The organism is Pedobacter yulinensis (assembly GCF_003029735.1).
Taxonomy (GTDB): Bacteria; Bacteroidota; Bacteroidia; order Sphingobacteriales; family Sphingobacteriaceae; genus Pedobacter; species Pedobacter yulinensis.
This window is the reverse complement of the sequence record NZ_KZ686268.1, coordinates 288,358-344,331: the sequence shown is the minus strand read 5'-3', so window position 1 is coordinate 344,331 and position 55,974 is coordinate 288,358. Positions and strand designations below refer to the sequence as shown.

Annotated in this window: 60 protein-coding genes (1 of these 60 only partly in view); 42 read left to right on the top strand and 18 right to left on the bottom strand. The window is 49.7% G+C overall.

What is annotated here, in order from left to right:
- A protein-coding gene (locus C7T94_RS01525; protein WP_107212984.1) for a succinate dehydrogenase cytochrome b subunit crosses the window boundary here: on the bottom strand, positions 1-308 show its 5' portion. Its footprint begins 373 nt before the window's first position; the window shows 308 of its 681 coding nt (coding positions 1-308); the start codon lies at positions 306-308; the stop codon falls past the left edge of the window.
- 124 nt (positions 309-432) lie between these two features.
- On the opposite strand from C7T94_RS01525, the gene C7T94_RS01520 reads away from it, so the two are divergent.
- The 3 genes from C7T94_RS01520 (at position 433) to C7T94_RS01510 (ending at position 3,973) form a co-directional block, all read left to right on the top strand.
- On the top strand, positions 433-1,572 hold the full coding sequence (locus C7T94_RS01520; RefSeq protein WP_107212982.1) for a TlpA family protein disulfide reductase: 1,140 nt from the start codon (positions 433-435) through the stop codon (positions 1,570-1,572).
- A gap of 181 nt (positions 1,573-1,753) precedes the next feature.
- A complete protein-coding gene (locus C7T94_RS01515) occupies positions 1,754-2,791 on the top strand; it encodes a LacI family DNA-binding transcriptional regulator (RefSeq protein WP_107212980.1) in 1,038 nt (345 codons plus the stop codon).
- A 108-nt stretch (positions 2,792-2,899) separates the two neighbouring features.
- Positions 2,900-3,973: a phosphotransferase enzyme family protein gene (locus tag C7T94_RS01510; protein WP_107214616.1), complete on the top strand. Its 1,074-nt coding sequence runs from the start codon at positions 2,900-2,902 to the stop codon at positions 3,971-3,973.
- Positions 3,974-4,108: 135 nt separating this feature from the next.
- On the opposite strand, the gene C7T94_RS01505 is transcribed toward C7T94_RS01510, so the two are convergent.
- Both C7T94_RS01505 and C7T94_RS01500 read right to left on the bottom strand, forming a co-directional pair.
- Positions 4,109-5,458 carry a Gfo/Idh/MocA family protein gene (locus C7T94_RS01505; RefSeq protein WP_107212978.1) on the bottom strand — a complete coding sequence of 450 codons (1,350 nt, stop codon included), beginning with the start codon at positions 5,456-5,458 and terminating at the stop codon, positions 4,109-4,111.
- Positions 5,459-5,803: 345 nt separating this feature from the next.
- Positions 5,804-6,148, bottom strand: a complete 345-nt coding sequence (locus C7T94_RS01500; protein ID WP_107212976.1) for a hypothetical protein — start codon at positions 6,146-6,148, stop codon at positions 5,804-5,806.
- 147 nt (positions 6,149-6,295) lie between these two features.
- On the opposite strand from C7T94_RS01500, the gene C7T94_RS01495 reads away from it, so the two are divergent.
- Together C7T94_RS01495 and C7T94_RS01490 are read left to right on the top strand one after the other, a co-directional pair.
- Positions 6,296-6,823 carry a superoxide dismutase family protein gene (locus tag C7T94_RS01495; RefSeq protein WP_107212974.1) on the top strand — a complete coding sequence of 176 codons (528 nt, stop codon included), beginning with the start codon at positions 6,296-6,298 and terminating at the stop codon, positions 6,821-6,823.
- A 63-nt stretch (positions 6,824-6,886) separates the two neighbouring features.
- A complete protein-coding gene (locus C7T94_RS01490; protein WP_107212972.1) occupies positions 6,887-7,402 on the top strand; it encodes an ExbD/TolR family protein in 516 nt (171 codons plus the stop codon).
- Positions 7,403-7,453: 51 nt separating this feature from the next.
- On the opposite strand, the gene metK is transcribed toward C7T94_RS01490, so the two are convergent.
- Positions 7,454-8,704, bottom strand: coding sequence for a methionine adenosyltransferase (gene metK / locus C7T94_RS01485; RefSeq protein WP_107212971.1), 1,251 nt, complete (start codon positions 8,702-8,704; stop codon positions 7,454-7,456).
- Between the two features lie 296 nt (positions 8,705-9,000).
- Here metK and C7T94_RS01480 point away from each other — a divergent pair, with 296 nt between their 5' ends.
- The 33 genes from C7T94_RS01480 to C7T94_RS01320 all read left to right on the top strand — a co-directional run bounded on the left by C7T94_RS01480 (position 9,001) and on the right by C7T94_RS01320 (position 37,965).
- Positions 9,001-9,894: a diacylglycerol/lipid kinase family protein gene (locus C7T94_RS01480; protein WP_107212969.1), complete on the top strand. Its 894-nt coding sequence runs from the start codon at positions 9,001-9,003 to the stop codon at positions 9,892-9,894.
- Between the two features lie 15 nt (positions 9,895-9,909).
- Positions 9,910-10,257: a translation initiation factor gene (locus C7T94_RS01475; protein ID WP_107212967.1), complete on the top strand. Its 348-nt coding sequence runs from the start codon at positions 9,910-9,912 to the stop codon at positions 10,255-10,257.
- 144 nt (positions 10,258-10,401) lie between these two features.
- Positions 10,402-11,997 carry a phosphoenolpyruvate carboxykinase (ATP) gene (gene pckA, locus C7T94_RS01470; protein WP_107212965.1) on the top strand — a complete coding sequence of 532 codons (1,596 nt, stop codon included), beginning with the start codon at positions 10,402-10,404 and terminating at the stop codon, positions 11,995-11,997.
- Between the two features lie 402 nt (positions 11,998-12,399).
- Positions 12,400-13,227 carry a MotA/TolQ/ExbB proton channel family protein gene (locus C7T94_RS01465; protein ID WP_107212963.1) on the top strand — a complete coding sequence of 276 codons (828 nt, stop codon included), beginning with the start codon at positions 12,400-12,402 and terminating at the stop codon, positions 13,225-13,227.
- Between the two features lie 85 nt (positions 13,228-13,312).
- Positions 13,313-13,930 carry an ExbD/TolR family protein gene (locus tag C7T94_RS01460; protein WP_107212961.1) on the top strand — a complete coding sequence of 206 codons (618 nt, stop codon included), beginning with the start codon at positions 13,313-13,315 and terminating at the stop codon, positions 13,928-13,930.
- Positions 13,931-13,934: 4 nt separating this feature from the next.
- Entirely contained in the window at positions 13,935-14,486 is a 552-nt protein-coding gene (locus C7T94_RS01455) for an ExbD/TolR family protein (protein ID WP_107212959.1), read from the top strand.
- A 21-nt stretch (positions 14,487-14,507) separates the two neighbouring features.
- Complete coding sequence (locus C7T94_RS01450) at positions 14,508-15,332, top strand: energy transducer TonB (RefSeq protein WP_107212957.1); 825 nt, start codon at positions 14,508-14,510, stop codon at positions 15,330-15,332.
- A 2-nt stretch (positions 15,333-15,334) separates the two neighbouring features.
- Complete coding sequence (locus C7T94_RS01445; RefSeq protein ID WP_107212955.1) at positions 15,335-15,559, top strand: hypothetical protein; 225 nt, start codon at positions 15,335-15,337, stop codon at positions 15,557-15,559.
- Positions 15,549-16,460: a PstS family phosphate ABC transporter substrate-binding protein gene (locus C7T94_RS01440; RefSeq protein WP_107212953.1), complete on the top strand. Its 912-nt coding sequence runs from the start codon at positions 15,549-15,551 to the stop codon at positions 16,458-16,460. The genes C7T94_RS01445 and C7T94_RS01440 overlap by 11 nt, the downstream gene beginning before the upstream one ends.
- Before the next feature lie 66 nt (positions 16,461-16,526).
- The gene (locus C7T94_RS01435; protein ID WP_107212951.1) at positions 16,527-18,245 is read left to right on the top strand and encodes a tetratricopeptide repeat protein; all 1,719 of its coding nucleotides are present in this window, start codon (positions 16,527-16,529) and stop codon (positions 18,243-18,245) included.
- Between the two features lie 118 nt (positions 18,246-18,363).
- A complete protein-coding gene (locus C7T94_RS01430; protein WP_107212949.1) occupies positions 18,364-18,735 on the top strand; it encodes an NADH-quinone oxidoreductase subunit A in 372 nt (123 codons plus the stop codon).
- Positions 18,736-18,930: 195 nt separating this feature from the next.
- Positions 18,931-19,437: an NADH-quinone oxidoreductase subunit B gene (locus C7T94_RS01425; RefSeq protein WP_239494952.1), complete on the top strand. Its 507-nt coding sequence runs from the start codon at positions 18,931-18,933 to the stop codon at positions 19,435-19,437.
- Positions 19,437-19,934 carry an NADH-quinone oxidoreductase subunit C gene (locus C7T94_RS01420; protein WP_107212945.1) on the top strand — a complete coding sequence of 166 codons (498 nt, stop codon included), beginning with the start codon at positions 19,437-19,439 and terminating at the stop codon, positions 19,932-19,934. The genes C7T94_RS01425 and C7T94_RS01420 overlap by 1 nt, the downstream gene beginning before the upstream one ends.
- 62 nt (positions 19,935-19,996) lie before the next feature.
- Positions 19,997-21,211, top strand: a complete 1,215-nt coding sequence (locus tag C7T94_RS01415; RefSeq protein ID WP_107214615.1) for an NADH-quinone oxidoreductase subunit D — start codon at positions 19,997-19,999, stop codon at positions 21,209-21,211.
- Positions 21,204-21,719: an NADH-quinone oxidoreductase subunit NuoE family protein gene (locus tag C7T94_RS01410; RefSeq protein WP_107212943.1), complete on the top strand. Its 516-nt coding sequence runs from the start codon at positions 21,204-21,206 to the stop codon at positions 21,717-21,719. The genes C7T94_RS01415 and C7T94_RS01410 overlap by 8 nt, the downstream gene beginning before the upstream one ends.
- 61 nt (positions 21,720-21,780) lie before the next feature.
- Entirely contained in the window at positions 21,781-23,151 is a 1,371-nt protein-coding gene (nuoF, locus tag C7T94_RS01405; RefSeq protein ID WP_107212942.1) for an NADH-quinone oxidoreductase subunit NuoF, read from the top strand.
- Positions 23,152-23,196: 45 nt separating this feature from the next.
- Positions 23,197-24,204: an NADH-quinone oxidoreductase subunit G gene (locus C7T94_RS01400; RefSeq protein ID WP_107212940.1), complete on the top strand. Its 1,008-nt coding sequence runs from the start codon at positions 23,197-23,199 to the stop codon at positions 24,202-24,204.
- On the top strand, positions 24,204-25,241 hold the full coding sequence (gene nuoH, locus C7T94_RS01395; protein ID WP_107212938.1) for an NADH-quinone oxidoreductase subunit NuoH: 1,038 nt from the start codon (positions 24,204-24,206) through the stop codon (positions 25,239-25,241). Before C7T94_RS01400 ends, nuoH begins: the two co-directional genes overlap by 1 nt.
- A 50-nt stretch (positions 25,242-25,291) precedes the next feature.
- Positions 25,292-25,789, top strand: a complete 498-nt coding sequence (locus tag C7T94_RS01390; protein ID WP_107212936.1) for a NuoI/complex I 23 kDa subunit family protein — start codon at positions 25,292-25,294, stop codon at positions 25,787-25,789.
- An 83-nt stretch (positions 25,790-25,872) separates the two neighbouring features.
- On the top strand, positions 25,873-26,379 hold the full coding sequence (locus C7T94_RS01385) for an NADH-quinone oxidoreductase subunit J family protein (protein ID WP_107212934.1): 507 nt from the start codon (positions 25,873-25,875) through the stop codon (positions 26,377-26,379).
- The gene (gene nuoK, locus C7T94_RS01380; protein WP_107212932.1) at positions 26,379-26,708 is read left to right on the top strand and encodes an NADH-quinone oxidoreductase subunit NuoK; all 330 of its coding nucleotides are present in this window, start codon (positions 26,379-26,381) and stop codon (positions 26,706-26,708) included. Before C7T94_RS01385 ends, nuoK begins: the two co-directional genes overlap by 1 nt.
- Before the next feature lie 40 nt (positions 26,709-26,748).
- The gene (gene nuoL, locus C7T94_RS01375) at positions 26,749-28,641 is read left to right on the top strand and encodes an NADH-quinone oxidoreductase subunit L (RefSeq protein WP_107212930.1); all 1,893 of its coding nucleotides are present in this window, start codon (positions 26,749-26,751) and stop codon (positions 28,639-28,641) included.
- Between the two features lie 21 nt (positions 28,642-28,662).
- Positions 28,663-30,126 carry a complex I subunit 4 family protein gene (locus C7T94_RS01370; protein ID WP_107212928.1) on the top strand — a complete coding sequence of 488 codons (1,464 nt, stop codon included), beginning with the start codon at positions 28,663-28,665 and terminating at the stop codon, positions 30,124-30,126.
- Between the two features lie 3 nt (positions 30,127-30,129).
- Positions 30,130-31,500, top strand: a complete 1,371-nt coding sequence (locus C7T94_RS01365; RefSeq protein ID WP_107212925.1) for an NADH-quinone oxidoreductase subunit N — start codon at positions 30,130-30,132, stop codon at positions 31,498-31,500.
- A 44-nt stretch (positions 31,501-31,544) separates the two neighbouring features.
- Positions 31,545-32,204, top strand: coding sequence for a DedA family protein (locus C7T94_RS01360; protein ID WP_107212923.1), 660 nt, complete (start codon positions 31,545-31,547; stop codon positions 32,202-32,204).
- Between the two features lies 1 nt (position 32,205).
- Complete coding sequence (locus tag C7T94_RS01355) at positions 32,206-32,754, top strand: inorganic diphosphatase (protein ID WP_107212921.1); 549 nt, start codon at positions 32,206-32,208, stop codon at positions 32,752-32,754.
- Entirely contained in the window at positions 32,754-34,082 is a 1,329-nt protein-coding gene (locus C7T94_RS01350; protein ID WP_107212919.1) for a hemolysin family protein, read from the top strand. Before C7T94_RS01355 ends, C7T94_RS01350 begins: the two co-directional genes overlap by 1 nt.
- A 10-nt stretch (positions 34,083-34,092) precedes the next feature.
- The gene (locus tag C7T94_RS01345) at positions 34,093-34,803 is read left to right on the top strand and encodes a 16S rRNA (uracil(1498)-N(3))-methyltransferase (RefSeq protein ID WP_107212917.1); all 711 of its coding nucleotides are present in this window, start codon (positions 34,093-34,095) and stop codon (positions 34,801-34,803) included.
- A 6-nt stretch (positions 34,804-34,809) separates the two neighbouring features.
- Positions 34,810-35,469 carry a DUF4159 domain-containing protein gene (locus tag C7T94_RS01340; protein ID WP_107212915.1) on the top strand — a complete coding sequence of 220 codons (660 nt, stop codon included), beginning with the start codon at positions 34,810-34,812 and terminating at the stop codon, positions 35,467-35,469.
- Position 35,470: 1 nt separating this feature from the next.
- The gene (locus C7T94_RS01335; protein WP_107212913.1) at positions 35,471-35,971 is read left to right on the top strand and encodes an acyl-CoA carboxylase biotin carboxyl carrier protein subunit; all 501 of its coding nucleotides are present in this window, start codon (positions 35,471-35,473) and stop codon (positions 35,969-35,971) included.
- Positions 35,972-35,984: 13 nt separating this feature from the next.
- The gene (gene porV / locus C7T94_RS01330; protein WP_107214614.1) at positions 35,985-37,175 is read left to right on the top strand and encodes a type IX secretion system outer membrane channel protein PorV; all 1,191 of its coding nucleotides are present in this window, start codon (positions 35,985-35,987) and stop codon (positions 37,173-37,175) included.
- Positions 37,176-37,181: 6 nt separating this feature from the next.
- A complete protein-coding gene (gene ispF, locus C7T94_RS01325; RefSeq protein ID WP_107212911.1) occupies positions 37,182-37,670 on the top strand; it encodes a 2-C-methyl-D-erythritol 2,4-cyclodiphosphate synthase in 489 nt (162 codons plus the stop codon).
- A 64-nt stretch (positions 37,671-37,734) separates the two neighbouring features.
- On the top strand, positions 37,735-37,965 hold the full coding sequence (locus C7T94_RS01320; RefSeq protein ID WP_107212910.1) for a hypothetical protein: 231 nt from the start codon (positions 37,735-37,737) through the stop codon (positions 37,963-37,965).
- Between the two features lie 104 nt (positions 37,966-38,069).
- On the opposite strand, the gene C7T94_RS01315 is transcribed toward C7T94_RS01320, so the two are convergent.
- From C7T94_RS01315 to C7T94_RS01270, 10 genes are all read right to left on the bottom strand, one after another.
- The gene (locus tag C7T94_RS01315) at positions 38,070-38,600 is read right to left on the bottom strand and encodes a YceI family protein (RefSeq protein ID WP_107212908.1); all 531 of its coding nucleotides are present in this window, start codon (positions 38,598-38,600) and stop codon (positions 38,070-38,072) included.
- 86 nt (positions 38,601-38,686) lie between these two features.
- Positions 38,687-39,277 (bottom strand): Crp/Fnr family transcriptional regulator, encoded by a 591-nt coding sequence (locus C7T94_RS01310; RefSeq protein ID WP_107212906.1) that lies wholly within the window; start codon positions 39,275-39,277, stop codon positions 38,687-38,689.
- A gap of 2 nt (positions 39,278-39,279) precedes the next feature.
- Positions 39,280-39,441 (bottom strand): FeoB-associated Cys-rich membrane protein, encoded by a 162-nt coding sequence (locus C7T94_RS01305; protein ID WP_107212904.1) that lies wholly within the window; start codon positions 39,439-39,441, stop codon positions 39,280-39,282.
- A 61-nt stretch (positions 39,442-39,502) separates the two neighbouring features.
- Positions 39,503-40,114, bottom strand: a complete 612-nt coding sequence (locus C7T94_RS01300) for an alpha-ketoglutarate-dependent dioxygenase AlkB family protein (protein WP_107212902.1) — start codon at positions 40,112-40,114, stop codon at positions 39,503-39,505.
- Positions 40,101-40,346, bottom strand: coding sequence for an Ada metal-binding domain-containing protein (locus C7T94_RS01295; RefSeq protein ID WP_107212900.1), 246 nt, complete (start codon positions 40,344-40,346; stop codon positions 40,101-40,103). Before C7T94_RS01295 ends, C7T94_RS01300 begins: the two co-directional genes overlap by 14 nt.
- Positions 40,346-41,059, bottom strand: a complete 714-nt coding sequence (locus C7T94_RS01290; protein WP_107212898.1) for a 2OG-Fe(II) oxygenase — start codon at positions 41,057-41,059, stop codon at positions 40,346-40,348. Before C7T94_RS01290 ends, C7T94_RS01295 begins: the two co-directional genes overlap by 1 nt.
- Positions 41,056-41,907: a bifunctional transcriptional activator/DNA repair enzyme AdaA gene (locus C7T94_RS01285; protein WP_107212896.1), complete on the bottom strand. Its 852-nt coding sequence runs from the start codon at positions 41,905-41,907 to the stop codon at positions 41,056-41,058. Before C7T94_RS01285 ends, C7T94_RS01290 begins: the two co-directional genes overlap by 4 nt.
- Before the next feature lie 71 nt (positions 41,908-41,978).
- On the bottom strand, positions 41,979-43,163 hold the full coding sequence (locus C7T94_RS01280) for a hypothetical protein (protein WP_107212894.1): 1,185 nt from the start codon (positions 43,161-43,163) through the stop codon (positions 41,979-41,981).
- A complete protein-coding gene (locus tag C7T94_RS01275) occupies positions 43,160-43,999 on the bottom strand; it encodes a type 1 glutamine amidotransferase (RefSeq protein ID WP_107212892.1) in 840 nt (279 codons plus the stop codon). Before C7T94_RS01275 ends, C7T94_RS01280 begins: the two co-directional genes overlap by 4 nt.
- 2 nt (positions 44,000-44,001) lie before the next feature.
- Positions 44,002-45,102 carry a carboxylate-amine ligase gene (locus tag C7T94_RS01270; RefSeq protein ID WP_107212890.1) on the bottom strand — a complete coding sequence of 367 codons (1,101 nt, stop codon included), beginning with the start codon at positions 45,100-45,102 and terminating at the stop codon, positions 44,002-44,004.
- Between the two features lie 416 nt (positions 45,103-45,518).
- Between C7T94_RS01270 and typA the strand changes: the two genes are divergently transcribed.
- The gene (typA, locus tag C7T94_RS01265) at positions 45,519-47,324 is read left to right on the top strand and encodes a translational GTPase TypA (RefSeq protein ID WP_107212888.1); all 1,806 of its coding nucleotides are present in this window, start codon (positions 45,519-45,521) and stop codon (positions 47,322-47,324) included.
- Positions 47,325-47,616: 292 nt separating this feature from the next.
- The gene (locus C7T94_RS01260) at positions 47,617-48,753 is read left to right on the top strand and encodes a TlpA disulfide reductase family protein (RefSeq protein WP_107214613.1); all 1,137 of its coding nucleotides are present in this window, start codon (positions 47,617-47,619) and stop codon (positions 48,751-48,753) included.
- A 60-nt stretch (positions 48,754-48,813) separates the two neighbouring features.
- Here C7T94_RS01260 and C7T94_RS01255 read toward each other — a convergent pair whose 3' ends face one another.
- Positions 48,814-50,271, bottom strand: a complete 1,458-nt coding sequence (locus C7T94_RS01255) for an AAA family ATPase (protein WP_107212886.1) — start codon at positions 50,269-50,271, stop codon at positions 48,814-48,816.
- Positions 50,272-50,548: 277 nt separating this feature from the next.
- On the opposite strand from C7T94_RS01255, the gene C7T94_RS01250 reads away from it, so the two are divergent.
- Positions 50,549-51,694 carry a TlpA disulfide reductase family protein gene (locus C7T94_RS01250; RefSeq protein WP_107212884.1) on the top strand — a complete coding sequence of 382 codons (1,146 nt, stop codon included), beginning with the start codon at positions 50,549-50,551 and terminating at the stop codon, positions 51,692-51,694.
- A gap of 183 nt (positions 51,695-51,877) precedes the next feature.
- Here the strand turns inward: C7T94_RS01250 and purD are convergent, their stop codons facing one another.
- The 3 genes from purD to C7T94_RS01235 all read right to left on the bottom strand — a co-directional run bounded on the left by purD (position 51,878) and on the right by C7T94_RS01235 (position 55,292).
- Entirely contained in the window at positions 51,878-53,149 is a 1,272-nt protein-coding gene (gene purD, locus C7T94_RS01245) for a phosphoribosylamine--glycine ligase (protein WP_107212882.1), read from the bottom strand.
- Between the two features lie 78 nt (positions 53,150-53,227).
- Positions 53,228-54,178, bottom strand: a complete 951-nt coding sequence (locus C7T94_RS01240; RefSeq protein WP_107212880.1) for a Smr/MutS family protein — start codon at positions 54,176-54,178, stop codon at positions 53,228-53,230.
- Positions 54,179-54,245: 67 nt separating this feature from the next.
- On the bottom strand, positions 54,246-55,292 hold the full coding sequence (locus tag C7T94_RS01235; protein WP_107212878.1) for a 3-oxoacyl-ACP synthase III family protein: 1,047 nt from the start codon (positions 55,290-55,292) through the stop codon (positions 54,246-54,248).
- 87 nt (positions 55,293-55,379) lie between these two features.
- Between C7T94_RS01235 and C7T94_RS01230 the strand changes: the two genes are divergently transcribed.
- Positions 55,380-55,661, top strand: coding sequence for an ATP-dependent Clp protease adaptor ClpS (locus C7T94_RS01230; RefSeq protein WP_107212877.1), 282 nt, complete (start codon positions 55,380-55,382; stop codon positions 55,659-55,661).
- Positions 55,662-55,974: the final 313 nt, after the last annotated feature.

The window sequence follows — 55,974 nt, the reverse complement described above, 5'->3', positions numbered from 1 at the left end:
CTGTTCGCACTGCCATTGTAAGCGGCATACTTTACCGGTCTTGCCTTCTGGTTATCGTAAGTTAGCCTGGCACTTTGTACAATGTGCAGGATCAGCCCGATAAACAGCACAATCTCGCCAGCGCGGATGGCCCAGTTACCTGCCATGAACTCAGCGCCGAGGTTAAATGTCTCTCCGCCGTCGTTCAGGAAAATAAGCGAATTGAGAAAACAATGAACGATCAAAAACAAGATCAGGAACAGGCCTGTGATGCCCATGACGACTTTTTTTCCTATAGACGAGGAAAAAGCTTTTCCGAAACTACTCATTAGATGTACTTTAATTTCTTTTATTTGCAAAAGTATTTAATAATATGGCTTAATGGTGCTACCTGCAAATCAAAAACACCACAAAGTCTTTATTTAGAAACATTCTAAAAATTCACGCTTTCGTATGAAATATTTAAGCCCAGCCCTGCGCCCTTTGTTGGTCGCGGCCCTTGCGCTTTCTTCATGTTCGCCTTCAGATGCACGCTTTGAAATCGAGTCTGATCATTTCGGGCCAAACGGAACACTGGGCATTTACCGCCAAGCCGAAACCAGGCCACTTGCGGCAATAAACCTGAATAATGCCAAACAGGAGTTCAAGCTGCCGTTCGCCGAAGAAGGTTATTACCTGATCAGGACCAGCAACGGACAGGTCAGAGAACGGCCCGGCCAGGACAGCCGTTACTTCATTTACCTGAAGGGAGGAAACTACAAGCTGCATGCAGATACGGCGTTCAACGCGCCATACCCGGTAACGGAATCAGACGTAACCGAAGCGCAGGAGCTGATCCATTTCTACAAGATCAGCAGGGCGAAACGGGCTGTCGTCGAGGCCGAGGTTGCACGCAAACGGCAGCAGATGGACAGCCGGGTATTCGACGACGTTCGCGAAGCGGCTGAAGAAGAAGACCGGTTGTTCCGGCGACTCGATGAAGGCAATATAGAGGCGGTGGGCGAATTCGCGGCGAAGTATCCCGATAGCAAACATACGCCTTTCCTTCTCCATGATCTGGACGAGGCTGGTAATTTCCCAAGACTTTACAAAAAGATCCTGACCGGGACAGCCCCGGCTGTTCAGCAGGAAAAAATGGCCCAAAAGCTCCTTGCGCAAGCGGAAGACGCCCTTGGCATGGAAGTGGGCGCAAGAATGGCTGCCATTGAGGGCCGCACACCTGCAGGCGGGAATTTTGATCCCGGCAAAGAACTGCGTAAACTGAACCTGATTATCGTCTGGACTTCATACGACAATGGTTTGCGGAAAAAACATCCTGAATTGATACGCCTGTATGAGGCGTATAAGGGTAAGGGCCTTCAGGTAATTGGCGTTTCGCTTGATAAAAATGAAAAATGGTGGAAAAGTGCCATCGATCACGACCGGCTTCCCTGGCCGCAGTACGCCGATTTGAAGGGCGCCCGTTCTCCAAACGCACAAAAGCTGAGCGGCATGATGCATCCATATTTGTTCCTGGTTAATAAAGACGGGAAAATCGTTTGCAGCAAACTCCTGCCTGATGAGGCCATTGCAGAGATTCAGCGGCGGCTTTAAGCAGCCGTTTGCAATATGCAAACGTTTGTGCTGAGCCGGCTGCAGTTTTATACTGACAAATATGAACTCTAAACGTTAAAAGCTATGGCAGGCTGCATACCGGCATTCATAACGGAGGGCACTGTTTGATTGGATACATAATACATAATACGTATATTGGAAACGTTAACCAAACACGTTGATGCAACAGAAACCGACTACGATTAAGGAGATAGCGAAAAAGCTGAATATTTCGATTTCAACGGTGTCGCGGGCGCTGCATGACCACCCCAGCATCGGGCTTATTACCAGGCAAAAGGTAAAGCGCATGGCCGAAGAGATGAACTACGAGCCAAACCAGACCGCTATTCTCTTTCAGAAAGGAAAAACGTACACTATTGGGGTCATTCTTCCCGAGCTGTCAGAGGACTTTTTTTCTTCTGCCATCAGTGCGATAGAAGATGTGGCGAACAAACGCAATTACAATGTGCTCCTGGCGCAGTCGCACGACGATCAGGACAAAGAGAAACAGCTTGTAGAAAAAATGAAAAACCACCGGGTCGATGGCTTGCTGGTATCTGTGGCCAAGACCACTTCAACCTTCGAGCATTTCGATATGCTGAAACGTTATAACATTCCCGTGGTTTTTTTTGACCGCGTACCGCCGCTGAAAGACATTCACTATGTGGCCTGTAATATGGAAACCGGCAGCATCGAAGCGGTTAATTACCTGCTTAAGAAAGGCCACCGCAGTATTGGCATGATCAACGGGCCTGCTACCCTGGCTGCCAGCGGACAGCGCAAGGAGGGCTACGTGAAAGCCATGCTGAAGAACCGGCTTAAGTTTGATCCCTCGCTGATCGTTGGCTGCGACCTGACGGAAAGTGGTACCATCAGGGCGCTGGACGAGCTGCTGGACAACCGGCGCAGGCCCACGGCCATTGTTACCTTTAACGATTATGTGTCGCTGTACGCCATCAGGCATGCCCGTAAACTGGGCATCGACCTGGCCAGCGATCTAGACTTTGTCAGTTACGCAAACCTGCCCATCATCAATTTTATGGACCATACGCCAATTGCGTCTGTTGAGCAATTTCCCTATGTGCAGGGACAGCGTGCCGCAGATATTCTCTTCGATTTACTGAACAGCAAATCTGAAGAAGGGCAGGCTGCCTTTTATAAGATCGTGATCGAGTCGCAGCTGGTGGAATCGCCGGCTAAAAAGCGCCAGGATGGCTAACCGCAGGCGATCTGCTTCCCCGGATGGTAAAATCAAGCAAACGTTTGTGCGAGGAATTGAGACCTGATTTCCATATGTTTGAAATTCAGCAACCAAGAAACTATCACGATGCAAGATATCATCCGTCAATTTGGTTTTTCACCCGAACGGTTCCGGATCCGGAAATTTGGCTCAGGGCTGATCAATCATACCTGGAAGGTGTATAACGATGAAGAGGCCTATATTCTTCAGCGTATCAATGACAAAGTATTTAAATATCCGCATCGCATTTCTGCAAACATCAGGAAGATCGACCATTACCTGAAAGCAAATTACCCCTCCTATCTTTTTGTTTCGCCCCTGCAACTGGCCGACGGCAGCTCACTGGTGCAAACAGCAGACAAAGGCTATTTTAGGGTATTTCCCTTTGTAGCGCAATCTGTAACCATCAATACCGTTGAGAACGAGACAGAGGCCTTCGAAGCAGCCTGCCAGTTCGGGCGCTTTACCCGGCTGCTTGCCGATTTCCCGATAACGGAACTAGCCCTGACGCTGTCAGATTTTCACAACCTGGAGCTCCGCGCGCAGCAGTTCAGGCAAGCCCGGGAGCATGCAGACAGCGAACGTCTGTTAAAAGCTGCTTCCTGGATTGACCAGGCGCTGCGGTATGAGGATATTTCTGATGCGTATACCGAGATTGTACGCAATAAACTTTTGCCCCAGCGGGTCATACATCACGATACCAAAATCAGCAATGTGCTTTTCGATCCGCATCAAAAAGGTTTATGCGTGATTGACCTCGATACCGTTATGCCCGGATATTTTATCAGCGATGTGGGGGACATGATGCGCACATACCTTTCGCCCGCAAATGAAGAAGAAAAAGATTTTTCGCGCATTTCGGTTCGCGGCGATTATTTCAGGGCCATTGTGAGCGGCTACCTGTCAGAAATGGGCGAGGTGCTCACACTGGCAGAAAAAGAGCGGTTTGTATACGGAGGCAAGTTTATGATTTACATGCAGGCCATCCGTTTTCTGACCGATTACCTGAATGGCGACAGTTATTATGGCGCGGCTTATCCTGATCACAACCTGGTCAGGGCCGGTAACCAGTTTACACTGCTTGAGCGGTACCTTGAACAGGAAGAAACTTTCGAACAGCTGGTTGATACCCTTTACGCCGCAAATATCCAGCACGAATAAACCACCTTATCCTATTTGTCAAACCCGGCCCTTCGCCGGGTTTTTGTTTTTCCCGCAAAAAAAAAGATGGTTCGGGTCATCGCGACCAGAACCACCACAATTATAACCAAACATGCCTGTTTTCAGGCAGTTTCTTTAAAAGCCGCTGTCGTCCAGGGCGAATGTATTTTTACGGGTTTTCCATTTTCCTTTGGTGAAATCCGGGAATTCCTGCGGTTTGTTGCCTTCTTTAAGCGACTGGGTAGAAAGCGGCATGATCACGCTCATGGTCACTGAATCGTACACATCGATGGGCGTCTGTTTTTTCTGTTTTACGGCCTGGATAAAGGCATTGAAAACATACCAGTCCATACCACCGTGACCGGCTCCTTCGGCCTGTTTTGAGTATTTCTTCCAGAGTGGGTGGTCGTATTTGTCGAACCATTCTTTTACAGGTTCCCAGGTATCATATTTTGGCGACTTGCCGTCTATATAAAGTGATTTGTTCACGTCCATCCAGATTCCCTTGGTTCCCTGAACCCTGAATCCGATCGAGTAGGGCCGGGGCAGGTGCGTGTCGTGCGAAAGCAGCACCGTCTCGCCGTTTGCACAGTTGAGCAGTGTGGTCGTCACGTCGCCATTTTTGTATTTGATCTTTGCATTGGGGTGGCCGGGCGACATCTCTTCAACGTAAGCAGCCAGGCCGCGGGCTTTAGAGCTGAACGAAACGAGGTTGGTAAAGCGGTTGCCGCGGTTAATATCGGCATACTGCATCAGTGGCCCAACGCCATGGGTGGGGTACAGGTCGCCGTCCTGATCAATGTTATATTGGGTCCGCCACTGCGCTTCGCTGAGCGCTTTTGGACCGAATTCAACACCGCCTCCGTAATAACTTTTGCCATCATTGAACAGGACGTTGCGCAGGTTGTGCTGGTAGCCCCCCTCCAGATGCACAAGTTCACCGAAAACCCCCTGGCGTACCATGTTCAGCACAGCCATAACATCGCGGCGGTAACAAACGTTCTCGAGCGTCATGTAAGGCATGCCTGTTTTCTCAGAAGTTTTGACAATATCCCAATGTTGATCTACCGTTAAACCGGCAATCACCTCACAGCCTACATATTTGCCGGCTTTCATTGAATCAACCGACTGCTGGTGATGGAACTCCCAGGGTGTGGCGATGATTACAGCATCAAGATCCTTGCGCTCGATCATCTTTTTGTAGGCATCGGTTCCGCCTGTATATTCTTTTGCTGCCGGACGCCCTTTTTTGGCAATAAAGTTCCTGCATACTTTGAGTGAACTCTCCTGGGTGTCGCAGATTGCAACGATTTCCACGTCATCGCGCAGACAGGCCTCGCTGATATGGCTCATACCACGCGCTCCTACGCCGATATAGCCAAGGCGCACCTTGCCGTCTGCGGCCGCAAAAAGTTTGCCTGTTGGCAAGATGGTAAAGCCTGCCGTCGCAACTGCGCCACTCTTAAGAAAATCTCTTCTTTCCATGGTTATTTAGTTTTTGTATGTTGATCCGTTTGGTTTCGGAAAGTGAAAGTAAAGATTGCCGGGCAAAAATGGAGTGCTTTGTGTAACGTATTTCAACGCAAACGTTTGATATCCAAAAAGCATAAATAGCCCGTTGAACAGCACGGAATGTACTGTTATTAAGCCCGCGATAGGTTGGCGGGCTGGCTGACCGGCCATTTGAATAAAAAGCAGGAAGAAGGTCTTAGTGTACGCGGCGGGAAAGTCACCTGCAGCAGATTGCTATGCGCAAACGTTTGTTCGGCAGCTGTACAATAAAAAAAGCAAGGGGTTGCCTTGCTTCGTGTAGGATTGTGATGGCTGCTGTCAGAACAGTTCCTGAAGATCACGGTCAACCATTGGTATTTTTTTAAGGAAATCATCAAAGCCCGGCCCATCGTGGTCGCTGTAGGTGCCATAGGCATCCAGAATGTAACCGATCGAACCCTCGTTGTCTTCGATCAGGTAGATGACAGAGTTATCGGCAGGGTCTGAATCGCCTTCGAACCTGAATGTTTTGATGATTTTCAGATCTTCAGGTTTATATATCTTGTTAATGCCTACACCCTGCATGCGCCCGTGGTCAGACATCTTGATTTCGTTATCATAGCCCTTTTGTCTTAACCGTTCCAAGACCTGGCTTAGTGTGGTCATTTCTAATGAATGTTCCATAGTTCCTCGTTAGTGGTGTGATGTAAAATAATAACAAGTACCTGGTAAAATAGTTTGCGTGTTTTAACGGCTCAGTTACGTAGTCTGCCCCTGAAAACCAAAGGAGCGGGTATTTGTTGTTAAGGCAAAGACTTTAAAAATTAAATTATGAAAAAGTACCTGTTTTTTGCCCTGGTTGCGGCCATCGGTCTGACATCATGCGATAAGGAAGATAAGGAACTGGCACGGGCCACCCTGAACAGAACCAATGATGGCTCGAGCGTAATCGGCGTAGCGAAATTTTTTGACGCCGGCGACGGTAAAATCAGGATGGCGCTGCGTATAGACTTCGCAGATCGGGCAGACAGTACAGTAGCCGTTCATTTCCATGAACATGGCGACTGCGGCAACATGGGTGAAAACGCACACGGTCACTGGAACCCGACAAAAGAGGCGCATGGTAAGTGGGGTTCGGGAAGCTACCACTCTGGCGATATCGGCAACATTGAGCTGGATGCTAAAGGACAGGGCGAAATCATTGTAACGACCGACCGCTGGTCAATTGCCAACGGGGATGCGAAAAGCATTATCGGCCGCGGCATCATTGTTCATGGTGGTACAGACGATTACAAAACCCAGCCAACCGGCAACTCAGGCCCGCGCATTGGCTGCGGTGTCATCGAAGCCATTAAATAATTTTTGCTGCCAGCTGTGGAATATGAAGCAGGCCTGTCATCGTGTTAAAAAAACCTAACCGTTATGGCAACTCTTCAGATTCCGCAGGGCAGCAAGGCTCGCCCGGGATTACCCAAAACAGCTCCATCGACCGACCTGACCGCCATGGTTGATCTGGCGTTCCTGCTGATCACATTTTTTATGCTGACCACCAGTTTATCGCGCTTCCAGGCCATGGATGTAGCACGGCCGGTGCCCAGCGACAGGCCTGCACACTATCCGGCCTCGCGTACACTCACACTTGTACTTGGTAAAAACGACCGTGTTTTGTGGTACATGGGCGAGCCGGGTACAACAAACATGAAGCTTGCTCCGCTGCCGGCCGTCAGGAAGGTGCTGCTTGCGAGAAAAACCGAGCTGCTTAAACAGCAAAAAGACCTCATCGTTATCATCAAGCCGGCTGCCGCCTCGCGTTATTCGAACCTGGTCGATATTCTTGATGAACTGAATATTACCCGGGTAAAAACCTATACGCTGGCAGATGCCGATCAATCATTGCTTGCTGAAGAGAAAGCCGCGCTCAGGCGAAACGGAATATGACTAAACAAATAAGGCGCTGGTCACAGCGCCTTATTTGTTTATTGAACCTGGTTAAAGAGCAAATGCCTTTTTAACCTCGTCAACATAATCCAGTTTCTCCCAGGTAAAAAGCTCAACCTCGACGGTTACCTCTTCACCGCCCGGGCTTCTGAATGTTTTGGTCACGATTTCCGGCTGACGGCCCATGTGGCCGTATGCCGCTGTCTCGCTATAAATCGGATTCCGGAGTTTCAGGCGCTGCTCGATAAAGTAAGGACGCATGTCGAAAATCTCTGATACAATCCGGGCAATTTCCCCATCAGTCTGGCTAACCTTCGCAGTACCGTAGGTGTTGATATAAATACCCATTGGCTTGGCTACGCCGATGGCATAACTGACCTGCACAAGCACCTCATCTGCCACGCCTGCAGCAACGAGATTTTTGGCAATGTGCCTTGTTGCATATGCTGCGGAACGGTCTACTTTTGACGGGTCTTTTCCCGAGAAAGCACCACCGCCGTGCGCGCCCTTACCACCGTAGGTGTCAACGATAATCTTGCGGCCAGTCAGACCGGTATCGCCATGCGGGCCGCCGATAACGAATTTGCCGGTCGGGTTAATGTGGTACTCGATCTCGTCATTAAAAAGATGTGCGTACTGCGGATATTTTTTAATGATTCTTGGAATCAGGATGCCTGTAAGATCTTTTTTGATCTGGGCAAGCATGGTGGTTTCTTCAGCGAAGTCATCATGTTGTGTTGAGATCACGATGGCGTCAATGCGGTGCGGCCTGTTGTTATCGTCATACTCGAGCGTTACCTGCGATTTTGCATCCGGACGGAGATAGGTGATCTCTTTATTCTCCCGGCGCAGTGCCGCCAGTTCCTGCAGCAGCTTGTGTGAAAGATCGAGCGCAAGCGGCATGTAATCGTCTGTCTCGTTCGTGGCGTAGCCAAACATCATGCCCTGGTCGCCAGCTCCCTGTTCTTCTTTGCTTTTGCGGTCCACACCCTGGTTAATGTCTTGCGACTGTTCATGAATGGCAGATAAGATCCCGCAAGAGTTGGCTTCGAACATATATTCGCTTTTCGTATACCCGATCCTGCGGATTACGTCACGGGCAATCTGTTGAACGTCCAGGTATGTTTTTGATTTCACCTCGCCGGCTAAAATGACCTGCCCGGTGGTTACAAGCGTTTCACAGGCAACCTTTGAATCGGCATCAAAAGCCAGGAAATTATCGATCAGTGCGTCTGAAATCTGGTCGGCGATTTTATCAGGATGTCCTTCAGAAACGGACTCTGACGTGAAAAAATACGACATTTTAAATAATTAAATTTTTGAAATCTAAACAATTAAATAAAATGGCTGTTGATCCAGGAAAACAGGCTGTAAATCGAAGTGAAGGTACAATTAGCACTTTTTTTTACGTGGTTGCAATCCGGCCATTTACATGGTTTGAGCAAATCAGTCCACTTTAACGCGACAAAGTTAAGGTATTTTTTATTTTAAATCCCGTTTTTGAAAAGTAAAAAAGCGCTTGAAAGCGATGTTGCAGGCACTGTTTGTAATGCAATTGGAAAATTATAGATTATTTTGCAAGACAAGTTCAAAACAGCGTGCAGAAGCGTACAAATATCCTCTTCATCATCAATCCCATTTCAGGGGGAACCCGTAAATCACGCGTACCGGCCCTGATAGACCGCTACCTGGACAAAGCCAGATACAATCCGAATTTTCGTTTTACCGAACACCGTGGCCATGCAGCCGAACTGGCCGACGAGGCCCTGCGCAAACAGTTTGACATCCTGGTGGCCGTGGGCGGCGACGGTACGATCAACGAAGTAGCCGGTAAGGTCATGGAGCATGGCAAGACACTGGGCATTATCGCGCTTGGCTCAGGCAATGGCCTGGCGCGTTTTCTGCAGATTCCGCTCGACCCGAAGAAAGCGATCCAAAGCCTGAATACGGGGCGGGAACTTGCTGTGGATACCGCGGTTTTCAATGACCGTGTATTTTTTAACATGGCAGGCATGGGCTTCGATGCGCATCTGAGCTCGGTGTTTGCCGAAGAAAAAGGCCGCGGCCTGCTGGGCTACCTGCGGCAGGGGCTGGCCGAGATCGGCACCTATGGGTCCAAACATTACCAGATTTCAGTCGACGGGAAAGCCTATGTGCGGGAGGCATTTGCCATCAGCATCGCAAACTCATCGCAATATGGCAACAACGTTTTTATTGCGCCTCAGGCATCCGTTACCGATGGCCTGCTTGAAGTGTGCATCATCAAGCCCTTCCCGCTTCGCAGGTTACCGGAAATAGCCTGGGTCATGCTTCGCCGGAAAGCGCACACATCAGACCTGATCGAGATCATCAGCGGGAAAGAAATCCTGATCTCGCGCGATACCGAAGCGGCTGTCCATATTGACGGCGAGCCGCTGTATATGGGAAAAGACCTGCATATCAGCGTCAGGCCCGCTTCCTTAAACATCATCGTTCCCAACCATACCTTATAATATATATAGCATACAATGAAACCAAAGAAGAACGGCCTTAGCGAACTGGGTGGCATCATGTACTCGACCGATCCGGGATTTACGTTCGAGGCGCCCGAACCGGAAGAAACGCCGGCCAACAAGCAGCAGGACCTGCGGGTGCAGCTGGACCGTAAAAACCGCGGCGGCAAAGCTGTGACGCTCGTTACCGGCTTTCGCGGGAACGACAGCGACCTCCAGGCACTGGGCAAGTTGCTGAAAAGCAAATGCGGTGTCGGCGGTTCTGCAAAAGATGGGGAAATCATCGTGCAGGGCGATTTCAGGGACAAAGTGCTGCAGCTGTTGATCGAGCAGGGCTATAAAGCCAAAAAGGCTGGCGGGTAATTAAGATTAATCGTTTTACTAATTTGTAAATCAGGAGATTAGGCGTTAGTGTACTTGCCACAATAAGTTAAAAAATGCACAAAAAATGCTGCGGCTTTGGCAACGAAGCTGTTACCTTTGCGCTACTAACTTATTATTCACCTCATGATTAAAGCCAAGCTGACAGCGCCGGATTTAAGTGACTTAAATCTGAACGCCGCAACTGTTTATTATCAATTGAGTCCCGCCGAACTGATCGAGGCGGCGCTGAAAAGAAACGAAGGTACACTTGCCGATTCCGGAGCCCTTGCTATAGACACCGGTATGTTTACGGGGCGGTCACCCAAAGACCGCTTTATCGTGTCAGACGACCTGACCAGGGACCTGGTCTGGTGGAGCGATATCAATATTCCGTTTGACGGTGAGAAAGCAGACCGGCTGTTTGACAGGCTGATCGATTACCTTGAAAACAAACCGGTGTTCGTGCGCGATGCTTTTGCCTGCGCCGATCCAGCTTATAGGCTGGGCATTCGTGTCATTACCGAAACAGCCTACCAAAACCTGTTCGCCTACAACCTCTTTCTGCGGGCCGAAGAAGGTAAACCGGCCGATCCCTCCTGGACCATCGTTGCGGCTCCCGGCTTTCTTGCCGATCCGGAGCGCGATGGCACGCGGCAGGCCAATTTCTCGATCATTGACTTTACGAAAAAAAGGATCATGATCGGCGGAACAGGATATACCGGTGAAATTAAAAAGGGGGTATTCTCCGTGCTGAACTTCCTCTTGCCGGTTGAACACCAAGTACTCCCGATGCATTGCTCGGCAAACACAGGCCAAAACGGCGATACGGCCTTGTTCTTTGGCCTGTCGGGCACCGGGAAAACAACCTTATCTGCAGATTCAGAGCGGGCACTTGTTGGCGACGACGAGCATGGCTGGTCTGATCAGCACGTGTTTAATTTCGAGGGAGGCTGTTACGCCAAGTGTGTCAATCTCTCAGCAGAAAATGAGCCAGAAATCTTTAATGCCATCCGTTTCGGTGCCCTGCTTGAGAATACCAATTATTTTTCAGGCTCGCGCGAGGTTGATTTTTCAGATATCAGTAAAACTGAAAACACCAGGGTGGCCTATCCCATCCATTATATCAGCAACGCTGCAAAGCCCTCTGTGGCACCGCTTCCAAAGCATATTTTTTTCCTGACGGCCGATGCCTTCGGCGTATTGCCGCCCATTTCCCGGCTGGATGCCAGGCAGGCCATGTTTCATTTTATTTCCGGGTACACCGCTAAAGTTGCAGGCACAGAAGCCGGCGTACTCGAGCCGCAGGCTACTTTCTCGGCCTGTTATGGAAAAGCCTTTCTTCCCCTGCACCCCGTAACCTATGCCAACCTGCTCGGCCAGAAAATGGAACAGCATGAGGTATCGGCCTGGCTGATCAACACGGGCTGGTCTGGCGGACCCTACGGTACCGGCAGCCGCATCAAACTAAGTTATACCCGGGCCATGATCCGTGCCGCCATGAAAGGTGCGCTTGCTGAAGTGGACTTTAACATTCATCCTGTTTTTGGCCTGCAGGTACCGGCAATTTGCCCGGGTGTTCCGACAACGCTGCTCGACCCGGCCGGCACCTGGACAGATGGCGCGGCCTACACGCATAAAGCCAGGGAGCTTGCAGACGCATTTGTTAACAATTTCAGACAATTTGAAGATGCTGCAGATACCGGTTTGCTCCAGGCCTTGCGGGAACCCGCGGCGCAGTAAACAGGCCCTGATCAGGAAAGGAAAAGAAACGTTAAACTGACGGCAATAGGGTGCGATTGTAAAAATGTGCTTATATAAGCCCTAAATGCGGTTTAAACTGCTTTTTTTTCTTTAAAAATTTGCAAATCATTAATTTTTTAGTTTTTATTGTGAAAGAATTGTCTCCCCAAGAGGCAATTTTTTGTTAGTACACCTCGCTAAGTCAGGGATATGTTTATGGATGATGGGCGCACGATTTGTGCAGAAAGAGCGGTCAGAGGGTCTCTTTTTAAATTAATTTGTAATTTAAACCAAAATTTTAAATTTGTTTCCGCAACAAAACAAGCTGGGCTGACGTTGTGTATTACCAATCCACTATTTAAAAAATAAAAAAACAAAAACTAAAAACTAAAAATTAAAAAAATGGCAAACGCACCAAAACCTACTACAGTTAAAAAAGAGAGCTCTTCTGCCTCTAATTTATTTGCTACTTTGGTTATTCCTATCTGTATCATCATTGGGGTTCTCCTGTTTAAATTCGTACTGGGCGCTCCTGAACACTTCATTGACAACAACCCGGAAAATTTGCCAAAAACTGGTGACTATTTTGGAATGGCCTATAAAGGTGGATTCATCGTGCCAATCCTGATCGGCCTGTTGCTGATGGTAATTGTATTCTCTGTAGAGCGTTTTATCGTGATCGGTAAAGCTTCAGGTAAAGGCAACCTGGATACTTTCGTAAGAAAAGTACAAAGCAACCTGAGCACCAACAACATCGAAGCTGCAATGGCTGAGTGCGATAAACAACAAGGTTCTGTTGCGAACGTAATCAAATCTGGCCTGAAAAAATACCGCGAGGTAGAAGCCGACACCAATCTTGACGTTGAGCAATCTGTTGTAGCGATTCAGAAAGACATCGAAGAAGCTACTTCGCTTGAAATGCCTATGCTTGAGCAAAACCTGACCGTTATAGCTACCCTGGTATCGATTGGTACACTGATGGGTCTGTTGGGTACGGTAACAGGTATGATCAGGGCTTTCGCCGGTCTGGCAAACTCTGGTGCTCCTGACCAGGCTGCACTTGCAACAGGTATCTCTGAGGCCCTTGTAAATACAGCTACAGGTATCTCTACATCGACACTGGCGATCATCATGTACAACATCTTTACTTCAAAGATCGACAAACTGACTTACGCCATTGACGAAGCTGGTTTCAGCATCGTACAGACCTATGCTTCTACGCATAAATAATCATTAGTGTAAAAAAAGTTTCACCGGCTTTATGGAAAACCGGTTACAAGAACATCATTCATTAAAACACTAACAAGTTTATATTATGCCAAGAGTCAAAATACCAAGAAAGAGTACAGCGATAGACATGACCGCCATGTGCGATGTCGCGTTCCTGCTGCTCACTTTCTTTATCCTGACGGCAACGTCAAGGCAGCCAGAACCCTTGGAAGTAACTACACCTTCATCGACCATCATTACCAAAGTACCAGATGCAGACATCGCGCTGCTGACAATCGGGCAGGGAAAGGTTTTCTTTGAAGTTGCAGGTACCAAGATCCGTAAACGTACCCTGCAGTTAATGGGCGAAAAATACGGTATCAAATTTACACCACAGGAAGAGGAACGTTTTTCAGTGATCTCATCTTTCGGTGTACCCATGGGCAATCTGAAACAATTCATCAATATGGATGGGGAGCAACGCAAGAAGTCTGGAATCCAAACCGGAATCCCGACCGATTCAGTTGATAACCAGCTGTATAACTGGATCTACCAGTCGCGCGTTGCCGTAAAGGAAATCGATAATACCGATATGCGTATCAGTATTAAAGGAGATGCGAAAGAAGAGTACCCTGCGGTCAGGAAGATCGTAGACATTCTTCAGAAGCAGAAAATGAACAAATTTAGTTTAATCACCTCGGCTGAAGGAAGCCCTAAAGAATAAGAAGATGGCAGAATTAAATACCGGCGGCGACGGTGGTAAAGGCGGCAAGGTAAGAAGTAAGAAACAATCAACCCGTGTAGACTTAACTGCAATGGTGGATCTGGCCTTCCTTCTGATCACCTTCTTCATGCTGACCACTACCCTGTCTAAGCCACAGGCCATGGACGTGGCCAAGCCTGATAAAGACGAGAAAAACGATACAAAACTGGAACTGCGGGCTTCAACCGCCATGACCATCCTGCTCGGTAAAAACGACAAGATTGCCTGGTACATGGGCGAAGCAGGAAAGTCAGAGCCTAACATTGTAGGCTTCGGCGACATCCGCAAAGCGCTGCTCGACAACAAAAAGAAGGTTACAGATATGTATGGCAACGACCCGAAAAGGCAGTTAACCGTCGTGATCAAACCAACTGAGGGTGCCAACTACAAAAATTTTGTAGACATCATGGACGAGCTGGCAATTGCGAAAATTAAAACTGCTCCGGCGATCGACGATGATCCGAAAAACCTTCTTGAAGGTGAAAAGGACTTCATGAAAAAGGCAGGAATTTTATAACAACATTAATAACATAAAGCTATGTTTGGTTCGAAGTTAGATATTTTCAAGAGAGAGTGGCTGGATGTTGTGTTTGCAACGAAGAACAAGAGTTACGGCGCCTATGAGCTGCGTAAATCGAATGCTTCCAACACGACCAAATCCCTGCTCTTCGCTTCAGCCGCATTTGTCCTGCTGTTTTTCGCTCCCAAGATCTATTCACTGATCAAAGGTTCGTTACCAGAAGACGATGAAGTGCTGAAGCAAACAGAAGTGGTTGTGGCGCCGCCACCACCCGTAAACCCGGAGACACCTCCGCCGCCACCGGTGGAGCCGCCGCCTCCAAGAACAGACCAGGTTAAATTCCCGCCGCCCATCGTTAAACCCGATGAGCAGGTGCGCGACGAGGAGCCACCTACCGTAGAGGATTTGAAAAAAGCCGACCCCGGTCAGAAGACCATTGCCGGCGACCCGACTGCTGATGTGAACATCAATGTTCCTGTCGGCGAAGGCCCTAAACAGGCTGCGGTTGTTGAAGACAATACGGTATACGCTTTCTCATCAATCGAGAAAAACCCGGAATATCCGGGAGGCCTGCCTGCCTTCTATAAATACCTCGCTGATGCGATCAAATATCCGCCTCAGGCAGCTGAGCAAAACATCCAGGGAAAAGTAAACATGTCTTTCGTTGTGGAAAAAGACGGTTCACTGACCGATATCAAAGTCGTTAAAGGCCTTGGCTACGGTACGGATGAAGAAGCAAAGCGGGTACTTAAAGCGAGCAGAAAATGGATTCCTGGAATCCAAAACGGTAAACCGGTACGTGTAAGTTACAATATTGCCATTTCCTTCACACTGGGGAACTAAATATGTTCAAAAACAATCCATTCAAGCAGAAATCGCCCCAAAAGCGATTTCTGCTCATTTTAGGCCTTTTTATGTTCGCCTTTTACCTCGTTATGGGCGTCTATGTGATCATGTGGACAGACTTTCCCTGGAGGCTGCAGCCGCACTGGCGCATATCGCTGGGTGTGCTGCTGATCGTTTATGCTTTTATCCGTTTTACGCGACTAATGAGTACTCATGATGAATAGATTGTCTGTTGCTTTATTGCTTTTACTGGGCGCCGCCGCCTGCAGGAATACCCCTGAAAAATCGCCGGAAGAAAAGGAAGTTGCCGAAACACGCACCTCGGGTACGGTAAAGATCCTTGTTGACGAAACCTTCCTGCCAATTGTGAACGATCAGATCGAGGTTTTTCAGAGCGATTATCCTGATGCTGTGATCACGCCTGTTCCGGGTTACGAAAACCGAATTCTGCCCACGTTTCTTAACGACAGTGTGCGGGTGGTCGTTTTATCAAGAATGCTTACACCAGACGAGGAAAAGTATTATACCAGACGCAGAATCAAGGTCGGTACCTCCCGTTTTGCCATTGACGGGATTGCACTGATTACCCATAAGGGCAATAAAGACAGCACGATCAGCGTTAATGATGTGAAGGAAATCCTCAGGGGGAATCAGCCAACTAAACAACTTGTATTTGACAATCCATACTCATCTACCTTACGGTATTTCAGGGAACTTGCAGGCGTAAAGGAACTGCCTAAAAAAGGCGTATATACTTTGCAATCGAACAATGACGTAATCAAATACGTCGCGTCACACCCTGGTACAATAGGTGTGGTCGGTGTGAACTGGTTGTCTGAAAAAAACAGCAGCGCTGCAGCAGCATTGAGTCAGGTCAGGATGGTCGGCGTCAGGTCAGAAAAGGACCAGATGTACTATAAACCCACCCAGGAAAACCTGATGAACGGCATGTACCCCTTTTTGAGGAACATTTATATTATAAATTGCGAGGGAAGGGAAGGTTTAGGCACGGGATTCGCAAACTGGTTGTTAAGTCAGAGGGGGCAGATCATCGTATTAAAATCAGGACTTGGGCCGCATAAATTGAACCCCCGGACGATTAATTTGACAAAAAGTACCAACTAAATTTTATATTTGAAGATAGGCAGGGCAACACTTGCCATGAAACCACTAAAAAACAATTTTTGAACCATGAAAATGATTAAGAAAGTAACCTTAAGTGTAGGTTTAGTATTGGCAGGTTCAGCAATTTATGCTCAAAACATAGAAGATGCTAAAAAAGCCCTCGATGCAGAACAGTATCAGAAGGCGGCATCAATGCTGAAATCGCTTGTCAAAGCTAAAAGCGGGGATGGAGAGAATTACTTTTACCTGGGGCAGGTTTACCTGGCGCAGGATTATCCTGATTCGGCCCGTGCTGTGTTCCAGCAGGGAGTTGCGGCTGATGCCAAGTTTGCATTGAACTATGTAGGCCTGGGCCAGTCAGATCTGCGCGCCAACAACGCGGCTTCTGCCAAAACCAATTTTGACAAGGCTATCGACCTTGGTAAGAAAGATTACAATACGTTCCTGGAAATCGGACGTGCCTATATTGCACAGGATAAGCCAGACTATAAAGCTGCGCTGCCCATTCTGCAGAAAGCTGACGAACTGGATGCTAAAGACAAGGACCCGCGGCCGTTTGTAGCCCTGGGCGACTTTTACGCGAAACAGCGCAACAACAATGAGGCTCTTGGCCCATACATGCGTGCCGAAGGTATGGACGAAAAGCAGTTTCGTGCAAAGGTTCAGATCGGTAAAATGTACAAGGAAGCCCGCGCATGGCAGGAGTCTGAAGCAAAACTTAAAGAAGTTGTGGCAGCAGATGCAAACTATGGTCCGGCTTACCGCGAACTGGCCGAGCTTTACCTGCAATGGGGTAATTTCGGTGCAGATGCCGAAAAAACCAAACTGGCGCTTGATAACTACAGGAAATACCTGGACCTGACCGACAAATCGTTTGACTCACGTCTTCGTTACGCCCAGTTCCTGACTTACGCACGTGACTACGCGACATTGGGGCAGGAAGCAACAGCGCTGGCCGGTATGATCAAAGCTGACAACCCGAAACTGCTGGTGTTGAACCGTCTTAAAGGTTATTCAGCCTACGAAAACAAACAATATCCTGAAGCGTTAAAATCAATGACCGACTTTTTCGCACAGGCTAAGGATACATCACGTATCGTTGGACAGGATTATGTTTACCTGGGTAAAGCCAAACTGAAATCAGGCGACAGCACCGGTATTGCAGATGTGCTGAGGGGTGTTGCAAAAGATACAACTGTAGCTGAATCTTTGGAAGAACTTGCTGATACCTTCCGGGTACAGAAAAAGTATGACAAAGCTGCCCAGATGTACGCAACTACCGTCAAATACAACCCTAAAGGCAAGAACGCAGTAACCAATTATTTCTGGGTTGGTGCCATGCGTTACCTGCAGTCTTATACTGCACAGGCCGCAAAACAGCCGGTAGACAGGGCCATGCTCGTAGAAGGTGATTCTGCACTGGCCCGCGTGAACCGTGTGGCGCCTGAATTTGAGCTTGCCTACATCTACCGTGCGCGTATTGCCAACATGTTGGATGATAAAGCTGCGCCTAAAGGCCTGTCTGCTCCGATCTTCGAAAAGTTCATCAACCTGGTGACTGTAGAAAAACCGGAAAAAGCAGCTAAGAACAAAGCTTATCTCGCAGAAGCTTATGAAAACCTTGGTGACTGGTACGCATTGTCTGACAAGACAAAAGCGGTAGACTACCTGAAAAAAGCATTGGAGCTGAATCCCAACAGCAATTATGCAACTGCAAAACTGCAGGAACTTCAAGGTCCGCCGGCAGGTGCGGCAAAACCAAAAGCACCGATTAAGAAAAAGTAGTCCGGATTTCCGGATAAAGAAGAGCCGGGACGAATGTCCCGGCTTTTTTATTGCCATCTGGGGCGTCCTGTTTGCATTCCGCCTATTTTCTATTACTTTTGCTACAAAATCGACAGCTATGCAGGCTCACAGTGCTCCTATTGACTTTTTACCGATCCTTTTCCAGGTAATCGTGGCGCTTGGTTTCGTGGTAACCACCCTGGTGGCTACACATTTCCTTGGGCCTAAACGCAAAACGGCAGATAAGCTTGAAACCTTCGAGGCGGGTATCAAAGTAGTTGGTAACGCGCGCTCGCCCTTTTCCATTAAATACTTTGTTGTTGCCATCCTGTTCGTTCTGTTTGATGTGGAGGTTATTTTCATGTATCCCTGGGCGGTCAACTTCCGGGAACTGGGTATGAACGGCATGATTGAAATGTTCATTTTTATGGGAACATTGCTGCTTGGATTTATTTATGTACTGAAGAAAAAAGTGCTGGACTGGAACTAAGTCAGGCTTTGCCGGTAAAGGCGGTCTATGCCTGCAGGGGCCATGATTTTTCTTATTTAGATTGTTTCTAAATCATGTGGCTGTAAGCCTTTTCCCTTTAAAATATCGTAAATTTGTTGCTCATTCTGTGTAGGGAATGGGCATTTTTCTTTTACTGACATGAGTGATATTAAGATAGTTGATGCGCCTCCGGGAATAGAGGGTTCTGGCTTCTTTGCCACCTCTTTAGATAAAGTGATTGGGCTGGCGAGGTCGCACTCTTTGTGGCCTTTGCCTTTTGCAACTTCGTGCTGCGGCATAGAGTTCATGGCGACCATGGGTTCACACTATGACTTTGGGCGGTTCGGTTCAGAGCGATTAAGCTTTTCGCCGCGTCAGGCTGACCTGTTGATGGTGATGGGCACAATTGCCAAGAAAATGGGTCCGGTCCTGAAGCAGGTTTACCTGCAAATGGCAGAACCACGCTGGGTCATGGCTGTTGGTGCATGTGCAAGCAGTGGCGGTATCTTTGATACGTACTCCGTGCTGCAGGGCATCGATGAGATCATCCCGGTTGATGTCTATGTACCCGGCTGTCCGCCGAGGCCTGAAGGCATTTTGGACGGTTTCCAGAAGATCCAGGAGTTGGTAAAGAGCGAATCGCTCAGAAGAAGAAACTCTCCTCAGTATAAAGAATTGCTGGCGCAATACGGAATTCAATAATGGAAGAAACGACTGTTAACCACGAGCTGCTGCAAAAATTAAGTGCCAGGTTTGGCGAACGCATCATTTCGGTTACTGAGCCTTACGGACTGCTAACCTTCGAGACAGGGAAAGACGCGGTGATCGATGTTCTTGAATTCCTCAAAAAAGACCTCGGCTTTACTTTCCTGACTGACATTACTGCGGTGCATTACCCTGAGAAACATGCTTTGGCAGTGGTTTATCACCTGCATAACCTGGTGCAGCGTCAGCGCATCCGGATGAAGGTATTTTTGTCAGAAGACAAGCCTGTCATCCCATCGGCTACTTTGCTATGGAACGGGGCGAACTGGATGGAACGAGAGACCTACGATTTTTTCGGGATCCGTTTTGAAGGCCATCCCGACCTCAGGAGAATTTTGAACATGGATGAGCTGGGCGTACACCCGATGCTTAAACAATACCCATTGGAAGATCCAAACAGGGTAGATAAAAAAGACGAATATTTTGGCCGTTAAACCAATTGGTTTAATGCCCGGAAATAACCCGACAAACACACTCAGGTGAATTGAGGATGAATATGAATCAGAACCATCCGTTATTGACAGACAACGATCCGCAGGAAGAGTTGGTAACCCTGAATTTGGGTCCGACGCACCCTGCTACACATGGTGTTTTTCAAAATGTGCTTCAGCTCGACGGCGAGCGTATTGTGAGCGGCGTGTCTACCATCGGTTACATTCACCGCGCTTTTGAGAAAATCGCAGAACACCGCCCATTTTACCAGATTACCCCATTGACCGACCGGTTGAACTATTGTTCATCGCCGATCAACAACATGGGCTGGCACATGACCGTCGAGAAATTGCTGAACATCCAGTTGCCGAAGCGTGTGGATTACCTGCGGGTCATCATCATGGAGCTTTCGCGTATTGCCGACCACATTATCTGCAATACGATCATTGGGCAGGATACGGGGGCAACCACGACGTTCCTGTACCTTTTCCAGTTCCGGGAACACATTTACGAAATATTTGAAGAAGTATGCGGCGCCCGCTTAACAACCAATATTGGCCGGATCGGCGGATTCGAGCGCGACTTTAATTCAATTGCATTTGATAAGATCAGGAAGTTCCTGAAAGAATTCCCGGACGCCCTTCGGGAGTTCGAGAAGCTGCTGAACCGCAACAGGATCTTTATTGACCGTACCGCCGGCGTGGCCAGGGTGAGTGCTGAGCAAGCCCTCGATTACAGCTGGACCGGACCCTTGCTGCGTGCAGCCGGTGTGGATTATGATGTCCGGGTCAGTGAACCCTATTCATCTTACGAGGAGTTTGACTTCGAGGTACCGGTTGGTACGAGCGGCGACATCTACGACCGTTTCCTGGTTCGTAATGAGGAAATGTGGCAAAGTTTAAAGCTGATTACGCAAGCGCTTGAGAAAGTTGAAAAAGAGCCGAAAGGTATTTTTCACGCCGATGTGCCTGAGTTTTACCTGCCGGCTAAAGAAGAGGTATACAACAATATGGAGGCGCTCATTTACCATTTCAAGATCGTCATGGGAGAAATTGATGCGCCAAAAGCTGAGGTCTACCATGCCGTTGAAGGCGGGAATGGTGAGCTTGGATTTTACCTCATTAACGATGGCGGACGCACACCTTACCGCCTGCATTTCCGCAGGCCAAGTTTTATCAACTACCAGATGTTTGCACCCATGAGTAAGGGCATGCTACTGTCAGATGCGATCATCAACATGAGCAGCATGAACATAATTGCAGGAGAATTAGATGCTTAAAGTAGAAGAACACAGCCCTGTAGAATTTTCAGCAGACCTGATCGGCAGGTTTGATGAGATCATTGCCCGGTATCCGGGAGGAAAACAAAAATCAGCGCTTTTGCCTATACTGCACCTGGTGCAGGCCGAACTGGGCTGGCTCAGTACGACTGCAATGGACAAGGTTGCGGCTTACCTGCAGATCAGACCCATCGAGGTTTACGAGGTTGCCTCGTTTTATACGATGTACTTTTTAAAACCCCAGGGTAAATTCATGCTCGAAGTGTGCCGCACAGGCCCCTGCTGCCTGGTCGGTGCAGAAAAGATCCTCGACCACCTGGAAACCAGGCTTGGCGTAAAGGAAGGCGAGGTGACGCCAGACGGCCTGTTCAGTTTCAGGGGCGTTGAGTGCCTGGCCGCCTGTGGTTATGGTCCGGTCTTGCAGATTGGCCCTGAATACACGTTTTATGAAAACCTGACCACCGAAAGTGTGGATCAGCTTATTGAAGATTTAAAGAAAAAAAGTTGAAGAAAGGACCTGCGGTAGGCCGGAAGTGATTTCGGGTACACAGTTCCAAATCTGACAGCATATGAGCCGTAAATTATTACTCGAACACATCAACGTACCTGGCATTGCCGGGCTGGATGTTTACAGGCAGAAAGGCGGATACCGTGCGGTTGAGAAGGCCCTGAAGACCCTTACTCCTGATGAAGTGGTAGAGGAGGTCAAAAAGTCCGGTCTTCGCGGGCGGGGCGGCGCCGGTTTCCCGACAGGCATGAAATGGAGTTTCCTGGCCAAGCCCGAAGGTGTGCCGCGTTACCTGGTCTGCAATGCAGATGAGTCTGAACCCGGTACCTTCAAGGACCGGTACCTCATGACGCACATTCCGCATGCGCTGATCGAAGGGATGATCGTTTCGAGTTACGCGCTTGGTGCGAAGGCCTCCTACATCTACGTACGCGGGGAGATGATGCCCCAGATCCGCATCCTGGAAAAGGCTATTGCTGAAGCGCGGAACGCAGGTTTTCTTGGTAAAAATATTCTTGGTACGGGTTACGAGCTGGAGCTGTATGTACAGCCGGGCGGCGGCGCCTATATCTGCGGCGAAGAAACAGCCCTGCTTGAATCGCTGGAGGGCAAACGCGGTAATCCGCGCATTAAGCCGCCGTTTCCGGCCATTGCAGGCCTTTACGGCTGTCCGACGGTGGTCAACAATGTAGAATCCATTGCCGCTACGGTTCCCATTATCAATGATGGCGGCGAAGAATACGCCAAGATCGGCATCGGGCGCAGCACCGGCACAAAACTGATCTCGGCATCCGGTAACCTTGCGCGCCCGGGCGTGTATGAAATTGAACTCGGCCTTCCGGTTGAAGAATTTATTTATTCAGATGAATATTGCGGCGGTATTGCGAACGGCAAACGACTGAAAGCAACGGTAGCAGGCGGCTCTTCGGTGCCCATCCTGCCGGCTAACCTGACGCTGAAGCTTGCCAACGGTGAGCCACGGCTGATGAGTTACGAATCGCTTTCGGAGGGCGGCTTCGCCACCGGCACCATGCTTGGTTCAGGCGGCTTTATTGCTTTTGACGAAGACCAGTGCATTGTGCGCAACACCTGGAACTTTTCAAGGTTTTATCACCATGAGAGCTGCGGACAGTGTTCGCCGTGCCGGGAGGGAACAGGATGGCTGGAGAAAGTGCTTCACCGTCTGGAGTACGGGCATGGCAAAATGAGCGATATAGACCTGTTGGTCGATGTGGCCAGAAAAATAGAAGGAAATACAATCTGCCCGCTGGGAGATGCTGCTGCATGGCCGGTTGGCAGTGCGATCAGGCATTTCAGGGATGAATTTGAGTGGCATGTGAAAGAGCCGGTCAAGAGCCAGACCCAGAATTATGGCCTGGCAGATTATGCCAAGCCAATCGAAAAGACGGCTGAAGTAAAAGCTGCCGAATAAATTGAAAACCTGCCTGAAAAGGCATCAAGATAACTATCATTTGATATGAGTGATAATAAAGTGAAGGTTACGATAGACGGGATCACTGTCGAGGTAGAGAACGGTACGACCATCCTGAATGCCGCAAGGCAGATTGGCGGAGACATTGTTCCGCCGGCAATGTGCTATTACTCCAAGCTCAAAGGCAGTGGCGGCAAATGCCGTACCTGTATCGTAAAAGTGAGCAAGGGTTCTGAGAAAGATCCGCGGCCAATGCCGAAACTCGTAGCCTCATGCCGCACCACGGTCATGGACGGCATGGAGGTTCAGAACATTACCTCGCCTGAAGTATTGGAAGCACGTGCCGGAGTGGTGGAGATCCTGTTGATCAACCACCCGCTGGATTGCCCCATCTGTGATCAGGCAGGCGAATGCGACCTGCAAGACCTGGGCTACGAACACGGGTTACAAAAAACACGGTATGAGTTTGAGCGCCGCACATTCGAGCGCATTGATATCGGCGACAAGATCCAGCTGCATATGAACCGTTGCATTCTTTGCTACCGCTGTGTGTACACTGCAGACCAGATTACAGACAGCCGCGTGCATGGCGTGCTGAACCGGGGCGACCATTCAGAGATCTCGACATATATTGAGCAGGCGATCGACAATGACTTTTCCGGTAATGTGATCGACGTTTGCCCGGTCGGCGCGCTGACAGACCGCACGTTCCGTTTCAAAAACAGGGTGTGGTTCACCAAACCTGTAGATGCGCACCGCAATTGCCCTACCTGCTCCGGAAAGGTGACCCTCTGGTACAAAGGACCGGATGTTTTACGTGTAACTGCACGCAAGGACCAGTTCGGCGAGGTCGAAGAGTTTATCTGCAATACATGCCGTTTCGAGAAAAAAAGCACGTCTGACTGGGCAATTGAAGAGCCTACGCGGATCAGCGATACCTCGGTTATTGCGGCAAATCACTACGAAACCTTACGTCCGCTTCCGGTAATCAGACCGAACGAGGAGCTGCGCGAAGCGAATAAGAAAGAATTAGAGAAAACTGTAAAATACTAATGGACGCAGCTTTTGTTATAGAGAAATTTATCCTGGTTGCCGTTATTTTCGGCGTCAGCCTGCTCATCGCTATGTATTCAACCTATGCAGAGCGCAAGGTTGCTGCATTTTTACAGGACCGGCTTGGGCCGGACCGTGCCGGTCCTTTCGGCATTCTGCAGCCCCTGGCTGATGGTGTAAAGATGTTCATGAAAGAAGAGATCGTGCCGGCTACTTCAAACAAGTGGCTGTTTATGGTCGGTCCGGGGCTGGCCATGCTCACGGCCTGTATTGCAAGTGCGGTTATTCCCTGGGGCAGCCCGATCGCTATCGGCGACAGGGTCATTCCACTGCAGGTTACGGACATTAACGTAGGTGTGCTGTATATTTTCGGGGTCGTATCTTTAGGGGTGTACGGCGTCATGATCGGCGGCTGGGCATCTAACAACAAGTATTCGTTGCTGAGCGCCATCCGGGCGGCATCACAAAACATCAGTTATGAAATTGCCATGGGCCTTTCGATCATCGCCCTGCTGCTGATGACCAATACCCTGAGCCTGAAAGAAATTGTGGAGCAGCAGCATGGTTGGCACTGGAACGTCCTGTATCAGCCGGTAGGCTTCCTTATTTTCATGATTTGTGCTTTTGCCGAGACCAACCGGGCTCCGTTCGATCTTCCCGAGTGTGAGACGGAACTGATCGGAGGGTATCATACAGAATATTCGTCGATGAAGCTTGGTTTTTACCTGTTTGCTGAATACATCAACATGTTTATTTCATCGGCAGTCATGGCGACCCTGTACTGGGGCGGTTATAACTACCCGGGCATGGACTATGTAGCGGCACACCTGGGCGCCACCTGGGCCCCGCTCATCGGTACAGGGGTGTTTTTCCTGAAAATATTTGCGTTCATTTTCTTTTTCATGTGGGTTCGCTGGACCATTCCGCGTTTCCGCTATGACCAGCTGATGAACCTTGGCTGGAAAGCCCTTATCCCGCTGGCCATTGCAAACATCATTGTAACGGGAGTGGTGATCGCCATCATCGAGAAATTTTAAGCAGCCTGAAGGCTAACAAAGAATTAGTGTTTCCGAAAGGGAGATAACATATGGAGTCATTAAGCAATAAGAAGAAAGTCCTGGAACAAAAGCCGCTTACATTAGGCGAGCGTTTGTACCTGCCAGCGATTACGAAAGGGCTTTCAATTACAATCAGCCACCTGTTCAAGAAATCGGCAACGGTGCGTTACCCGGAAGTGGAACGGGAGTTTTCGACCAATTACCGGGGGCTGCACTCGCTGAAGCGTGATGAAGAGGGGCGTGAGCGCTGTACAGCCTGCGGATTGTGTGCACTATCGTGCCCGGCCGAAGCCATTACCATGATCGCTGCAGAGCGTAAACCGGAAGAAAAACACCTGTACCGCGAGGAGAAATATGCCGCCACTTACGAAATCAACATGCTGCGCTGCATATTCTGCGGCCTGTGTGAGGAAGCTTGCCCGAAAGAGGCCATTTATCTCGACGGACCGATCGTTCCTTCAGATTACCTGCGGAAGGACTTTATTTACGGAAAAGACAAGCTGGTGGAAAAACCGCTTGAAAAGTAACAGGCCGGGCCCGCCATGCGGGTTACCGTCGGCTAACAAAACCACGTGTCCGCTACTGTGCGGGCTATAAACCAGACAAATTAATGAGTACACAAGTATTCTATTTCGTAGCAACCCTGAGCATTCTTTTTTCGCTGATGGTGATTTTTGCAAAAAATCCGATTCACAGTGTGTTGTACCTGATCCTTACTTTCTTTACGTTTACCGTTCACTATGTGCTGCTTAACGCGCAGTTTCTGGCCGTTGTAAACTTTATCGTTTATATGGGCGCGATTATGGTGTTGTTCCTGTTTGTGCTCATGTTGCTGAACCTGAATAAAGAGACCGAGCCGGCCAAGTCCCCGCTGGTTAAGATTGCCGCTGCTATTGCCGGCGGCTGTCTGATCGTAACCCTGATCGGTTCTTTTAAAGCCGTTTCGATCAGCAACCCGCTGAGCCTTAAAAATCCAGGCCTGGGTCTTGTCGAAAACCTGGGCAAGGAATTGTTCGGTCCTTTCCTGTTACCGTTCGAGCTGTCGTCGCTCCTGTTGCTTGCCGCAATGGTGGGTGCCGTTATTTTAGCCAAAAAAGACCATACAGAAGAAGCATAATGGAGAATTTAACACAACAACTGCAGGGCGTTCCCCTGAATCATTACATCTGGTTGTGCGCCATCATTTTTACCATCGGCGTGGTCGGTGTACTTACCCGGCGCAATGCGATCGTGATCTTTATGTCGGTCGAACTGATGCTGAACGCTGTGAACCTGCTGCTTACGGCTTTTTCTGTTCACAGCAATGACCCTTCCGGCCAGGTCTTCGTATTCTTTATCATGGCGCTGGCGGCTGCGGAAGTGGCCGTTGGCCTGAGTATCATCGTAATGGTATACCGCAATACGAAATCAATAGACATCAACGTGCTCAATCGCCTTAAGTGGTAAGTTTAAACCTTAAAATAAACCGTATCAGAACGGAAAACATATGATAAATTTAGTTTGGTTGGTTCCGCTGCTTCCTTTGCTGGGCTTTCTCATCAATGGCCTGGGCAGAAACACGCTTTCAAAAACAGCTGTCGGCTTCGCCGGAAGTACCGTTATCCTGGCTTCATTCCTGATTAGCCTCGGCATTTTTTTCGAACTCGGCGGAAGCGCCCTTAAATCGCACGAGGTATTCCTGTTCGACTGGATCAGTGCCGGCGATCTGCGCATTCCGCTGTCGTTCCTGGTTGATCCCCTGAGTTCGGTCATGCTGCTTATTGTTACAGGCGTTGGTTTCCTGATTCACCTCTATTCCGCAGGCTATATGCATGAGGATGCCGGTTTCGGCAAATTCTTCAGCTACCTGAACCTGTTTGTGTTCTTTATGCTCTTGCTGGTATTGGGCTCAAATTATATCGTCATGTTCATTGGCTGGGAAGGCGTGGGACTCTGTTCATACCTGCTGATTGGTTTCTGGTACACCAATACCAGTTATGCTGCAGCAGCCAAAAAAGCCTTCGTGATGAACCGGATCGGCGACCTCGGTTTTTTACTCGGCGTTTTCCTGTTGTTTCAAACCTTCGGAAGCCTTGAGTTCTCCAAGATATTCCCAATGGCGGCCAGCATGGTCCCCGGCGAGCAAACGCTGTTCCTGATCACCCTGTTTTTATTTATTGGTGCCTGTGGCAAATCAGCACAGCTGCCCCTGTTTACCTGGCTCCCTGATGCGATGGCCGGCCCGACACCAGTGTCTGCCCTGATCCACGCTGCAACCATGGTAACGGCAGGTATCTATATGATCGCGCGGTCAAGCGTTTTGTTTGACCTGGCTCCGCTTACACAAAACATCATCGCGGTTGTTGGCCTGGCTACAGCACTGGTTGCTGCGCTCATTGCACTTACGCAAACCGACATTAAAAAGGTGCTTGCCTACTCGACCGTTTCCCAGCTTGGATACATGTTCCTGGGACTGGGCGTAGGTGCCTACACCGGCTCGTTCTTTCATGTAATTACCCACGCGTTCTTTAAAGCGCTGTTGTTCCTGGGTGCCGGTTCGGTTATTCATGCGCTGCACCACGAACAGGACATGCGCCATATGGGCGGGCTGAAGAAAAAACTGCCTGTAACGTTCATGACCATGCTGGTAGGTACGATTGCCATCGCGGGTCTGCCTCCTTTTTCAGGTTTCTTTTCTAAAGACGAAATCCTTGCACATGTTTACCAGCACAGCAAAGTAATGTGGGCGTTGGGTGTACTGGGTGCGTTGCTTACTGCCTTTTATATGTTCCGCATGTTGTACCTCACTTTTTACAGCAGCTACCGGGGTACACATCATGCCGAAGAGCATATTCATGAATCGCCGAAAAGCATGACAATACCCCTGATCGTGCTGGCCATTCTTGCGGCAGCGGGGGGAATAATCAACTTTCCGGCGGTCTTTGGCGGAGGCGAATGGCTGCACCACTGGCTGTCGCCGGTAGTCAATACACATGAACTGGAACTGGACCACAGCACTGAGTACATGCTCATGGGCATATCGGTAGTAGGCGTACTCGTTTCTATTGCAATTGCCTACAACAAATATGTGAAGGGTAAACACGTGCCGGTACCCGATGCTGCAGAACGGCCGGCCCTGGTCAAACTGTCATATCATAAGTTTTACCTGGATGAGATTTACGACGCCCTGATACGCAGGCCGCTCGATGCGCTGTCCGGCTTTTTCTACCGGGTCGTAGACAAAAAAATAATTGACGGTCTGATAAATGGCCTGGGCTGGAGCACCAATGAGGCAAGTAAAGGGCTGCGGCTTTTGCAGAGCGGCAATGTTGGCTTCTATATTTTCATGATGGTATTCGGTATCATCGGCCTTTTGTTGTACACCTATTTATCCATTTAAAGCACGTTCAGAAACAGATACATGGAACTTTTAATACTTCTATTTCTACCACTAGCAGGCGCTTTGATCAGCCTTTTTCCCGGCAAACAAAGTGCCCGGTATGGTGCCTTTGCCGTGTCTATTCTTTCGCTGGCCTGGACCGTTGGCCTGTTGCTGCGCTTTACGCCCGATGCCACCACACAGTTCGCTGTAGATTATGACTGGATCAGCCAAATGGGCATTCGTTTTCATGCCGGCATAGACGGGATCAGCATGCTGCTGGTTTTATTGACCAACCTGCTTGTTCCGCTCATCATATGGTCATCATTTGGCCGGAACATAGACCGGCCGGCTGCCTTCTACGCTTTGATCCTGTTCATGCAGACCGGTCTGCTGCTGGTCTTCACCGCGCTCGATGCCTTTTTGTTTTATATCGGCTGGGAGGCGGCGCTGATCCCGATCTACTTTATCTGCGCCATGTGGGGCGGCAAAGACCGTGTAAAGGTGAATATGAAGTTTTTCGTGTATACGATTGGTGGCTCGCTGTTTATGTTGCTGGGCATCATTTACCTGTACCTGCAAAACCCGGAGCGAAATTTTGATATACAGGCGTTTTATAGCCTGAACCTCGATAGAAGTCAGCAGAGCTGGGTATTCTGGGCCTTTTTTATTGCTTTTGCCATTAAAATGCCTGTGTTCCCTTTCCACACCTGGCAACCTGATACCTATACAACGGCACCTACCCAGGGAACCATGCTGCTGTCGGGTATTATGCTTAAGATGGGAATATACGGTGTGATCAGGTGGCTGCTTCCCGTTGTACCGGGTGGTTTCCAGGACTGGACGCCTACCGTTATCGTACTCTCGATTATCGGAATCGTTTATGCTTCACTGATTGCTTTTAAACAGAAAGATGGTAAAAGGCTGATCGCTTATTCGTCCATCGGTCACGTAGGACTTATTGTAGCCGGTATTTTCGCGCTCAACACGCAGGGACTGCAGGGTGCAATGGTACAGATGTTAAGTCACGGCATCAACGTTGTCGGCCTGTTCCTGGTTACAGATATTCTTTACAACCGCCTGCAAACCAATAAACTTGATGAAATGGGCGGAATTGCCAAGGTGGCACCGAAATTTGCGGCCGTTGCATTGATCATCGTACTCGGAACCGTTGCACTGCCCGGAACAAACGGCTTCGTCGGCGAATTTCTGCTGTTACTGGGCGTATACGAATACAGCCTCTGGGCTGCGGTGTTTGCGGGGCTCACTATTATTTTCGGGGCAGTATACATGCTGCGCATGTATCAGAAAGTCATGCTCGGGCAAACCAACGCAGCCACCGCTTCCTTTGCCGATATCAAGGGGTCGGAGCAGGCCGTATTGTATATCATCTGTCTGCTGGTTATCGTACTCGGCGTGTACCCGAAACCCATCCTGAACCTGACCGAAGCCCCGGTCCAGCAACTTTTAGAACAGGTTAATCAAAAATTATCACTGGTAAAATAAGAAATGAACATCATTATCACCATCAGTATCACCGCATTCCTGGTCCTTTATGCAGGATTGTTCAAAGCAAAAAAAGCCTTATTGCCGCTCACCCTTGTCGGGTTGTTTGTTGCGCTGGGTTTCGTTTGTGCCTCATGGAGTGGAAATGAAAGTCATTTCGGCATGATGCAGACCGATAATTTTGCACTGGCATTTTCGGGCCTGTGCATTGCCGGCACGCTGCTTATCTTTCTGCTTACACAAAACTATTTTTCAGCCAAAAATGATAATAAGGCCGAGTACTATACGCTGATTCTTTTTGCGCTGGCAGGAATGATCATGATGGTTTCTTACCAGAATATGTCCATGCTGTTCATCGGAGTGGAGATCATGTCGGTCAGTTTATATATCCTGGCCGGTATCAGGAAGAATGATTTCGCTTCAAACGAAGCTTCGCTGAAGTATTTCCTGATGGGGGCCTTCTCTACCGGCTTCCTGCTCTTCGGTATTGCACTGGTGTACGGTGCTACAGGATCTTTCGACCTGGACGCTATTCAACAGCACCTGATCGACAATAAAGCCGTTTCGCCTTTGTTTTACCCGGGCGTTATACTCATGCTGATCGGTCTGAGCTTTAAGATCGGCGCCGCACCTTTTCATTTCTGGACACCCGATGTGTATGAAGGTTCACCAACGCTGATTACCACCTTCATGTCTACCGTTGTTAAAACGGCCGGCTTTGCGGCGTTTCTGCGGCTGTTTTCAGGGGCTTTTGCTCCGCTTCACGACTTTTGGGTTGCTCCGCTGCTCATCATCGTGTGCCTGACCTTGCTGGTTGGTAACGTAACGGCACTTTTCCAGAAAAAATTCAAGCGGATGCTCGCTTACTCCAGTATTTCGCACGCCGGCTACATGCTCTTTGCCCTGGTCGTGCTGACAAAAAATTCTGGTGGCAATGTATTTATTTATGCCGGTGCCTATACTTTTGCATCGATCATCGCATTTGCTGTGCTGATCCTGGTCAAACAGAAAACCGGTTCAGACGATTTTGAGAGTTACAACGGACTGGCCAGGAAGAATCCGCTTACCGCGTTTACCCTGACGGTAGCCATGCTTTCGCTGGCAGGTATACCACTCACAGCCGGGTTTATCGGCAAATACCTGATGTTTCTGAATGTGATGCAGGAATACCAGACCATCCTGGTGGCATTCGCGATTCTCAATGCACTGGTTGGCTTCTACTATTACTTCCGGGTCATTGTGGCCATGTACTTCAAAGACGGGCAGGGCGTGGAACTGAACACGCCGCTGCAGTATAAAGTGGTTCTTGTTGTTTCTGCGGTCGCTACCATTGTTATCGGTATCTATCCGGACGTTATTTTACAGCTGATTTAGCGAGCCGAACCAGATTTATTTGTAGTTTTACGAATAATCAGATCATGCAAGAACTCTGGAGTTATCTTCAACACGCCATTGACCCTGAGAAACTGTTAAAGGAGGGCGGGTTCTATGTGGTTTTGTTTGTAATCTTCGCAGAAACAGGCCTGTTCTTCGGTTTCTTTTTGCCCGGCGATTACCTGCTTTTTCTGGCGGGCATGTTTGTTGCAACCGGTAAGCTGGATGTAAACATTTTCGTCATGCTGGCCGGCCTGGTCATTGCTGCGATTATGGGCAATTTTACCGGCTACTGGTTCGGGCGTAAAACCGGCCCGATGCTTTACCAGCGCAAAGATACCTTCTTCTTCAAAAAACGGTACCTCAAGTCTGCCGAAGAGTTTTATAAAAAGCAGGGTGCTTTTGCGCTGATCATGGGGCGCTTCGTGCCGATCGTTCGCACATTCGCACCGATTTGTGCAGGAATTGTACGGCTGGATTTCAGGAAATTTGCTTTTTACAACATTGCAGGTGCCCTGATCTGGATATTTTCCCTCACCCTTTTAGGCTATTTTTTAGGTAAACGGTTTGAAAAAGAGATTAACGATTACCTGCTGTACATAATAATTGGGTTCATCGTTATCACAACTATCCCATTATTGATTACTTTTGTAAAAAAGAAGGTAGTTAACCTAGATAAAGACGAAAAACAAGATCCGATTTAAGATGAGTACAGATCACCACGCGTGGCACAGTGTTTCCCCTGGCAAAAACATTCCTGACGTTGTAAATGCTATTATAGAAATTCCGAAAGGCTCCAAAGCCAAATACGAAATAGACAAAGAATCAGGACTAATTAAACTTGACAGGGTTCTTTTCTCCTCTGTGATGTATCCGGCTAACTACGGTTTCATTCCGCAGACGTTTTGCGACGACAATGACCCGCTTGACATTCTGGTACTTTGCTCGGTCGACGTTTACCCGATGACCGTGATGGAGGCCAAGGTGGTGGGTGTTATGCACATGGTAGACAATGGCGAACAGGACGACAAAATCATTGCTGTAGCCAAGAATGACATGTCTGTCAACTATATCAATGACCTGGCCGAATTGCCGCCGCATACGATGAAAGAGATCGTCAGGTTTTTCCAGGACTACAAAGCCCTGGAAGGAAAAAACGTCAGCATCGAGCACTTGCTTGGTGTACGTTATGCACATAAAGTGATCAGTGAGAGCATTGAGCTTTATGATGCCACGTTTAGAAACAAAGCTTAATGGCATTTCAGATATTTTTGACATTTTTTCTCGTTCTGCTCAACGGCTTTTTTGTTGCAGCAGAATTTGCTATTGTTAAAGTACGCGCTTCACAGATCGAGATCAAAGCCAAGTCGGGCAGCAGTGTCGCTAAAATAGCGAAACACATTACCCAACACCTGGATGGTTACCTGGCCGCTACGCAGCTGGGCATTACGCTGGCGTCGCTTGGCCTGGGCTGGGTTGGCGAATCGGTTATGGAGCACATTCTGCATAACCTGCTTGGCTCGTTCGGTATGGATGCCGCCTTTATCGAGTCATTTTCAAAAACAGCATCGCCCATTATTGCGTTTGCGTTCATTACTGTGATGCACATTGTTTTCGGTGAGCTTGCACCGAAATCAATCGCCATTCAGCGTCCGGTAGGCACTACCCTGGCTATCGCGCTGCCATTGCAGTTATTTTATGTGGTATTCAGGCCTTTCATTTGGCTCCTGAACGGGTTTGCCAACGTTATTCTTAAGCTGTTCGGGCTAGGCAGCGCGGCGGGGCACGAATCAATTCACAGCACCGAAGAACTGCAGTACCTGCTCGACCAGGGTAAGGAAAGCGGTGCGCTTGAGTCAAATGAACATGAGCTGATCAAAAATGTATTTGATTTCAATGAGCGCGTGGTCAAGAATATCATGGTACCCCGCACCAAAATCTCAGGTATTGAGCTGAGTGCTTCCAATAAAGAGGTTGTCGAAGCCATTATCCGCGAAGGGTATTCGCGCATGCCCGTTTACGATGAGGTCATGGACAAAATCGTCGGGATCATTCATGCCAAAGATGTGCTGCCGCTGGTCGCGGCCGGCGATGGGAACTGGTCGCTGAAAGAAATTATCCGCAAGCCGTATTTTATTCCTGAAACAAAAAAGATCAACGACCTGCTCAGCGAGTTGCAGGCCAAACGCATCCAGATCGCCATTGTGCTGGACGAGTTCGGCGGAACCGCAGGCATGGCCACACTGGAAGATATTGTTGAAGAGCTGGTTGGCGAGATCCAGGATGAATACGATGAGGAAAAACCACTGGTCGAAAAAATATCTGACATGGAGTTTGTGGTCAATGCCTATGCAACGGTATATGACGTGAACGAATTTTTACCGCACGATCTTCCAGAAGACCAGGATTATGACACGGTAGGCGGCCTTGTCTCGCATGCTTTCGGAAGAATTCCTGAAGTGGGAGACAGCGAAGAGTTTCATGGCTACCTTTTCACCATTCTTAAGAAAACCGAACAAAATATCGAAACGGTTAAACTTGAAATTGTCATTAACAAAAGTGACATGGTCGATAACCATTAAAACCTGATCCATGCATATTTTCTACACGCCCGGAATTGGTACCACAGCTACCGGTTACATACTGAGCGAGGAGGAAAGCAAACATTGCATCAGGGTTCTGCGTCTCAAAACCGGCGATCAGGTACAGCTTATAGACGGGACCGGTGGCTTTTACACCGCAGTACTGGCAGATGAGCATCCCAAACGGGTAGCGCTCCAGATATTGGAACGTCAGCTCGAATTTGGCAAACGCAGTCACTACCTGCATATTGCTGTGGCGCCTACCAAAAATACAGATCGCCTGGAATGGTTTGCAGAGAAAGCCACCGAACTCGGCATAGACGAAATTACCCCGCTTATTTCTGATCGTTCTGAAAGACGGATTTTAAAGACAGACCGCCTCGAAAAGGTCGTCGTAGCCGCATCAAAGCAGTCTATAAAGGCTTATGTTCCGCGAATAAACCCACCTGTTCCATTTCGTGACTTACTGATGCCCGCAGCCAATTTCGCAAAATGCATTGCGCATTGTATGCCTGGCGCCGGGAAACAGTTTTTGAACGAGGTGCTGACTGTCGGGGGCAGCTCGCTGGTTCTGATCGGACCGGAAGGCGATTTCACTGAAGAAGAGGTGCAGCTGGCTTTGCAAAATAACTTTAAAGCGATAACTTTAGGCAATGCCCGGTTGCGTACCGAGACAGCCGCTCTTGCCGTCTGTTTCGAAGAAAATTACCTGAACCGGTAAGAGGCCATGAGAAAAGTTTTGTTCGTTATCCTGTTGTTGGGCCTGCCGGCTGTAATGGCCTTTCATGCGCCAACCTACAAACTTGCCAAACTGAAGTACAATGGCGGCGGCGACTGGTATGCGAACCGCACGGCATTGCCCAACCTGGCATCGTTCTGTAACGCCAACCTGCGCACCAACCTTAGTGTTGAAGAGGGTGCGGTAGAGGTGGGAAGCCCCGAGATCTTCGATTATCCCTTTGTGTATATGACCGGTCATGGCAACGTTCTTTTCAGCACGCAGGATGCAGCCAACCTGCGAAGATACCTGGTGGGCGGGGGCTTTCTGCATATTGACGACAATTATGGCCTGGATAAGTTTATCAGGCCACAAATGAAAAAGGTATTTCCTGAGCTCTCATTTGTTGAGCTGCCTGCAAATCATGCCTTATATAACCAGAAGTTCAGGTTCCCGAACGGCCTGCCTAAGATTCACGAACACGACAATAAACGCCCTCAAGGCCTTGCATTGATCTGGAAAGGACGCATTGTCTGTTACTATACGTATGAATGCGACCTGGGAAATGGCTGGGAAGATGCCGGTACGTATGCCGGAGACACACCGGCCAAACGCACCGACGCCCTGCGTATGGGCGCCAACCTGATTCAATTTGCCTTAACCCAATAGAATGTATAAAATAAAGGTTAGCAACACCTATTCTTTCGAACTTACAAATCAGGGTGGTTACAGCCTGAACGGGCAGCCATTGGAAATTGACGAACGTAAGAAAGATGCAAACAGCGCTCACGTCTTATTCAACAACCGCTCGTATACCACCGAAATCGTATCATTTGATGCGGTCACCAAAACGGCAAAAGTGAAAGTGAATGGCCGGCTTTACGATGTGCAGGTGCAGGACCAGTTCGATCTGCTCTTAAAAGAATTGGGTATGGAGAACCTGGCCGCAGGAAAGGTAAAAGATGTGAAAGCCCCCATGCCCGGGCTTGTGCTTAACGTAATGGTAGGCCCTGGATCTGAAGTCAGAAAGGGCGATAATCTCCTTGTGCTGGAGGCGATGAAAATGGAGAATATCTTGAAGTCGCCGGCAGATGGCCGTGTCCGGTCTGTATTGGTTAATGTAGGCGATAAGGTGGATAAAAACACATTGTTGCTCGTTTTTGAATCATAAAGAAATCATCAGCATGAAATCCCGATTACGAACCGCTACCCGTTATTTTTCAAGGGCCCTTTTACTGGCAGCCTTCTCTGCGGCCTTTCCTTTTGCAGGACATACGCAGGTGGCAGGAAACACACAGGCAAATGGCAGCCAGTCTAACAATCTGGTGACTGCCGTGCCCTTTCTGCTCGTCATGCCAGATGCCCGTACCGGCGCCATGGGCGATGCCGGAGTGGCCGTTCAGCCGGATGCCAATGCCAGTGCCATTAACCCTGCAAAGCTGGCTTTCCTGAAAGACCGCTCGGGTGTTGCGCTTTCTTACACGCCCTGGCTGCGCAGCCTCACTTCGGGCATCGATCTTGCCTACCTGAGCGGCTATTACCGCCTTGACGAACGCAATACGCTCGGGGCGTCATTCCGTTTTTTCTCGCTGGGCGAAATACCCCTTACAGACAACAACCGGCAGGACCTGGGCGTCTACAGTCCGAACGAACTGGCCTTTGATATCAGTTTTGCCCGGATGTTCGGCGATGAGTTTTCTATCGGTACCAGCCTGCGTTACATCAATTCTAACCTGTCGACCGGTAAATTTACCGCAGGGCAAGAGATCAGCGCGGGCAATGCGGTTGCCGTGGATGTGGCGGGGTACTATACAACGGAAACCTGGCTGTTCAATACCGATACCAGGCTGTCTGCCGGGCTCAATATCTCAAATATCGGGACCAAGATGGGATATACCGAATCCGGAGCGAAATACTTTCTGCCGTCCAACCTGCGCTTTGGCGGCGCGGCAACATTTTCTGCCGATGACCTGAACGACTTTACAGTCGCACTCGATTTTAACAAACTCCTCGTACCTACACAGCCTGTGTATAATAATGACGGTACGATCTACAGCGGCGTGGACCCGAACCGTTCGGTACCTGCAGGGATTTTCGGATCATTTACCGATGCGCCGGGTGGTTTCAGTGAAGAGTTGCAGGAAGTCAACATTGGCGCAGGCTTCGAATACCTCTACGACAAAAAGTTCGCGGTACGCGGCGGATACTTTTATGAGTCGCCAAATAAAGGAAACCGGCGTTATGCCACGCTCGGGGCTGGTTTCACCTACAGGCAAACCACCATCAATTTTTCGTACCTGCTGGCAAATGTGAACAAAAGTCCGATGGCGAATACCCTTCGCTTCAGTCTGATGTTTAACTTTGGATCCAATTAGCAAAATATGAAGATCAAAGTAGGGTTTGGATTTGACGTGCACCAGCTGCGCGATGGTCATCCGTTTTATGTTGGTGGGGTGCAGCTTGAGCACCACCGCGGTGCTTTCGGGCATTCTGACGCAGATGTGCTGCTGCATGCCATATGTGATGCCCTGCTGGGTGCAGCCAACCTGCGCGACATCGGCTTTCATTTCAAGAACACCGACTCGCGGTGGAAAGGGATCAGCAGTCTGGTTTTGCTGGAAGAAACCACCAAGCTGCTTGCTGAGAAAAATTGGGCCATCGGGAATATTGATGCCATGCTGTGCCTGGAAGCGCCGAAGATCAATCCGCATATACCGGCCATGCAGAAAAATATAGCTGCCGCAGCCGGCATCAGCGAAGAGGATATCTCTATCAAGGCAACTACCAACGAGCAAATGGGGTTCATTGGCCGCGAAGAAGGTGTGGTCGCTTACGCCGTCTGCCTGATCACTAAAGCCTCTCCGAACTAAACAAAACGCTTTCAAAAGTCGTTTAAGAAACGGCTGCCGTGCGCAGTTGTTAAAAAAGAACGCCATGAAAACGACCAGATTATTTTTTTATATCGCGCTGTCCGCGCTTTCGCTCGCGGCCTGTACTGCCGGAGATAAAGGTGGTGAACGTACACCAGATTCTGTTGAGATGAACCAGGGAGACAGCGCCGCTTCGGGCATGGGTACTCCGGCTACCGGCAGTTCAGACAGCAGCAGCGGCGATACCACGATGGGAAGTACTGATACCTCTGCGACAAAAGGCGGCCGTCCTTAAGCAGCCGGAACAGTGTGGTCGAACAGGCGGTAAAATCCGGGAATAAAAAAAACGGCAGCGCACCTAAGGCACACTACCGTACATTGACCCCCGTCAAGTGTTTTTTATGCTTGTTTTACAAACTGTACTTCACCGAAAATCTTGACATCGTTACCAAGCATGACACCACCGGTCTCGAGCGCTGCATTGTAGGTCAGGCCAAAGTCTTCACGTTTGATCTTTCCGCTTACAGAGAAGCCAGCTTTGGTATTTCCCCAGGGATCCTGTGAGATGCCGCCGAACTCCGCTTCGAGTGTAACCGGGCGGGTAACGCCCTTCAGCGTCAGGTTACCTTGTACGGTATAGTCGCTGCCATCTTTCCTGAAGGCTGTAGATTCGAAGGTCATTTTAGGATATTTCTCGATCTCAAAAAAATCTCCGGCTTTCAAATGCGCATCACGGTCTGCATTGCCGGTGTTGATCGAGTCGATTGCCGCCTCGAAAGTAACATGTGCATTTTCGAAATCGTCACCTTCAGATTCCAGGCTCGCGGTGAAATCGCCGAAGCTTCCGGTTACATTGGTGATCATGAGGTGTTTGATTTTGAATTGAAGTTCGCTGTGTGCAGGATCAAGTGTCCATTTTACGTTTGCCATAAGTCAGGTCTTTAATGTTGATGTCTTTGAATAGGACAAAATTACGGCAGCACCGTACAGCGGCCCTTGATGTATGTTAAGAAAAGCTAGGCTTTGAAATGTTTATGCGCAAGATCTTTGCGCACACGGCTGAGCGATTCGGGCGTAATGCCGAGGTAAGAAGCGATCATCCATTGCGGAACGCGCAGCATCAGATTTGGATAGAGGTGGATGAAATCGAGATAACGCTCTTCGGCGGTTGCGCTGAGCAGCATATTGATCCGTTTTTGCATAAACCTGATCGATTTGTGCAGCATAACATTGTTCATGTTCAGAACGCATGGGTCCAGCTGCGCCGCACGGTCAAAGAAATCTTTCGGGATAACGACTGCCTGGGTATCTTCGGCAGCATCATAAAAAAAATCAGACGGCTCATTGAACAGAATACTGTTGCGGTCGGAAACCCACCAGTTTTCAGGGGCAAACTGGATAATGTGTTCTTTGCCTTTCTGGTCAATCGAAAAGCAGCGCAGCAGCCCGCTGTTTACAAAGTAAGAGTTTGTGCCAATCTCGCCGGCACGCAGAATGGTTTCGCCTTTAACGAATTGTTTGATCTTCAGATTCGCCGAAATGATCTGGAACTGGTCATCGGTAAGCGAAATGCTCTTGTTCAGGTAACTTCTCAGCTGATCGAGCATGTTTATTTTTTCTTTTCCGGCGGGATGGAGGAGAAGTCGACACCACATTTACAATTGCCGCCGCAGCCCTCTTCTTTGCTGCGCAGCGAACGGAAAACCATCCTGCCAATGTAGAACAGGGCAAGGGCAAAAATAATGGCCACGATGATCTTCTGGATGTCCATAACGCAAAGTTACGAATTATCAGGATTTGCTGCATAACGAACCGTTTGTAAGATGTCAAATTCAGGAAACCTGGTGCCTGATGCTGCGAAAGGTCAGATTAATGCGCGGCAGGGTTACCCGCGCAGACTTGGGCAGCGAATGGAGCCAGTGGCTTTGTGTGCTGCCCCGCATAACAAGCAGGCTGCCGCTCTCCAGCGTCAGGGACAGGGTTTCCCTGGTCTTTTTATGACGAAATGAGAATTTGCGCGCTGCACCCAGGCTTAATGAAGCGATGGTGGTATCCCTGCCGAGTTCTTTTTCGTCGTCGCTGTGCCAGGCCATCCCTTCTGAACCATCGTGGTAGAGGTTGAGCAGGCAGGAATTGAAATGTTCGCCGGTATGGAGGCTGACAAGTTGCCGCAGGCCGAGCAGGCTTTGGACAAACGGAAGTGCTTGTTTGGTGGTATTGGAATAGGTATAACTGTAGGCCTCTTCTCCGTACCAGGCCACCATACGCCTGGTGGTGATGCGGCGTCCAAAAACAACGGCCTCATCGTGGCGCCAGTCAATTTCTGCGTGCAGTTGCCGGTAGCGGGCCTCGGCCTCATGACTGTTCATGACAGCGCCGTAATAGTTGACTATGCCATCATATGGCAGCAGGTTTGTTGCCGGATCGGCCTTAAACAGTTCCATTTTTCCACTTTAGATAGGCTACTCTTAAACAATGTGCACACGGCCGGTAACCAGCGGCAGCCGCTTCCTGCAAAGAAACAAAGAACATCCGGTTCCGGCGCAGCATGCGTTTGCCTGAAATACAATGCAGGGTGCCATAAATCCGAAGCCGGGCATTGCCCGCAAAACGAATCTGGCCATTGTGTATGCCTGCACGAACTTCGGCGTCAGAAAGGTTGTGGTGTGCTTTCATCAGGTGGCTGCGTCATGAAAAATAATCCCCAGCGTTTCGCGTTCTCCTTCAGTAACCTCACTTACGCCATGTTTCATGACCACCCGGTAATAGCCTCTGCTGCCTTTAACCGGTCTGAAGCTGGTGGTAAACAGGAGCAGGTCGCCCTGGCCGGGTTGCAGAACGATTACTTTTGACTGCGCGCGCGGGATCTGTTCGGTCAGCACGAACTCACCACCGCGGTAATCATGCACCGGGTCTTTTAAAAAAAGAACCGCTTGTATGGGAAAGAAAAGATCGCCATACAGGTCCTGATGCATGGTGTTAAAACCGCCGGGCCCGTAACGCAGTTGCAGGCAGGTTGGATGGGGCTGCCCCGCGGCATGGCATTGCGCCCGGAATAAGTCAAGCGTTTCGGGGTAGGGCTTTCCTTTACCCAGCACATCCATCCAGGTGTTGGCAACCGGCACCAGCCGGGCATACAGCGCATGGCGCAGCAGCGCAATGGACTCAGGCAGGGGATAACTGAAATACCTGTATTGGCCCAGTCCGAAACGGTAGCGCTCCATTACCACCGTTTTGCGAAAACGTCCGGATTCTTCATAACCTGCAGAAAGGGCATTACAGGTTGCCGCCGGCAGTAAGCCGGGTACCCGGGCATACCCTCTTTCATGGAGCGATGTACGCAGCGCTGACCAGGGCAATGCGGCCACCTGCTGTTCAAGGCCGTTCATGAGGCAAATGCGTTTTCTGTTTGCGCCGCCTCCCAGCCAATCATCGCTTCTTTTCTGGCCTGACCCCAGCGGTAATTCCCAAGTACGCCGGTAGCGCGGATTACGCGGTGGCAGGGAATCAGGAACGCGACGGGATTATCGCCCACGGCCGAGCCTACGGCTCTCGATGCACCGGGCAAGGCGATGGACCGGGCAATGTCGCCATAAGTTCCCAGCCTGCCCATCGGAATTTTCAGCAGGCTTTCCCAAACCTTGAGTTGAAATGGCGTAGCTTTCAGATGCAGTTTGACGAGGGCCGGCTCCTGCCAGTTGTTAAGCAGCAACTGAATGGCATTTTGTTGTATCGTACCCAATGCCTGTTCATAACGGGCGTTTGGAAATTGCTGCCGCAAATCGTTCAGGGCAGCCTCATCAGTCTCTACAAAGGCCAGAAAACAAATGCCTTTGGGCGTAGCCGCAGTCAGCGCACGGCCAAAAGGCGTATCGGTAAAATGATAACTGATCGTCAGGTTTTCACCGCCGTTCTTGTATTCGCCCGGCGTCATTCCCTCTATGCTCACAAACAGGTCGTGCAGCCGCCCGGTTCCTGAAAGCCCGCTCTCCAGGGCGGCGCTGAACAGGGAAACATCCTGCTGCAGCATTTTTTTGGCGTGACCGATGGTTAAATACTGGAGGAATTTTTTCGGACTTACCCCGGCCCAGTCGGTGAATAATTTCTGGAAATGATAAGGACTGAGGTGTACCTGTTCTGCAACACGTTCAAGTGATGGCTGCTCATAAAAATTGGCTTTCAGGTAAGCAATGGCATCAGCAATGCGCTCAAAATTAATTTCTTCCTGTGTCTTCATGATCTTCCTTTTATGTAAACAAAGGTACCCGCCATGCGGCGGCAGTCCTACCCGATTCTTGCGCTCTTTAGCTATTCCATGAAGCCGATGGTGCCACCAACCCAGTCGCAGTCCTGGTTGTAGCGCACGCCGATCATAGGGCCCCGGCTCAGGCGCACCAGGTTTGTGCAAAGTTGTGGCTGGCCTCCGTCGGGCCAGAGATAAAGCAGGCGGATCTCAGCCTTCACAAAGCCAGACGGGGAGCGGACAACCGGTGCGTAGACAACTTTTCGCTGCAGAATCCAGTTTTCAGGATCAGGTATGCGTTTAATATCTTCCTGCGTCACGTCAACGTTTACGCCAGCTCCCCCAAACGAGAAAAGCGGCTTAAGTACATAGTTCTCCAGATCTGGCGGAATGGTGTTCAGCTCATGAAGAAAGCGGCATTCCGGCACGTATGTGCTGTTCAGCAACGGCATGGTGAATTTACTGATGCGGTAAAACCAGTTGGGGTGCGCTACCCATTCTATATCTGCTTCTAAACGCGGGTCAAATTCACTGATAAAGGCGCCCGGATTGGCAGCGATTTCATCAAAGATGAGCCTGTTGTAGATGCGCCTGATGGGTATCCTGCGTCCCTCGCGCAGGTAATACAATGCGCGGCCCTCCCGCCTGATTTCTTCAAGCGAAACAATGCCGATGCCACAGATCTGGCGCGTCACCAAAAAATCGATCAGTGTCTTTTGCCGGGGTATATCTGTATCCATGATCACCACCTCTTCCGGGTTGTGCGAACCGACAACCACTTCGCGCAGCTGTGCGAGGTAGGCCTGCCGGTCAAGACCGCCAAAAAGATGGCTGAGCTGCGAATCGATGTCATAGATGCCGCGAAAATGATCTGCCAGGTGTTGCTGGAAACCGTATAAAGAGGGAAAACCCTGCATTTCGATCAGCTGCGGAAACAGCTGGCCAGCCTCTGCCTGGCAAACGGCAAAATCAAAGGTTAAAAAGTGTGGATGCCCGTTTTCATTGGGTATTTGCCAGGAATCAGGAATGGCCCGTTTGGTCAGTTCTTTAAAATCAGCCCTGCAAATAACCGACAACAGTTCTTTGCCGGCCTGCTCCAGATGCAGACGCAGCTGCGCGGGAATGAAAACGGGTGTTTCTGCCAGCCTGAACGGCACAGGGCAATAACCGGCCGCCACACTATCCAGAAAACGCCGGTACTTTTCAACGGTAAATGACCGGTTAAAGGCGGCTCGTTGCTCAGGAATCATGCCGGTTGTGTGTGTAAAGCTGCCAGTGCCCGATCAAGAAATCGGGGCAAAATGGTCTGCTGTGTTAAACAGATGCCGCCCGGATCGTCAAGTCGGTGCAGCATGTCGTTGTATTTCTCCTGCCCCCGGGCTGCTGCAATTGCCGACCGGCGGGGTTCCTGCTGCAGGTGAAGTTTAACGCTTGATGGATCTGCTTCCGGATGGAATTGTGTGCCAAGCAGCTCCGGGGTAAAGCGTATGGCCATGGCACAACGCTCCAGGTCGATGTGGGGCCTGGACTTTTCAATGGCAAGTACTTGCATGCCACGGCTTTCCAGGTCTGCTATCCGGGCACCCAGTACCTGCCAGTCACGGCTGTCTATGGCATAAAAAGGATCGGGAAGGCCCGCAAAACAGGGTTCAGATCGTCCGGAAGACGTCATGCAAACCGGAGACACGCCAAACGCATTCGACCGGCGCCTGCTTAAAGTGCCCGTCTCAAATTTGCGGCAGGCAAGCTGGAAGGCATAGCAGATGAAAAACATGCTCTTTTTAGGTCCATGACCGGCATTAAACTGTAAAACCTGATCAATAAGCCCAAAGAAAGCTGCCTGCCAGGGCTGGTCCTCCCCGTCAAAGGGCGAGCCGGGGCCGCCGCTTGCTATATAGATATCATGGCCGATGCCTGGTATTTCACCCTTCTTGCGTAAATCAAAAATCTGCACGTCCAGTTCAGATTCGCCGCCCGCAGGGTATGCGCGTACAATATTTTCTATTCCCCGCAGCCCCTGGTTCGGTACGCCATTGTTCAGATCAATAATGGCCAGCCTGACCCTTTTTTCTGTTTTTTCGCTCATCGCTATATCGTGCCCACAAGTGTCTGGGCTGTAATGTAATCTACAACCGCTACAAAGTTACCGGTTTGCTGGTAAATGGCCAATTGCCTGTCGGCCCCAGTGCCTTGTTCCAGGATCTTGTGTACGTAACTGATGTCTTCACGGCAGCCCAGGTCATCGACCACATCGTCCACGAAATCAAGCAGCTCCAGTACCAGGTTTCGGCAGTTCACTTCGATTTCCTTGCCGAAGTCGATGAGTTTACCGTCAATACCGTAGCGGGCGGCCCGCCATTTGTTTTCGTTGATCAAAGCACGTGAGTAGCTGATAAACTCCATGTTCTGCAGCCTGAGTTTGTACAGTTTTGCGCAGAGCGCCTGAAACAGGGCCACGAAAGCCATCGTTTCATCGACCAGCAGCGGACAGTCGCAGATCCGGAATTCAATGGTCTCAAAAAACGGGTGTACCCGGATATCCCACCAGATCTTTTTGGCGTTGTCAATGCTGTTGGTTTTGATGAGCAGTTTGACATAATTGTCATAGTCCTCAATGCTGTTAAATATGTCCGGAATCCCGGTTCTGGGAAATTTGTCGAAAACCTTTGTCCTGAACGATTTGTAACCCGTGTTTCGGCCTTCCCAGAATGGCGAGTTAGTAGACAGGGCAAAAACATGCGGCAGGAAATACCGTACCTGGTTGGCAATGTGGATGGCCAGTTCGCGCGACTGGAACCCGACGTGCACATGCAAACCAAAAATGAGGTTAGAACGGGCAGCTTCCTGCAGCTCATTGACGATCTCATTGTAACGCGGATGCTCGGTAATCAGCTGTTTTTCCCAGTGCGAAAACGGGTGGGTGCCCGAGGCGCCGATAGACAGGCCGAGGTCGCCGGCAAGCCCGGCCACGGTACGCCGAAGCTGCGAGATCTCCCGGCGGGCTTCGGCTGTATTGCGGCAAATGCCCGTCCCCACTTCGACCACAGCCTGGTGCATTTCGGCCTTGACCTGGTCTTTGTGAATACGCTGGGCGGCTTCGACGATCTTCTGGTGATGCGAGGTCAGTTCGCGTGTAGCGGGATCGATGACCATGTACTCTTCTTCTACGCCCAGTGTAAATTCATTCATGCCTGTCTCTTTTTTAGTGTTTCGGCTTCGCCGGATGCCGGATGCCCGGATAGGTTCTGTCCGCCGCAGGCGTCATCCTGCCAACAGATAGACAGTTTACGTAACACGGCGATTGAAGCAAAATGTTCAGCAAACATGCGGTTGCGGGGCCGGACGGGCGGCAGCTGATGCAATGAAGACCGTAACCGTTTGATGCTGCACAGGGTTAATTTTATATTAAGTTAAACAATTCACAGAAGAGAACAAGTGGCTCCCCCTTTTGTTGCAGGCGTCAGCAGAAAGGTTTTTGCTCATCAGGCTCTGGCACACAGGGTTCCGGAGCAGCGCAGCAGCCGTTGCTGCAAGATACTTTCCGCTGATTTACATCGAAATGCAAATAAAAAGCTGTACCTTTGCGCCTTATTTGAAGCGCAGTTATGCAGAATATCCGGAATATCGCCATTATAGCACACGTTGACCACGGTAAAACCACGCTGGTTGACAAAATTTTACACACCTGTTCCATTTTCAGGGACAATGAACAGACCGGCGACCTTATCCTCGACAACAATGACCTGGAGCGTGAGCGCGGGATCACCATCGTGTCGAAGAACGTGTCGGTTCGTTACAAAGACGTGAAGATCAACATCATTGATACGCCGGGTCACGCCGACTTTGGTGGCGAGGTTGAGCGCGTACTTAAAATGGCCGATGGGGTATTGCTGCTGTGCGATGCGTTCGAGGGCGCCATGCCACAAACGCGGTTTGTAACGCAGAAAGCGCTTTCACTTGGTTTGAAACCGATTGTGGTTGTGAACAAGGTCGATAAGGAAAACTGTCGGCCCGAAGAAGTGCACGAACAGATCTTTGAACTTTTCTTCAATCTTGAAGCTACCGAAGACCAGCTGGATTTTCCGGTTATTTACGGTTCGTCAAAACAAGGTTGGATGAGTACAGATTATACCAAACCAACTGACAATATTTTCCCGTTGCTCGATGCCATTCTGGAGCATATTCCGGCAGCGCCGACCAATGAAGGTACCCTGCAAATGCAGATCACCTCGCTCGATTATTCGTCGTTCGTAGGCCGTATTGCCATCGGGCGTGTGCACCGTGGTTCGGTAAAAGAAAATCAGCCGGTTAGCCTGATCAAACGTGACGGCAAGATCGTTAAATCCCGTGTTAAGGAGCTGTATACTTTCGACGGCCTGGGCAAAATCAAAGTTCAGGAAGTAAGATCGGGCGATATTTGTGCGGTTGTCGGCATTGAGGGTTTTGATATTGGCGATACGATCGCTGATTTCGATCAACCGGAACAACTGCCGGTTATCAAAATCGATGAGCCGACCATGAACATGTTGTTTACGATCAACAATTCGCCTTTCTTCGGCAAAGAAGGCAAGTTTGTGACTTCACAGCGCATCAAGGAACGCCTGTATAAGGAAATGGAGAAAAACCTGGCACTGAAGGTAGTTGAAACCGATTCGCCGGATGCCTTCCTTGTTTACGGACGTGGTATCCTGCACCTGTCTGTATTGATCGAAACCATGCGCCGCGAAGGATATGAAATCCAGGTCGGACAGCCTCAGGTTATCGTAAAAGAAATTGACGGGGTTAAATGCGAGCCGATCGAGACACTTATCGTCGATGTCCCTGCTGAAGTATCAGGTAAAGTGATTGAACTGGTTACGCAGCGCAAGGGCGACCTGCTGGTTATGGAGCCTAAGGGCGACCTGCAGCACCTGGAGTTTGAAATTCCGTCGCGCGGAATTATCGGACTGCGCAACAACGTGCTGACCGCTACCGCAGGTGAAGCCATCATGGCCCACCGCTTTAAGTCTTACGAACCCTGGAAAGGTACGATTCCCGGCCGTTTGAACGGCGTACTGGTATCGATGGAAAAAGGCCAGACAACGGCTTATTCAATTGACAAACTGCAAGATCGCGGCCGCTTTTTCGTTGACCCGGGTGTTGATGTTTATGAAGGTCAGATCATGGGCGAACACATTCGCGACAATGACCTGGTTGTTAACGTGGTAAAAGGTAAGCAGCTTACCAACATGCGTGCTTCGGGAAGTGATGACAATACCCGTATTGCACCTGCTATCAAATTCTCGCTTGAGGAAGCCATGGAATACATCCAGGCAGACGAGTATATCGAAGTAACTCCTGTCAGCATGCGTTTGCGCAAGATTTACCTGACCGAGAACGAGAGAAAGATCAATGCGAAAAAGTTCCAGTAAGAACAAATCCTAATCATATTGAAACCCGCGCCTGCCGCGGGTTTTTTTGTGGCTAAAAAATTCGAGGGGTTGTTGCTTGCCCGCCAAACGCCATCGGGCTAAGGTCCGGGCCGGCAGGTTCTGTGCAATAACCGGCAGGGTTGACTGCGTATTTCGGCGCAATGGTCCTTATCCCTGGTCCACCGTCATCCCGGATTCAGTTCACACAATAACAAATCTTTTTATCTTCCTCCAGCAGAAAAATACTGTAAACCATTATATTTGGTTTACTAAATCGCTTATTCACACCACCATGAGAAAATTCATTATAGCTGCTGCCTGCCTGCTGCCGGTTGCATCGATGGCACAGACCACCTATACCATTACAGGCAAAGTCGGTAAACTTCAGGCGCCCGCAAAAGCTTACCTGACCTACCGCATCGGGAGTACCCAGCATACGGACTCGGCCGATCTGAAAAACGGCATGTTCAAATTTGAAGGGCGCGTTGAATCGCCCGTTCAGGCCAGTTTGCGCCTGCGTCATGGAAACGAAGAGGCCCGGAAACAGGCGGCCGACATGTTGTCCCTGTATGTGGAAAATAAAAAGATCCGTATCGAATCAGCCGATTCGGTTAAGAAAGCAAAAATTACCGGATCACCTTTAAATGACGATTATGTCCGGTTGCAGGCCCTCCTGAAGCCGGCAAAGGATCAATTGAATGCCCTGATGGCCGAATACAATGCCAAAACGGCCGAAGAAAAGAAAGCACCTGAATTTCAGAAAAGCTTTGGCGAACGTTACGCAGCTGCCAACAAGGCCCTCGAGCCGCTCAACAAAAAATTTGCTGAAGAGAATCGCAATTCCCTGATCGGCCTGACTGCCTATCGCAGTGTAATGGGTTACGACATTGACCCGGCAGCAGTAGAACCGGAGTACCTGAAGTTTAGTGAAAGTGTGCGGGCAACCGGTTTGGGTAAGGATATTGCCATGATGATCGACGGTGCAAGAAAGCGTATGGTCGGTTCTATGGCTACCGATTTTACACAAAACGATCCGAACGGGAAGCCGGTTAAGCTGTCTGACTTCAAAGGTAAGTATGTTTTGGTTGATTTCTGGGCTTCGTGGTGTGGACCCTGCCGTGCAGAGAACCCGAACGTGGTAGCCGCCTTCAACAAATACAAAGACCGCAATTTCACCGTGCTTGGCGTATCGCTTGATTTTCCGGGTCAGAAAGACGCCTGGCTGGCAGCTGTTGAAAAAGACGGACTGAACTGGACACAGGTCTCTGATCTTAAGGGTTGGCAGAACGAGGTATCAAAAATGTATGGCATTCAGGCCATTCCTCAAAACCTGCTGGTTGACCCTTCAGGTAAGATCGTAGCGAAGAACATCCGCGGCGAGGAACTGCAGACCAGGTTGGCCGAGCTGCTTGGCAAGACCAGCAAGTAAGAAGAACTTTATAACCAGACAGGGGGTGCCGTGGCAAAGCCATGTCGCCCCTTATTTGTTTCAGGAAGATGCGCTGAAGAGGTCCTCAAGTGTGATTTCATTCTGAATCAGGCTGGCTTTGTAAACATTGCTGCTTACACCGAAGGTCGTTACCATTGCCAGGAAAACGGTTTTCCGGGTTTTACTTTCAGAAATAAACGTTTGCCTTTTGTGCGTCAGTACGGCAGCATACTCTTTTGAAATGGTAAAAGGCCCGTCTGAGAACTTCATTTCGCAAAGGCTGATGCAGGAATCGCTTCTGTCGATAAGCAGGTCGACCTGGCAGCCGGCCACTTCCTTCCGGCCGGTAAACCGCCATGCAGATTCTTCCGTGTAAATACCGGCAATACCGAGGGCTGCCTTCAGGGCAGAAACGTGTTTCAAACAAAGGCTTTCAAATGCAAGTCCGCTCCAACTTTTCCAGGACTGGCTCCTCATCATTTTCAGCCAGGTGCCCGGGCCCATGGCCCTGCTCCGTTCTATAAATTTGACATAAAAGGCTGTGTATTCGTCAGACAGCTTATAGATCCGGTCGCGCAGGCTTTTGTTAAACGGAATGTAGGCGGCAATGAAGCCTGATTCGGTCAGTTCATCCAGCAAAAGTGAGGTTGTTCCGCCCGTTTTCAGCGCACAAGCTTCGATGATTTCGTTCCTGGTCAGGCCAGAAGGTTTTGCCGCCAGTGCACGTACAATGGCAATGTGTGCCTGCGCATTGCTGAACAGGGAATGATAAAGGTTCTGGAACTCCTGACGCAGCAGTCCGTCTTTGCTGAAACAGCTGCGGTCTATGGCCTGCGCAGCGCTTTGTCCGGGTTCTACTTCTTTCAGGTAATGCGGAATGCCGCCCATAGTCATGTACAACTGTGCAATCTGGTAGTGGTCCAGGCGAATTTTCCGGGCAGACAGAAAATCTGCAGTCTCATTCAGGGTAAAAGGCAGAAGCCGGATCTTTCTGGTGATGCGGTTGTGCAGGCCTCCCTTGTTGTTTACCACCTTCTGGATCATCCAGGAGGCGGCAGAACCACAGATCACGATAACAAGGTTCGGCTGTTTCGATGCCCAGTTGTTCCAGAAGAACTCAAAAGCACTCAGGAATCCCGAGCGGGGCGCGTTGAGCCAGGGAAATTCGTCCAGGAATACAACGCCTTTTTTCTTTTTCAGCTTGGGTTGCAGCACGTCTTGAAGCGACTGAAACGCCTGGCCCCAACTTGTGGGAACTGCCGGGGGCAAGGACATGTTTTCTGCCTGTTTCAGTGCATGAGCAAAGTTCTCCAGCTGCGACCTGGTGGCCCCGTTGTGTACACCTGAAAATTCAAACAGCAGCTGCCGGCTGTAGAACTTCCTGATCAGGTATGTTTTGCCCACACGCCGGCGGCCATAGACCGCCAGGAGCTGCGCCTCAGGTTGCTGCAGTGCCTGTGCCAACAGGTCCTGCTCGGCTTTCCGGCCAATGATTTCCGGCTGCTGATGTTTTTTCATATCAGAATTCCCTGATAAAGATAAGAAGTATATGGGATAGTATCCAGCCATAACTGTGTAACTTTATAGAGTTATGGCTGGGTATGTTGAGTTATATTCAGCCATAAGTATGTTAATATTGGTAGATGTGGCTGAGTTTGTAGCAGTGTAGCCAGGGTGATCAAGCGGGATACTTGAATAGCAGAATATGCGTTTTATAAATGGTAAACACTGCAGTCATTCTTTTTTATGCGCTGCAGTACTTACCTTTGAAATCTAAGCAGTTAAATACGTACACATGAGAAAAATATTTTTGTTTGTTGCCTGTATGGCTCCCCTTGCCCTATCGGCGCAAAACAATTTCACCATAGCCGGCAATGCAAAGAGCCTGAAGGCGGGAGATAAGGTTTTCCTGGTTTATCAGAATGCCGAAGGGAATAAGCTTGATTCGACAACCGTTCAGAACGGAACTTTCAACTTCAGCGGAAAGGTAAATCATCCTTCGCGCGCTACGCTTGTTCTGAACCGGAACCCGATGGGTGAGCGGCCTGCACCTGGCGAAAAGGTGGATATGCTTTCGTTCTTTGTTGAACAGGGAAAAATCCAGCTTCAGACGGCCGATTCGCTTAAAAATGCAAAGATCACGGGTTCAGTGATCAACAATGAAAATGTACAGCTTCAGGCGGCCATGAAACCCATATCGACGAAAATGGAAGCGCTGAACAAGGAATACATGGCGCTTGCCGAAGATAAGAAGAAGGACCGCGCCACACTCGAAGGGTTCCAGACCCGTGCCGAAGCCATTACCAAAGAGCTTCCGGGCATTTATTTTAATTTTGTCAAGTCGCATCCGAAGTCTTACCTGAGCCTGACCGCCCTGGCGCAGCTCGCCTCAGATCCGGATCATGCAACAGCGGCCGAGCAGGCTTTCAATACCCTTTCGCCCGAACTGAAAAGCAGTGAAATAGGTAAAGAGATCGGAAATACTTTTGCGGCTGCAAAGAAAACTGCAGTGGGCAGCATGGCCATGGATTTTACGCAAAATGATGCCAACGGCAAGCCGGTTAAGTTGTCTGATTTCAAGGGTAAATATGTGCTTGTTGATTTCTGGGCTTCGTGGTGCGGACCCTGCCGGCAGGAAAACCCGAATGTTGTAGCGGCCTATAACAAATACAAGGACAAAGGATTTACCGTGCTTGGTGTTTCGCTGGACCGCCCGGGCCAGAAAGAAGCCTGGTTAAAGGCCGTTGCCGATGATAAACTGAGCTGGACCCAGGTGTCAGACCTGAAGTTCTGGGACAATGCAGTAGCCAAACAATATGGCATCCGCTCGATCCCGGCTAACTTCCTGATCGATCCGAGTGGAAAGATCGTAGCCAAAGGGCTCCGCGAAGAAGCGCTTCACAGCAAGCTGGCAGAGCTGCTGGATAAAAAAAGTAAATAACAAAAAAAGCCGGATGCAAAGTATCCGGCTTTTTTATTTTAAGTGGCTTTCAAGCGTAGCGTGAAGGAATCTTTCTGCACGGAACGCCTGGACTGGTTGTAATGACACAAATATGGATTACAGCAGGATAACAGCAAGCCGCAGATTCCTCACCGCGAGGTTTGCCGCTGCAGCAAGGCCGGCCTACACCAAATCGAACCCGATATCTTCCCTGAAGTATTTCCCGTCAAAGTAGATGCGGCCGGCATCGGCAGTGGCACATTGCAGCGCCGTAAACATATCATGCTGCAGGCTTGAAACCGCAAGTACCCGGCCGCCATTGCTTTTTACCACACCGTTCTCAGACATTGTTCCGGCATGAAAAACTTCAGAGTGCCGCACATTCTCGATACCGGAGATGGCCTTGCCTTTTTCATAGTCGCCCGGATAACCACCCGCAACGATCATGACCGTTGCAGCTGTCTTTGGTGAAATGCGCATCTGTACTTCATTAAGCCGGCGTGCTGCCGTGGCTTCGAAAAGCTCGACCAGGTCGTTTTCTACCCGAAGCAGTACACTTTCTGTTTCCGGATCGCCCATGCGGCAATTGTATTCGATCACATATGGTTCTTCGCCTACCTTGATCAGGCCAAAAAAGATAAAGCCGGTGTAATTGATGTCTTCTGCTTTTAGCCCCTGAACGGTCGGATCAATGATCCGTTCGCGAACTTTCTGCATAAATGATTCAGATGCAAAAGGTACCGGTGAGACTGAGCCCATGCCGCCCGTATTCAGACCGGTATCGCCCTGGCCAATGCGTTTATAGTCTTTGGCTTCGGGAAGCAGAACATAGTGCGATCCGTCAGTAAGTATGAAAACAGACAGTTCGATCCCTGAAAGAAATTGCTCCACAACAACGGTAGAGCCAGCCGCCCCGAACTTACCGCCCAGCATAAGCTGAAGTTCTTTTTTGGCTTCTTCCCGGTCTTCAAGAATCAACACACCTTTACCGGCGGCAAGGCCGTCGGCTTTCAGTACGATGGGCAGGTCGTGCCGGTCCAGGTAGTCCAGCCCCTGCTGAAGCGTTTCATTGGTAAAAGTCTGCGAAGCGGCGGTAGGTATGGCATGACGCTGCATAAACTGCTTGGAGAAATCCTTGCTTCCTTCAAGAATGGCGCCTTCTTTTTTCGGGCCAATGACAGGAACAGACGCCAGCTGCGGGTCAGCGCTGAAAAAGTCATGAATACCATTTACCAGTGGTTCTTCAGGCCCGACTATGACCAGTGTAATCTGTTCTTTCTGAACAAGTTTTTTCACAGCTTCAAAGTCGTTCGGATTGACTGCGGCATTTTGGCCGTACCTGGCTGTGCCACCGTTTCCGGGCGCAATGATCAGTTTGGTGCACCTGGCCGACTGACTGATCCTGGAGGCAAAAGCGCTTTCCCTGCCGCCTGATCCTAAGAGTAAGATATTCATAGCGGCAAAGATACCTGTTTCAGTAAATTATGGGGTTTAAAATATAAAAAACCCCCAGCTGGTACGGTAAACAGCGTGTTATTTGAAAACCACCTTTGTGGCCCCGTACCCGAATTTTTCTTTCTGTGCATCCATGAACGTACGTACCTGCGGGTGTTTTCCCAGTTCGCGGTGAATCTGCTGCTGCAGAATTCCATTGCCGGCACCATGTATCAGGATCAACTCAGGCAATTTGTGCACGAGCGCAGCCTCCAGTGTTTTACGGAAGTGTCCGAGCTGAATATCCAGAATTTCATCGCCGCGAAGAAACTGGTGGTCGCTGCGCAATTTCTCAATATGCAGATCGGTTTCGGTCTCCGGCCTGGCGAGTCCTTGTTTTTGGGGAGTTGGCTTGAAAAAGCTCTCTTTTAATTGCTGTGCATCGATTTTCAGCGGAGGTTCGCCCAGACGGAACTGCCAGCCCTTCTCACCCTGGAGCGCGGTAGAGGCCCGTTCGGGGGCAAAATCTTTGGGCCGGAACTTGCGGTTGAAGCGGATGGGCTGCAGCAGTTCGGAAGCACCATGCTGAAGCAGGGCCAGGTGAAACTCCGGCCAGAGGTCCAGGTCGGGCAAAGCGCCTTCAAAAACAGGAGCCGAGTTGCCCGGTTCCAGTATTCCTGACTGGATGCCGCTGAATTTGCCCTGGCGTTCGCCCATCAGGCTAAAAAGAACACGGTTTGCGTTGTGGTTCACAAGGTGAAAACGAATTGCGTGCTGTTTGCTGCCGGGCTGCAGCACCAGGAATATGCCCTGCTCTGCCGGTGGTTTGACGGCCACTTTTTTTGGTGCGGCTGCTGCTGCCGCCGCCTCCTCCTCTGCAGGACTGTCTTGCATGTGCCCGTGTATGCTTGTCAGGTTACCTATGCTGACAGGAATTTCGAAGCCGTCTGTATCCGTTACGCCGAGCGTTTGTTCGTCAATGATGCTGGTCACATATCCTTCACGCTTTTCATCCACAAAGCGGACAAAGTCGCCGAGTTTAAATTTCATGTCTCTTTTTTTATTTGTGATAAAATCGCCTGCCGTGCAGTAGCGGGGCAGGTTTTTAATGCGGCGGCTACCAGCGTAGCAAGGCGCTTGCCCAGGTAAATCCTGAACCAAAAGCGGCCAGGCAAACCAGGTCTCCCGGCTGGATCTTTCCGGCTTCCCAGGCTTCGCAAAGCGCCAGGGGCACAGACGCTGCCGTCGTATTTCCATACTTCTGGATGTTATTGAAAACCTGGTCATCTGTCAGGCTGAGAAGCTGCTGGACATACTGGCTGATCCGCAGGTTGGCCTGATGGGGAACCAGCAGGTCGATGTCTTTTTCAGTCAGGCCGTTTGCCTCCAGCGCCTCCCTGATCACCTCCGGAAATTTAATGACCGCTTTTTTAAAGACCGACGGGCCGTCCATAAAAGGCAGTGCCGCTCCGCTCTCCAGAATTTCGGGTGTCATGAACAGGCCGCCAAGTTCCTGTTCAGGGAAGGCCGGCTTGTCTTTGAGCCACTTGTTTGCATGTGAACCGGGGTAATACATGGCAAGAATTTCGGCATCACCACCGTCGCTGTGCAGGTGTGTGCTCAGAATGCCCCGTTGATTGTCTTCGCTGCGCTGAAGTACGACAGCTCCGGCGCCATCGCCGAATATGACAGAGACATTCCGGCTCCGTGTTTCAAAATCCATGGCGAAAGAGTGTTTCTCGCTGCCCACCACCAGGATGTTGCGGTACATGCCGGTTTTGATGAACTGGTCTGCGACAGACAGCGCATAAACAAAACCCGAACATTGGTTGCGTACATCGAGGGCGCCTATTTCTTTCATACCCATTTCGCGCTGCAGCAACACGCCGCAGCCTGGAAAGTAATAGTCAGGACTAAGTGTGGCGAAAACAATAAAGTCAATTTCGGCGGCTGTAGTTCCCGCTCGCTCCATGGCTATTTTTGCAGCCTCGATGCCCATCGTGGTGGTCGTCTCGTTGTTGCGGTCGGCAAACCGGCGTTCCTCGATACCCGTACGTTCACGGATCCAGGCATCGCTGGTTTCCATAAACCTCGACAAATCGTCATTGGTATAGACATTTTCAGGAACATACCGACCGATCCCGGCAATTTTTGAACGATACATGATCTGGGCTTTTAAACGGTGCAAATTTATGACTTATTGTTGCCGAAACTCTTCTTAAATTTTTCTAAAATAAAGTATTTTTGCGCTATGTCGACAGAAACCAAGGAAGAAACGTTTACGTTAGAAGAAATCCTCACCTCCTTAAAAACCGTCCACCGGCTTATTCTATGGAATGATGATGTAAACACGTTCGACCATGTGATTCACTGCATGATGAAATACCTTGACTACAGCGAAAACCAGGCCGAAAAGATCGCCTGGGAAGTACACAACAAGGGCAAATGCGCCGTGCTGGAAGGTTCGTTCACGGAGATGGAAATCTACCGCAAAATTCTTCAGCAGGAAGGGCTTACTGTTTCAGTTGATTGAAGGGCCGACCCATTCACTTTATTAAAGGCCCTGGAGCTCGGCAACAACGGCTATACCGGGACTGGTGGCGAAGAACCTGTACAGGTTTCGAACAGATCGTTCCTCGGCTGCACTCCGTTGGGATGGTGCCAACAGAGGCCGCAACACACAGCACCAGCATCCGTAACACGAAATACACCGCGTGCACATTGACCATAGGAGCCAGGGATAAAGACTGAGCTCAGAACCCATCACTGCAACACCCATCACATTATTCCCGGCGATAGCGAAGTTTTTTTGGTTTCTGGCAGGTCCTTTTTCCGCTGCCGCCCGG

Excerpts from the sequence above, each read along its gene's own strand:
- C7T94_RS01260 (WP_107214613.1), top strand. The coding sequence starts at position 47,617 with ATGAGAAAATTCATTATAGCTGCTGCCTGCCTGCTGCCGGTTGCATCG.
- C7T94_RS01275 (WP_107212892.1), bottom strand. The coding sequence starts at position 43,999 with ATGAGCGAAAAAACAGAAAAAAGGGTCAGGCTGGCCATTATTGATCTG.
- C7T94_RS01430 (WP_107212949.1), top strand. The coding sequence starts at position 18,364 with ATGCAGGCTCACAGTGCTCCTATTGACTTTTTACCGATCCTTTTCCAG.
- C7T94_RS01515 (WP_107212980.1), top strand. The coding sequence starts at position 1,754 with ATGCAACAGAAACCGACTACGATTAAGGAGATAGCGAAAAAGCTGAAT.
- C7T94_RS01495 (WP_107212974.1), top strand. The coding sequence starts at position 6,296 with ATGAAAAAGTACCTGTTTTTTGCCCTGGTTGCGGCCATCGGTCTGACA.
- C7T94_RS01305 (WP_107212904.1), bottom strand. The coding sequence starts at position 39,441 with ATGGACATCCAGAAGATCATCGTGGCCATTATTTTTGCCCTTGCCCTG.
- C7T94_RS01510 (WP_107214616.1), top strand. The coding sequence starts at position 2,900 with ATGCAAGATATCATCCGTCAATTTGGTTTTTCACCCGAACGGTTCCGG.
- C7T94_RS01505 (WP_107212978.1), bottom strand. The coding sequence starts at position 5,458 with ATGGAAAGAAGAGATTTTCTTAAGAGTGGCGCAGTTGCGACGGCAGGC.
- C7T94_RS01230 (WP_107212877.1), top strand. The coding sequence starts at position 55,380 with ATGTCGACAGAAACCAAGGAAGAAACGTTTACGTTAGAAGAAATCCTC.
- typA (WP_107212888.1), top strand. The coding sequence starts at position 45,519 with ATGCAGAATATCCGGAATATCGCCATTATAGCACACGTTGACCACGGT.
- C7T94_RS01465 (WP_107212963.1), top strand. The coding sequence starts at position 12,400 with ATGGCAAACGCACCAAAACCTACTACAGTTAAAAAAGAGAGCTCTTCT.
- C7T94_RS01255 (WP_107212886.1), bottom strand. The coding sequence starts at position 50,271 with ATGAAAAAACATCAGCAGCCGGAAATCATTGGCCGGAAAGCCGAGCAG.
- C7T94_RS01360 (WP_107212923.1), top strand. The coding sequence starts at position 31,545 with ATGCAAGAACTCTGGAGTTATCTTCAACACGCCATTGACCCTGAGAAA.
- C7T94_RS01490 (WP_107212972.1), top strand. The coding sequence starts at position 6,887 with ATGGCAACTCTTCAGATTCCGCAGGGCAGCAAGGCTCGCCCGGGATTA.
- C7T94_RS01455 (WP_107212959.1), top strand. The coding sequence starts at position 13,935 with ATGGCAGAATTAAATACCGGCGGCGACGGTGGTAAAGGCGGCAAGGTA.
- C7T94_RS01340 (WP_107212915.1), top strand. The coding sequence starts at position 34,810 with ATGAGAAAAGTTTTGTTCGTTATCCTGTTGTTGGGCCTGCCGGCTGTA.
- C7T94_RS01400 (WP_107212940.1), top strand. The coding sequence starts at position 23,197 with ATGAGTGATAATAAAGTGAAGGTTACGATAGACGGGATCACTGTCGAG.
- C7T94_RS01475 (WP_107212967.1), top strand. The coding sequence starts at position 9,910 with ATGAAACCAAAGAAGAACGGCCTTAGCGAACTGGGTGGCATCATGTAC.
- metK (WP_107212971.1), bottom strand. The coding sequence starts at position 8,704 with ATGTCGTATTTTTTCACGTCAGAGTCCGTTTCTGAAGGACATCCTGAT.
- C7T94_RS01460 (WP_107212961.1), top strand. The coding sequence starts at position 13,313 with ATGCCAAGAGTCAAAATACCAAGAAAGAGTACAGCGATAGACATGACC.
- C7T94_RS01435 (WP_107212951.1), top strand. The coding sequence starts at position 16,527 with ATGAAAATGATTAAGAAAGTAACCTTAAGTGTAGGTTTAGTATTGGCA.
- C7T94_RS01390 (WP_107212936.1), top strand. The coding sequence starts at position 25,292 with ATGGAGTCATTAAGCAATAAGAAGAAAGTCCTGGAACAAAAGCCGCTT.
- C7T94_RS01310 (WP_107212906.1), bottom strand. The coding sequence starts at position 39,277 with ATGCTCGATCAGCTGAGAAGTTACCTGAACAAGAGCATTTCGCTTACC.
- C7T94_RS01300 (WP_107212902.1), bottom strand. The coding sequence starts at position 40,114 with ATGGAACTGTTTAAGGCCGATCCGGCAACAAACCTGCTGCCATATGAT.
- purD (WP_107212882.1), bottom strand. The coding sequence starts at position 53,149 with ATGAATATCTTACTCTTAGGATCAGGCGGCAGGGAAAGCGCTTTTGCC.
- C7T94_RS01285 (WP_107212896.1), bottom strand. The coding sequence starts at position 41,907 with ATGAAGACACAGGAAGAAATTAATTTTGAGCGCATTGCTGATGCCATT.
- nuoK (WP_107212932.1), top strand. The coding sequence starts at position 26,379 with ATGGAGAATTTAACACAACAACTGCAGGGCGTTCCCCTGAATCATTAC.
- C7T94_RS01290 (WP_107212898.1), bottom strand. The coding sequence starts at position 41,059 with ATGAACGGCCTTGAACAGCAGGTGGCCGCATTGCCCTGGTCAGCGCTG.
- ispF (WP_107212911.1), top strand. The coding sequence starts at position 37,182 with ATGAAGATCAAAGTAGGGTTTGGATTTGACGTGCACCAGCTGCGCGAT.
- C7T94_RS01320 (WP_107212910.1), top strand. The coding sequence starts at position 37,735 with ATGAAAACGACCAGATTATTTTTTTATATCGCGCTGTCCGCGCTTTCG.
- C7T94_RS01280 (WP_107212894.1), bottom strand. The coding sequence starts at position 43,163 with ATGATTCCTGAGCAACGAGCCGCCTTTAACCGGTCATTTACCGTTGAA.
- C7T94_RS01270 (WP_107212890.1), bottom strand. The coding sequence starts at position 45,102 with ATGAATGAATTTACACTGGGCGTAGAAGAAGAGTACATGGTCATCGAT.
- C7T94_RS01420 (WP_107212945.1), top strand. The coding sequence starts at position 19,437 with ATGGAAGAAACGACTGTTAACCACGAGCTGCTGCAAAAATTAAGTGCC.
- C7T94_RS01520 (WP_107212982.1), top strand. The coding sequence starts at position 433 with ATGAAATATTTAAGCCCAGCCCTGCGCCCTTTGTTGGTCGCGGCCCTT.
- nuoF (WP_107212942.1), top strand. The coding sequence starts at position 21,781 with ATGAGCCGTAAATTATTACTCGAACACATCAACGTACCTGGCATTGCC.
- C7T94_RS01410 (WP_107212943.1), top strand. The coding sequence starts at position 21,204 with ATGCTTAAAGTAGAAGAACACAGCCCTGTAGAATTTTCAGCAGACCTG.
- nuoH (WP_107212938.1), top strand. The coding sequence starts at position 24,204 with ATGGACGCAGCTTTTGTTATAGAGAAATTTATCCTGGTTGCCGTTATT.
- C7T94_RS01370 (WP_107212928.1), top strand. The coding sequence starts at position 28,663 with ATGGAACTTTTAATACTTCTATTTCTACCACTAGCAGGCGCTTTGATC.
- C7T94_RS01335 (WP_107212913.1), top strand. The coding sequence starts at position 35,471 with ATGTATAAAATAAAGGTTAGCAACACCTATTCTTTCGAACTTACAAAT.
- C7T94_RS01500 (WP_107212976.1), bottom strand. The coding sequence starts at position 6,148 with ATGGAACATTCATTAGAAATGACCACACTAAGCCAGGTCTTGGAACGG.
- pckA (WP_107212965.1), top strand. The coding sequence starts at position 10,402 with ATGATTAAAGCCAAGCTGACAGCGCCGGATTTAAGTGACTTAAATCTG.
- C7T94_RS01365 (WP_107212925.1), top strand. The coding sequence starts at position 30,130 with ATGAACATCATTATCACCATCAGTATCACCGCATTCCTGGTCCTTTAT.
- C7T94_RS01415 (WP_107214615.1), top strand. The coding sequence starts at position 19,997 with ATGAATCAGAACCATCCGTTATTGACAGACAACGATCCGCAGGAAGAG.
- C7T94_RS01295 (WP_107212900.1), bottom strand. The coding sequence starts at position 40,346 with ATGAAAGCACACCACAACCTTTCTGACGCCGAAGTTCGTGCAGGCATA.
- C7T94_RS01445 (WP_107212955.1), top strand. The coding sequence starts at position 15,335 with ATGTTCAAAAACAATCCATTCAAGCAGAAATCGCCCCAAAAGCGATTT.
- C7T94_RS01250 (WP_107212884.1), top strand. The coding sequence starts at position 50,549 with ATGAGAAAAATATTTTTGTTTGTTGCCTGTATGGCTCCCCTTGCCCTA.
- C7T94_RS01315 (WP_107212908.1), bottom strand. The coding sequence starts at position 38,600 with ATGGCAAACGTAAAATGGACACTTGATCCTGCACACAGCGAACTTCAA.
- C7T94_RS01385 (WP_107212934.1), top strand. The coding sequence starts at position 25,873 with ATGAGTACACAAGTATTCTATTTCGTAGCAACCCTGAGCATTCTTTTT.
- C7T94_RS01350 (WP_107212919.1), top strand. The coding sequence starts at position 32,754 with ATGGCATTTCAGATATTTTTGACATTTTTTCTCGTTCTGCTCAACGGC.
- C7T94_RS01345 (WP_107212917.1), top strand. The coding sequence starts at position 34,093 with ATGCATATTTTCTACACGCCCGGAATTGGTACCACAGCTACCGGTTAC.
- C7T94_RS01235 (WP_107212878.1), bottom strand. The coding sequence starts at position 55,292 with ATGTATCGTTCAAAAATTGCCGGGATCGGTCGGTATGTTCCTGAAAAT.
- porV (WP_107214614.1), top strand. The coding sequence starts at position 35,985 with ATGAAATCCCGATTACGAACCGCTACCCGTTATTTTTCAAGGGCCCTT.
- C7T94_RS01240 (WP_107212880.1), bottom strand. The coding sequence starts at position 54,178 with ATGAAATTTAAACTCGGCGACTTTGTCCGCTTTGTGGATGAAAAGCGT.
- C7T94_RS01450 (WP_107212957.1), top strand. The coding sequence starts at position 14,508 with ATGTTTGGTTCGAAGTTAGATATTTTCAAGAGAGAGTGGCTGGATGTT.
- nuoL (WP_107212930.1), top strand. The coding sequence starts at position 26,749 with ATGATAAATTTAGTTTGGTTGGTTCCGCTGCTTCCTTTGCTGGGCTTT.
- C7T94_RS01355 (WP_107212921.1), top strand. The coding sequence starts at position 32,206 with ATGAGTACAGATCACCACGCGTGGCACAGTGTTTCCCCTGGCAAAAAC.
- C7T94_RS01440 (WP_107212953.1), top strand. The coding sequence starts at position 15,549 with ATGATGAATAGATTGTCTGTTGCTTTATTGCTTTTACTGGGCGCCGCC.